Origin of the sequence: Streptomyces sp. T12, assembly GCF_028736035.1 — a bacterium.
Lineage (GTDB): Bacteria > Actinomycetota > Actinomycetes > Streptomycetales > Streptomycetaceae > Streptomyces.
Genome location: NZ_CP117866.1, coordinates 2,063,853 through 2,119,822, shown reverse-complemented (window position 1 = coordinate 2,119,822; position 55,970 = coordinate 2,063,853). Strand labels below are relative to the sequence as shown.

The 55,970-nt window shown below is 71.2% G+C and carries 55 protein-coding genes (2 of these 55 cut by a window edge); 29 read left to right on the top strand and 26 right to left on the bottom strand.

Translation table 11 applies throughout. The features are described 5' to 3' along the window. Nucleotides 1–137 carry the 5' end (the start) of a S8 family peptidase gene (locus PBV52_RS09370; protein WP_274237836.1) on the bottom strand. Its footprint begins 1,069 nt before the window's first position, so the window shows 137 of its 1,206 coding nt (coding positions 1–137); it begins with the start codon at nt 135–137; the stop codon falls past the left edge of the window. Nucleotides 138–451: 314 nt separating this feature from the next. On the opposite strand from PBV52_RS09370, the gene PBV52_RS09365 reads away from it, so the two are divergent. After that, nucleotides 452–1,261: an SGNH/GDSL hydrolase family protein gene (locus PBV52_RS09365; protein ID WP_274237835.1), complete on the top strand. Its 810-nt coding sequence runs from the start codon at nt 452–454 to the stop codon at nt 1,259–1,261. A 4-nt stretch (nt 1,262–1,265) separates the two neighbouring features. On the opposite strand, the gene PBV52_RS09360 is transcribed toward PBV52_RS09365, so the two are convergent. The 4 genes from PBV52_RS09360 to PBV52_RS09345 form a co-directional block, all read right to left on the bottom strand. After that, entirely contained in the window at nt 1,266–2,906 is a 1,641-nt protein-coding gene (locus tag PBV52_RS09360) for a serine/threonine-protein kinase (protein WP_274237834.1), read from the bottom strand. 45 nt (nt 2,907–2,951) lie between these two features. Continuing rightward, complete coding sequence (locus tag PBV52_RS09355) at nt 2,952–4,628, bottom strand: sulfite exporter TauE/SafE family protein (protein ID WP_274237833.1); 1,677 nt, start codon at nt 4,626–4,628, stop codon at nt 2,952–2,954. After that, nucleotides 4,625–6,400 (bottom strand): lipopolysaccharide assembly protein LapB, encoded by a 1,776-nt coding sequence (locus tag PBV52_RS09350; RefSeq protein ID WP_274237832.1) that lies wholly within the window; start codon nt 6,398–6,400, stop codon nt 4,625–4,627. The genes PBV52_RS09355 and PBV52_RS09350 overlap by 4 nt, the downstream gene beginning before the upstream one ends. A gap of 138 nt (nt 6,401–6,538) precedes the next feature. Further along, nucleotides 6,539–8,074, bottom strand: coding sequence for a DUF4331 domain-containing protein (locus tag PBV52_RS09345; protein WP_274237831.1), 1,536 nt, complete (start codon nt 8,072–8,074; stop codon nt 6,539–6,541). Nucleotides 8,075–8,304: 230 nt separating this feature from the next. On the opposite strand from PBV52_RS09345, the gene PBV52_RS09340 reads away from it, so the two are divergent. The 3 genes from PBV52_RS09340 (at nt 8,305) to PBV52_RS09330 (ending at nt 10,058) form a co-directional block, all read left to right on the top strand. Next, complete coding sequence (locus PBV52_RS09340; protein ID WP_274237830.1) at nt 8,305–8,847, top strand: sigma-70 family RNA polymerase sigma factor; 543 nt, start codon at nt 8,305–8,307, stop codon at nt 8,845–8,847. Then, entirely contained in the window at nt 8,844–9,662 is an 819-nt protein-coding gene (locus PBV52_RS09335) for an anti-sigma factor (protein ID WP_274237829.1), read from the top strand. The genes PBV52_RS09340 and PBV52_RS09335 overlap by 4 nt, the downstream gene beginning before the upstream one ends. Nucleotides 9,663–9,788: 126 nt before the next feature. Beyond that, entirely contained in the window at nt 9,789–10,058 is a 270-nt protein-coding gene (locus PBV52_RS09330; RefSeq protein ID WP_274237828.1) for a hypothetical protein, read from the top strand. Between the two features lie 178 nt (nt 10,059–10,236). Here the strand turns inward: PBV52_RS09330 and PBV52_RS09325 are convergent, their stop codons facing one another. Further along, the gene (locus PBV52_RS09325; RefSeq protein ID WP_274237827.1) at nt 10,237–11,019 is read right to left on the bottom strand and encodes an ABC transporter permease; all 783 of its coding nucleotides are present in this window, start codon (nt 11,017–11,019) and stop codon (nt 10,237–10,239) included. Then, nucleotides 11,016–11,978 (bottom strand): ATP-binding cassette domain-containing protein, encoded by a 963-nt coding sequence (locus PBV52_RS09320; RefSeq protein WP_274237826.1) that lies wholly within the window; start codon nt 11,976–11,978, stop codon nt 11,016–11,018. Before PBV52_RS09320 ends, PBV52_RS09325 begins: the two co-directional genes overlap by 4 nt. Nucleotides 11,979–12,041: 63 nt before the next feature. Between PBV52_RS09320 and PBV52_RS09315 the strand changes: the two genes are divergently transcribed. Next, entirely contained in the window at nt 12,042–12,755 is a 714-nt protein-coding gene (locus PBV52_RS09315; RefSeq protein ID WP_274237825.1) for a TetR/AcrR family transcriptional regulator, read from the top strand. Here PBV52_RS09315 and PBV52_RS09310 read toward each other — a convergent pair. From PBV52_RS09310 to hmgA, 3 genes are read right to left on the bottom strand one after another with little or no spacing between them, the layout of a single operon-like run. Further along, nucleotides 12,752–13,900 (bottom strand): type ISP restriction/modification enzyme, encoded by a 1,149-nt coding sequence (locus PBV52_RS09310; RefSeq protein WP_274237824.1) that lies wholly within the window; start codon nt 13,898–13,900, stop codon nt 12,752–12,754. The two genes, PBV52_RS09315 and PBV52_RS09310, sit on opposite strands and share 4 nt — an antisense overlap. A 26-nt stretch (nt 13,901–13,926) precedes the next feature. Beyond that, the gene (locus PBV52_RS09305) at nt 13,927–14,676 is read right to left on the bottom strand and encodes a GntR family transcriptional regulator (protein ID WP_274237823.1); all 750 of its coding nucleotides are present in this window, start codon (nt 14,674–14,676) and stop codon (nt 13,927–13,929) included. A 27-nt stretch (nt 14,677–14,703) separates the two neighbouring features. Next, nucleotides 14,704–16,044, bottom strand: a complete 1,341-nt coding sequence (gene hmgA, locus PBV52_RS09300) for a homogentisate 1,2-dioxygenase (RefSeq protein ID WP_274237822.1) — start codon at nt 16,042–16,044, stop codon at nt 14,704–14,706. A gap of 160 nt (nt 16,045–16,204) precedes the next feature. Here hmgA and PBV52_RS09295 point away from each other — a divergent pair, with 160 nt between their 5' ends. The 12 genes from PBV52_RS09295 to PBV52_RS09240 all read left to right on the top strand — a co-directional run bounded on the left by PBV52_RS09295 (nt 16,205) and on the right by PBV52_RS09240 (nt 30,181). Continuing rightward, complete coding sequence (locus PBV52_RS09295; RefSeq protein ID WP_274237821.1) at nt 16,205–16,834, top strand: hypothetical protein; 630 nt, start codon at nt 16,205–16,207, stop codon at nt 16,832–16,834. Next, a complete protein-coding gene (locus tag PBV52_RS09290; RefSeq protein WP_274237820.1) occupies nt 16,831–17,445 on the top strand; it encodes a TetR/AcrR family transcriptional regulator in 615 nt (204 codons plus the stop codon). The genes PBV52_RS09295 and PBV52_RS09290 overlap by 4 nt, the downstream gene beginning before the upstream one ends. Before the next feature lie 153 nt (nt 17,446–17,598). Next, a complete protein-coding gene (locus tag PBV52_RS09285; RefSeq protein WP_274237819.1) occupies nt 17,599–19,851 on the top strand; it encodes a molybdopterin-dependent oxidoreductase in 2,253 nt (750 codons plus the stop codon). A gap of 134 nt (nt 19,852–19,985) precedes the next feature. After that, complete coding sequence (locus tag PBV52_RS09280) at nt 19,986–21,401, top strand: CitMHS family transporter (RefSeq protein ID WP_274237818.1); 1,416 nt, start codon at nt 19,986–19,988, stop codon at nt 21,399–21,401. A 49-nt stretch (nt 21,402–21,450) separates the two neighbouring features. Beyond that, nucleotides 21,451–22,686 carry an MFS transporter gene (locus PBV52_RS09275; protein ID WP_274237817.1) on the top strand — a complete coding sequence of 412 codons (1,236 nt, stop codon included), beginning with the start codon at nt 21,451–21,453 and terminating at the stop codon, nt 22,684–22,686. Between the two features lie 100 nt (nt 22,687–22,786). Then, nucleotides 22,787–23,437: a hypothetical protein gene (locus PBV52_RS09270; protein WP_274237816.1), complete on the top strand. Its 651-nt coding sequence runs from the start codon at nt 22,787–22,789 to the stop codon at nt 23,435–23,437. Further along, the gene (locus PBV52_RS09265; protein ID WP_274237815.1) at nt 23,424–24,065 is read left to right on the top strand and encodes a class F sortase; all 642 of its coding nucleotides are present in this window, start codon (nt 23,424–23,426) and stop codon (nt 24,063–24,065) included. The genes PBV52_RS09270 and PBV52_RS09265 overlap by 14 nt, the downstream gene beginning before the upstream one ends. Nucleotides 24,066–24,283: 218 nt before the next feature. Beyond that, complete coding sequence (locus tag PBV52_RS09260) at nt 24,284–25,633, top strand: ABC transporter ATP-binding protein (RefSeq protein ID WP_274237814.1); 1,350 nt, start codon at nt 24,284–24,286, stop codon at nt 25,631–25,633. A 30-nt stretch (nt 25,634–25,663) separates the two neighbouring features. After that, nucleotides 25,664–26,134, top strand: a complete 471-nt coding sequence (locus PBV52_RS09255; protein WP_274237813.1) for a DUF3574 domain-containing protein — start codon at nt 25,664–25,666, stop codon at nt 26,132–26,134. A gap of 109 nt (nt 26,135–26,243) precedes the next feature. Further along, complete coding sequence (locus PBV52_RS09250) at nt 26,244–27,632, top strand: aldehyde dehydrogenase family protein (RefSeq protein ID WP_274237812.1); 1,389 nt, start codon at nt 26,244–26,246, stop codon at nt 27,630–27,632. Nucleotides 27,633–27,648: 16 nt separating this feature from the next. After that, entirely contained in the window at nt 27,649–28,731 is a 1,083-nt protein-coding gene (locus PBV52_RS09245) for a Zn-dependent alcohol dehydrogenase (protein ID WP_274237811.1), read from the top strand. 124 nt (nt 28,732–28,855) lie between these two features. Continuing rightward, nucleotides 28,856–30,181: an MFS transporter gene (locus PBV52_RS09240; RefSeq protein ID WP_274237810.1), complete on the top strand. Its 1,326-nt coding sequence runs from the start codon at nt 28,856–28,858 to the stop codon at nt 30,179–30,181. Here PBV52_RS09240 and PBV52_RS09235 read toward each other — a convergent pair. From PBV52_RS09235 to PBV52_RS09225, 3 genes are all read right to left on the bottom strand, one after another. Then, entirely contained in the window at nt 30,173–31,189 is a 1,017-nt protein-coding gene (locus tag PBV52_RS09235; RefSeq protein ID WP_274237809.1) for a DMT family transporter, read from the bottom strand. The two genes, PBV52_RS09240 and PBV52_RS09235, sit on opposite strands and share 9 nt — an antisense overlap. A 142-nt stretch (nt 31,190–31,331) precedes the next feature. Next, on the bottom strand, nt 31,332–32,042 hold the full coding sequence (locus PBV52_RS09230) for a helix-turn-helix transcriptional regulator (protein WP_274237808.1): 711 nt from the start codon (nt 32,040–32,042) through the stop codon (nt 31,332–31,334). 46 nt (nt 32,043–32,088) lie between these two features. Beyond that, nucleotides 32,089–32,730 (bottom strand): TetR/AcrR family transcriptional regulator, encoded by a 642-nt coding sequence (locus PBV52_RS09225; RefSeq protein ID WP_274237807.1) that lies wholly within the window; start codon nt 32,728–32,730, stop codon nt 32,089–32,091. 90 nt (nt 32,731–32,820) lie between these two features. Between PBV52_RS09225 and PBV52_RS09220 the strand changes: the two genes are divergently transcribed. The 3 genes from PBV52_RS09220 (at nt 32,821) to PBV52_RS09210 (ending at nt 35,038) form a co-directional block, all read left to right on the top strand. Continuing rightward, on the top strand, nt 32,821–33,972 hold the full coding sequence (locus PBV52_RS09220; RefSeq protein WP_274237806.1) for an acyl-CoA dehydrogenase family protein: 1,152 nt from the start codon (nt 32,821–32,823) through the stop codon (nt 33,970–33,972). A 60-nt stretch (nt 33,973–34,032) separates the two neighbouring features. Continuing rightward, nucleotides 34,033–34,320 (top strand): YiaA/YiaB family inner membrane protein, encoded by a 288-nt coding sequence (locus tag PBV52_RS09215; protein ID WP_274237805.1) that lies wholly within the window; start codon nt 34,033–34,035, stop codon nt 34,318–34,320. A gap of 94 nt (nt 34,321–34,414) precedes the next feature. Then, complete coding sequence (locus tag PBV52_RS09210) at nt 34,415–35,038, top strand: TetR/AcrR family transcriptional regulator (protein ID WP_274237804.1); 624 nt, start codon at nt 34,415–34,417, stop codon at nt 35,036–35,038. Between the two features lie 26 nt (nt 35,039–35,064). Here the strand turns inward: PBV52_RS09210 and PBV52_RS09205 are convergent, their stop codons facing one another. Then, nucleotides 35,065–35,526, bottom strand: a complete 462-nt coding sequence (locus PBV52_RS09205; RefSeq protein WP_274237803.1) for a MaoC family dehydratase — start codon at nt 35,524–35,526, stop codon at nt 35,065–35,067. 129 nt (nt 35,527–35,655) lie between these two features. On the opposite strand from PBV52_RS09205, the gene soxR reads away from it, so the two are divergent. Beyond that, a complete protein-coding gene (soxR, locus tag PBV52_RS09200) occupies nt 35,656–36,177 on the top strand; it encodes a redox-sensitive transcriptional activator SoxR (protein WP_274237802.1) in 522 nt (173 codons plus the stop codon). A 105-nt stretch (nt 36,178–36,282) separates the two neighbouring features. Here the strand turns inward: soxR and PBV52_RS09195 are convergent, their stop codons facing one another. Beyond that, nucleotides 36,283–37,350, bottom strand: a complete 1,068-nt coding sequence (locus tag PBV52_RS09195; protein WP_274237801.1) for an RNA ligase (ATP) — start codon at nt 37,348–37,350, stop codon at nt 36,283–36,285. A 152-nt stretch (nt 37,351–37,502) separates the two neighbouring features. Here PBV52_RS09195 and PBV52_RS09190 point away from each other — a divergent pair, with 152 nt between their 5' ends. Continuing rightward, on the top strand, nt 37,503–38,234 hold the full coding sequence (locus PBV52_RS09190) for a hypothetical protein (RefSeq protein WP_274237800.1): 732 nt from the start codon (nt 37,503–37,505) through the stop codon (nt 38,232–38,234). Here the strand turns inward: PBV52_RS09190 and PBV52_RS09185 are convergent. After that, entirely contained in the window at nt 38,180–38,917 is a 738-nt protein-coding gene (locus PBV52_RS09185; protein ID WP_274237798.1) for a 3-keto-5-aminohexanoate cleavage protein, read from the bottom strand. The two genes, PBV52_RS09190 and PBV52_RS09185, sit on opposite strands and share 55 nt — an antisense overlap. Before the next feature lie 132 nt (nt 38,918–39,049). After that, nucleotides 39,050–39,655 carry a hypothetical protein gene (locus tag PBV52_RS09180; protein ID WP_274237797.1) on the bottom strand — a complete coding sequence of 202 codons (606 nt, stop codon included), beginning with the start codon at nt 39,653–39,655 and terminating at the stop codon, nt 39,050–39,052. Nucleotides 39,656–39,885: 230 nt separating this feature from the next. Between PBV52_RS09180 and PBV52_RS09175 the strand changes: the two genes are divergently transcribed. Next, complete coding sequence (locus PBV52_RS09175) at nt 39,886–42,684, top strand: penicillin acylase family protein (protein ID WP_274237796.1); 2,799 nt, start codon at nt 39,886–39,888, stop codon at nt 42,682–42,684. Between the two features lie 30 nt (nt 42,685–42,714). Here PBV52_RS09175 and PBV52_RS09170 read toward each other — a convergent pair whose 3' ends face one another. Further along, nucleotides 42,715–44,043, bottom strand: a complete 1,329-nt coding sequence (locus PBV52_RS09170; RefSeq protein WP_274237795.1) for a serine-threonine protein kinase — start codon at nt 44,041–44,043, stop codon at nt 42,715–42,717. A 106-nt stretch (nt 44,044–44,149) separates the two neighbouring features. Further along, entirely contained in the window at nt 44,150–45,382 is a 1,233-nt protein-coding gene (locus PBV52_RS09165; protein ID WP_274237794.1) for a DUF1343 domain-containing protein, read from the bottom strand. 119 nt (nt 45,383–45,501) lie between these two features. Between PBV52_RS09165 and PBV52_RS09160 the strand changes: the two genes are divergently transcribed. The 3 genes from PBV52_RS09160 to PBV52_RS09150 are packed head-to-tail and all read left to right on the top strand — an operon-like array spanning nt 45,502 to nt 48,572. Further along, nucleotides 45,502–46,275 (top strand): SDR family oxidoreductase, encoded by a 774-nt coding sequence (locus PBV52_RS09160; RefSeq protein ID WP_274237793.1) that lies wholly within the window; start codon nt 45,502–45,504, stop codon nt 46,273–46,275. Further along, the gene (locus PBV52_RS09155) at nt 46,272–47,939 is read left to right on the top strand and encodes a class I adenylate-forming enzyme family protein (protein WP_274237792.1); all 1,668 of its coding nucleotides are present in this window, start codon (nt 46,272–46,274) and stop codon (nt 47,937–47,939) included. The genes PBV52_RS09160 and PBV52_RS09155 overlap by 4 nt, the downstream gene beginning before the upstream one ends. A 39-nt stretch (nt 47,940–47,978) precedes the next feature. Continuing rightward, nucleotides 47,979–48,572 carry a TetR/AcrR family transcriptional regulator gene (locus PBV52_RS09150; protein WP_274237791.1) on the top strand — a complete coding sequence of 198 codons (594 nt, stop codon included), beginning with the start codon at nt 47,979–47,981 and terminating at the stop codon, nt 48,570–48,572. A gap of 98 nt (nt 48,573–48,670) precedes the next feature. On the opposite strand, the gene PBV52_RS09145 is transcribed toward PBV52_RS09150, so the two are convergent. From PBV52_RS09145 to PBV52_RS09135, 3 genes are all read right to left on the bottom strand, one after another. Then, complete coding sequence (locus tag PBV52_RS09145) at nt 48,671–49,885, bottom strand: acyl-CoA dehydrogenase family protein (protein ID WP_274237790.1); 1,215 nt, start codon at nt 49,883–49,885, stop codon at nt 48,671–48,673. A 5-nt stretch (nt 49,886–49,890) separates the two neighbouring features. After that, complete coding sequence (locus PBV52_RS09140) at nt 49,891–50,913, bottom strand: phosphotransferase family protein (protein ID WP_274237789.1); 1,023 nt, start codon at nt 50,911–50,913, stop codon at nt 49,891–49,893. Nucleotides 50,914–51,079: 166 nt separating this feature from the next. Further along, the gene (locus PBV52_RS09135; RefSeq protein WP_274237788.1) at nt 51,080–51,376 is read right to left on the bottom strand and encodes a hypothetical protein; all 297 of its coding nucleotides are present in this window, start codon (nt 51,374–51,376) and stop codon (nt 51,080–51,082) included. Nucleotides 51,377–51,488: 112 nt separating this feature from the next. Between PBV52_RS09135 and PBV52_RS09130 the strand changes: the two genes are divergently transcribed. Further along, on the top strand, nt 51,489–52,466 hold the full coding sequence (locus PBV52_RS09130; RefSeq protein ID WP_274237787.1) for an NADP-dependent oxidoreductase: 978 nt from the start codon (nt 51,489–51,491) through the stop codon (nt 52,464–52,466). Between the two features lie 31 nt (nt 52,467–52,497). On the opposite strand, the gene PBV52_RS09125 is transcribed toward PBV52_RS09130, so the two are convergent. Beyond that, entirely contained in the window at nt 52,498–52,827 is a 330-nt protein-coding gene (locus PBV52_RS09125; protein ID WP_274237786.1) for a DUF202 domain-containing protein, read from the bottom strand. Further along, a complete protein-coding gene (locus PBV52_RS09120; RefSeq protein ID WP_274237785.1) occupies nt 52,824–53,216 on the bottom strand; it encodes a YidH family protein in 393 nt (130 codons plus the stop codon). Before PBV52_RS09120 ends, PBV52_RS09125 begins: the two co-directional genes overlap by 4 nt. A gap of 65 nt (nt 53,217–53,281) precedes the next feature. Here PBV52_RS09120 and PBV52_RS09115 point away from each other — a divergent pair, with 65 nt between their 5' ends. Next, complete coding sequence (locus tag PBV52_RS09115) at nt 53,282–54,052, top strand: hypothetical protein (protein WP_274237784.1); 771 nt, start codon at nt 53,282–53,284, stop codon at nt 54,050–54,052. Nucleotides 54,053–54,107: 55 nt separating this feature from the next. Here PBV52_RS09115 and PBV52_RS09110 read toward each other — a convergent pair whose 3' ends face one another. Beyond that, nucleotides 54,108–54,635, bottom strand: a complete 528-nt coding sequence (locus tag PBV52_RS09110; RefSeq protein ID WP_274237783.1) for an NUDIX hydrolase — start codon at nt 54,633–54,635, stop codon at nt 54,108–54,110. Nucleotides 54,636–54,726: 91 nt separating this feature from the next. Then, nucleotides 54,727–55,623 carry a DMT family transporter gene (locus PBV52_RS09105; protein ID WP_274237782.1) on the bottom strand — a complete coding sequence of 299 codons (897 nt, stop codon included), beginning with the start codon at nt 55,621–55,623 and terminating at the stop codon, nt 54,727–54,729. A 303-nt stretch (nt 55,624–55,926) separates the two neighbouring features. On the opposite strand from PBV52_RS09105, the gene PBV52_RS09100 reads away from it, so the two are divergent. Next, nucleotides 55,927–55,970, top strand: partial view of a hypothetical protein gene (locus PBV52_RS09100; protein ID WP_274237781.1) — the 5' portion only. 907 nt of this gene lie beyond the right edge of the window; the window shows 44 of its 951 coding nt (coding positions 1–44); the start codon lies at nt 55,927–55,929; the stop codon falls past the right edge of the window.

Below are 55,970 nucleotides of genomic sequence, written 5' to 3'. Positions count from 1 at the left end.
GGGGAGCCGGCGGCCAGGACCTTGCCCTCGGCCGGGGCGGCCTGGGCGGGGAGGGACGTGAGTCCGCCGACGAGGGCGGCGGTCGCCAGGCTGGTTATCGCGGCGAACCGGAACTTCTTGCTACGCAGTTGTGCCATTACGAGGGAGTCCTCCTCTTGGCGGCGCGCATGGGTGGTGCGCGCACATGTGGGGGGTGCGCGCGTCCTCGCACGCACGGCCCGGAACGTCGCGTTCCCGTTCCAAGTCGAGGTAAAGGATCTGTGCTCCAGACATGAAGAACAAGGGAGTTGACGACCTGTCAACAATGCTGTCATGAACATGAAATCAAACCCACAGTGAACCCATAGGTTGAAGCCCGCGATGACCGGAAAAGTCTTGGCATGGACACTTCCCGTCAACACGCGTAGTTGGTACGACGGTTATGGCAGAGATCCTGCTATAGGGAGGTTCCATGAGACGTTCCCGACTTTCCGTATACGTCGCCTCGCTCCTCCTCGCCGTCGGCACCGCCTTCACCGGGGCCGCCGCCGCGCAGGCCGACGACACCGCCGCCACCGGCGGCTATGTGGCCCTCGGCGACTCCTACTCCTCCGGCCTCGGCGCGGGCAGCTACGTCAGCGGCAGCGGCGACTGCAAGCGCAGCACGAAGGCGTATCCGTACCTGTGGGCCGCCGCGAACTCACCCTCGTCCTTCGACTTCACCGCCTGCTCGGGCGCTCGTACGAGTGATGTCACGGCCGGTCAGCTCGGCCCGCTCAACTCCACCACCGCACTCGTGTCCATCACCATCGGCGGCAACGACGCAGGCTTCGCCGACATCATGACGACCTGTGTGCTCCAGTCCGACAGCGCCTGCGTCGCACGGATCAACACCGCGAAGGCGTTCGTCGACTCGACGCTGCCCGGCAGGCTCGACAGCGTCTACACGGCCATCCGGACCAAGGCTCCGTCCGCCCATGTGGTCGTACTCGGCTACCCCCGCTTCTACAAGCTGGGCGCGTCCGGGTGCCTCGGCCTGTCCGAGACCAAGCGGAGGGCGCTCAACGAGGCGGCCGACTACATCGACGCCGCGACCGAGAAGCGCGCCCTGGACCACGGGTTCACCTTCGGCGACGTGCGGCCCACCTTCACCGGGCACGAGATCTGCTCCGGCAGCTCGTGGATGCACGCCGTGAACTGGCTCAACATCCCGGAGTCGTACCACCCGACGGCCGCGGGCCAGTCGGGTGGTTATCTGCCGGTGCTCAACAGCGTGGCCTGATCCCCTACGAGCTCGGCGACACCGTAGGCGATGGCGAGACCCCGCCCGTCGGGGTCTCCGTCACGCAGGTCACCGAGAACGGCACCGAGTTGGACTTCGTCTCCACCGGGTCGCGGACCTCGACGCTGATCTCGTTCTCGAACGTCCCGCTCTCGTCGTACGTCGTCACGAACGCCCTGTCCTGCTTGGTCCGTCCGCCGCCCTCCGGGAACGACAGGGTCTTCCAGCCCTGATCCATGACCTCGCCGTCCTTGGACACCCAGCGGTAGCTGACCTGCGCCGGCAGCCGCCCCACCGTGAACGTCGCCGTGAAGGACGGCGCCTGGCCGCTCGGTGGCGGACAGGACCCGGAGTACTCCAGGTTCGAGCCCGCCAGCGACACCTTCACGGACTGCGGGGCCGCAGAGGGCGTGTCACTGCCGCTCGGGCTCGGTGTCGGGCTCCGGCCCCCTCCGGAGGCGTTCTCGTCCTCGGTCTCCCTCGGTGAAGTCCCGCCGCTGGTCTGGCTGGTGGTGCCCTCTCCGCCCGCCTTGTCCCTGTCGCCCCCGCGGTTCAGGAGGGCGTACGTCAGTCCCGCCACGGCCAGTGCGAGGACGGCGATGCCCGCGATCAGGGTGAGGGCGGCCCGACGGTTGCGGTCGGCGCGGACGGGAGCCGTGGTCGAGGCGGGGGCGCCGGTGACGGGCCGGGTCGGCGCGGGCGGCGGGACCGGGGCCGTCGGGGCGGTCTGCGCCGGTGCCGGGAACGCCGCGACGGTCGGGCTGTACGGGGTCGCCCGCCCCGTGTCCGCGCTCGGCGTGCCTCCCCCAGAGGGGGTACCCCCAGCGCCGATGATCCGCAGGTCCTGTTCGGCCAGGTCGGCCGGCAGCCGCTCGGCCGGGTCCTTGCGCAGCAGCCCTTCGATGACGGGGGTCAGCGGCCCGGCCCGGCGGGGCGGCGGCAGCTCCTCGTCGACGATCGCGCGCAGGGTGCTGAGCGGGGTGTTCTGGCGGAACGGGGAGTTGCCCTCCACGGCCGCGTACAGGAGTACGCCGAGCGACCACAGATCGGACTCCGGACCCGGCGTGCGGCCCAGCGCCCGCTCCGGGGCGAGGAACTCGGGGGAGCCGATGACCTCCCCGGTCATCGTCAGCGCGGAGCTGCCCTCGACCATGGCGATACCGAAGTCGGTCAGGACGACCCGGCCGTCGTTCGACATCAGCACGTTGGCCGGCTTCACGTCCCGGTGCAGCACCCCGGCCTCGTGCGCGGCCCGCAGCGCGGCCAGCACCTCGGCGCCGATGTGCGCGACGCGCTGCGGACTCAGCGGGCCCTCGGCGTCCAGCAGCTCGGCCAGCGAGATCCCGCGGACCAGCTCCATCACGATCCAGGGTCTGCCGTCCTGCGTGGCCACGTCGTACACCGTGACGACATTGCGGTTGGCGACCCGCGCCGCCGCCCACGCCTCGCGCTCCAGCCGGGCGTACATCCGCTCGACCTCCGGGCCCGGCAGCCCGTGCGGCGCGCGCACCTCCTTGACGGCGACCTCGCGGTGCAGCAGCTCATCGCGGGCCCGCCACACGGTGCCCATGCCGCCCTCGCCGAGCGGGGACAGGAGGCGGTAGCGGCCGGCGATCAGACGTTCACTGCCCAGTTCTTCGGACACGGGCGTCCCCCATTCGCATCCGTGCGCATTCTCCACAAAAGTAGCTCAGCCGAGTGCGGATGCCGCCCCCTGGAGAACCAATCCGGCCCCGATCAGCACGACGAGCACCGCGGATCCCAGTGGTGCGGTCCTGCGGACGAAGACCGTCAGGGGGTGGGCCGTCCAGCGGGGCTGCTTGTCCAGCACCCGCGTCACTCCGGTACCCAGCCTCACGACGGCGAACCCGGCCGCGGTGAGGGTGAGTGCGAGCCCGACGCCGTACGCGACGACGAGCAGCAGCCCGAACCAAGCCTTCCCGAGCGCCGCCGCGCCGACGAGCACGACGACCGCGGAGGGACTGGGCACGAGCCCACCGGCGAAGCCGAGGAGGATCGTGCCGCGGAGGGTGGGGGCGGTGGAGTGGGTGTGGGTGAAGCCGTTGTGGGTGTGGGTGAGCAGGCCGTGGGCGTGGGTGTGACCGTGGTTGTGGTTGTGGTCGTGCTGGTGGTCGTGGTCGTGGTCTGTGTGCGTGTGCGCACGTGCTCGGACGTGGCCCGGCGTGGGTGCCGGGGCCGCCGTCGCGGCGTGGGTGTGCGCGGCGACCAGGACCGGTTGGCGCTCGTGGGCGGGGTCGGTCTTGTGAGTGTGCTCGTGCGTGTGGTGGTGGTCGTGGGAGTGCCCGTGCCCGGCTGTGTGCGGGTGTCCCTGCCTGCGGAGGTGCCAGGCCCGGCGTACGAGGGTCGCGCCCGCCGCGATCACCAGGGCGCCGCTCGCGATGCCCAGCCAGGTGATCACCGAGGGCGCCGCCGCCGAGCCGGCCGTGACCAGGAGGCCCAGGGTGACCACGCCCAGGGTGTGCGTGATCGTCACCGAGGCGGCCAGGGGCAGGACGTCCTTCATGCGGGCCCGGCCGCCGCGGGCCGCCGCCACCGCGGCCATCAGGGTCTTGCCGTGGCCCGGGGCGAGCGCGTGCATCGCGCCGAGGAAGACCGCGATGACCAGGGCGAGGGCGGCGAAGCCGACGGTGAGGTCCTGGCGGGAGACCAGGCTGTCCAGGGCACGCGTCCAGCGGTCGGCGCCGCGCGGCAGGACGGAGGAGGTGGCGGTGTCCTGCTCCGCCTCGGCCAGGGCCGGTCCGCCGGGGCGTACGCGCACGGACGCGGTCTTGGTGTCGGCCGGGGAGGAGAGCAACTCCTCGGGGTACTGGGTCAGTTCGCGGGAGACGGACTCCTTCGGCACGTCCGAGGCGGTGAGTGTCGTACGGTCGCCGCGCGCGGTGATCTCCCGCCAGCCCGGGCCGGATTCCGCGCCCGCGCCGCGGAAGCCGAGGGCGACCGAGGCGTCCTCGGGGAGCGGTGCCGTCAGCCGGCATTCCACGCGGAGGGTGTCGAGCCCCGCCTGACCGGGCCGCACGCGCGCGTGGCTGCTGTTCAGCGTCAGCGTGACCGTCCGGCCGTCCACCGTGACCTCGCTGCCCCGCGCGGCGCTCTCACAGCGCTGCCGGGCCCACCCCGCCGTGCCCGCCTTCTCGATGTCCGGCTTGGCCTGCGTCGCCGGGATCTCGGCGAGGTCCTCGACATGGTGGACCCGCAGTTCGCCGGGGGCGGCGACGAGGCCGTCGTAGCGGTTGACGGTGAAGTTGCCGAGGGGGTGCGCGCTCGCGGGAGGGGAGGGCAGCAGCGCGAGCGCGCAGGCCGACGTCAGGACGGCGGCGGCGGAGGCGAACAGACGACGAGGGGTCACTTGGCCGGCTCCAGATCCTTGAGTGCCGTACGGGCTTCGCGGGCGCCCAGCGGTGAGAAGCCGGGGTTCAGCTTCAGCGCGGCCTGCAGGTGTTCGCGGGCGTCCTCGGTGTGGCCGGTGGCGCGCTCGATCATCCCGCGGTGGTAGTGGAACGCGGCGTTGCGGTAGCCGGTGGCCGTGGCCCTGCGGGCGTAGGGAAGGGCTTCCTCGTCCTTGCCGTTGACGTGCAGCGCCCAGGCGAGGGCGTCCGCCGTGTGCACGGTCCGGCGGCGGTCCCACTCGGCGCGGGCGGCGCGCAGGGCGGAGGCCTTGTCGCCGTGGTCGGCGGCCGCGAGGGCGGTGTCGAGGTCGGCGTTGACGCCGTTGGCGCGGGCGAGGGCCGTCCAGGCGTCGACCAGGGCGTACTGGTCGTCGGCCTTGACCTTGTCGCCGGCCGCTTCGTACAGCTCGCCGAGTTCGACGAGCGGGCCGGGGAGGGGGTAGCGGGAGACGACGTCCCTCAGGCCCTTGAGCGCGCCGGCCCTGTCGCCGCTCGCTGCCTGGGCGCGGGCGCGGCCTTCCAGGGCGGGGACGTAGTTCTCGTCGGCGGCCAGGGCGCGGGCGTAGTGGGTGAGGGCCGTGTCGTAGTCGCCCTGGTTCCAGGCGAGTTGGCCGAGCTGGGTGGCGACGTACGCGATGTCGCCGGGCGTGACGGCGGAGGAGAGCGCCTGTTCCAGCACGCGCTCGGCGGTGCGTACGTCGCCGCGCAGCTCCCTCACGTAGGCGTACCGCGTGAAGACCGGGATGCCCGGGCGGCGGTCGTCGGCGGTGTCGGCTGCCTTGGCGGCGTCGGCGTAGCGGCCGAGTTCGACGAGGGCGTCGACGCGGGTGCACAGGGCGCGTTCGCTGTAGGGGTTCACCTTCAGGGACTGGTCGGCGTACTTCAGGGCGTCCTCGAAGTCGTGCCGGGCTGCGGCGAGGGCGGCGCGGCCGGCGAGGGCCTGGTCGTTGTCGGGTTCGAGTGAGAGGGAGCGCTCGAAGGCCCGGTCGGCCTGGGGGTAGCGGGAGGGGTCGCCCTTGGTGCGGGCCTGCTCCACGTAGGCGAGACCGAGGGTCGACCAGCTGCTGAAGTCCCTTGGCTGGTCACGGAGGTGGGCCTGGAGGGAGGAGATGCCGGCGTCTAGGTCTCCGCCGGCGAGCAGGCCCGGTGACAGGGCGGCGGATGCGGCTTCGACACTCTGGTCGGTGTTGCCGTGGGCGGCGCCGAGGGCGAGGGAGCCGGCGGTGAAGGCGATGGCCAGGAGGGCGGTGCAGCCGGCGAGGTGGAGGGCGCGGCGGCGTCGGGCGGCTGCGGCGGCGCGGCGTACGGTGGCGATGCGCTGATCAGGGGTTTCCTCGCCCCCGCCGCCCCTACTCGTCCCGTCCTCCAGGGGCTGCCGCCCCTTCGACCCCGCTCCCTGGCGGCTGGCGGCCCCCAGACCCCCGCTTCGGCCCTGAACGGGCCTCGTCCTCAATCTCCCCCAGAGGGGGTACCCCCGGACGGGCTGAAATGCGCGGACCGGCGCCGAGAGGCCGAGCCCGCGCTCTCGCGTTTCGCCGGGCGTCTCGTCGCCCAGTACCTCGCCCGACGGTTCCTGCCGCTCCCGCCGCCTCGCGGCCCCCACCCGCCGCACGGCGGCAACCCGCTCATCGGTCCCGGCTTCCCCCTCGCCCCCCGCGGCAGCGGCATCCGCACCGGTGGTGGACCTCTTCTCCTCGTTTTCCGGTGCTGTGTCGTTCGTGCGCGGGGCCATGCCCTCTCCTCGGTCGGCTTTGCGGTTTCGGCAGCGGTCGTTGTCGCGTGCGGCGGCGCGGCCCGCGCCGTGGGGGATGAGTACTGCGCGGGCCGCGCCAGCTGAGGGAGCGAGGTGACCCCCGCCCGTGGGAAGGGCCTAGTACGCCCGGTCCCGCATCCGGCGCCACCACATCAGGGCCGCGCCGATCAGCAGGACTCCGATGGCGCCGGCGCCTGCCGACGCGGCGATCAGCGTCCTGTCGTCGGTGGCGCCGGAGGCACCGGCCGGCTGGAGGGCGTCGCCGAGCTGGCTGCGGACGTCGGTCTCGCCGTCCGTGCCCTTGGCGAGCGGGCCGCGAGAGCCCTCGGTGGGCAGGGCGACATACGGGAAGGCCTTCTCGAAGTCCTTGTCGTTCTTGTCGACCGCGTCGCCCAAGTCGTTCTTGGCGCCGAGCAGTTCACCCTCGACGACCTGGAGCGAGGCGTCGATCACGTCGTCGGTGAGGCGACGGCCGTTCGGGAAGCCCGCGTTGTCGCCGTCGAGGACTCCGAGCCGCTTGGGCTTGGCCGTGGGCTCGATCGAGGTGTTCAGGCGCAGCATCTCCGACGGCGTCACGTGCGGCGGCTGGTTGAGGTCCTTCACACCCTTGAGGAAGACGTCCACCAGGTCGTTGCGCGGCTCGTCGGGCGCCGGGATCTTGTAGATCGCCTCGATGAGCTTCGGCAGCTCGGGGTTGGTGACGTTCTTCAGGAACTGGCCGTCGTCCCAGGGCGAGGACGCGTTGAACTTGTCCTTGTCCTTGAGGGGGTTGACCACCTCGTTCACCAGCGGGCTGCCGAGACGCGAGACCTGCTCGTAGTAGCCCTTCGCGTTCTGGCGCTGGGTCGTGGACCAGATGCCCACGACCGGCTGGTCCGCCGACTCGGCGATCATGTGGGTCGGGACCTGCAGGGCGATGGAGTTGACGTTGTAGCCCTTGAGCGTGTCGTTGCCGACCTCGGAGAGGTTCCCGCCGTACAGCAGGTCGAAGACGCGCAGGTCCAGGAAGAACGGGTCGTCGGCCTGCCCGGCGAACGACGTCGCGTCGCCCGCGAGCTTGTGGACGGCCTGTTCACGCAGCTTGGCGTAGTCCGGCATGGACGCCTTGCCGACGTTCGACGGCGCCACCGGGACGTCGTTGGCGACCTTCGTCTTCGACACCGGGTACTGGTCCTTGAGCTTGATCAGCTCGATGTCGTACGTCTGCGTGATGTTGAGGTCCTTGTCGTCGAGGCTCTCGACCGGACCGGTGTTGTACAGGAACGTCTTCTTGTTCTTGACGTGGGTGTCGAAGGTGAAGCGGTAGAGCAGATCGCCCTGCGCGTCACCGTTGTTGTCGATGTGGATGTCGTACTGGGCGTCCTCGGCGAACGTGAAGAAGTTCGGGCCGCCGGCCGGCTCCTCGAACGGGATCCAGTTCGCGATGATCGTCGTCGTGTCCGGCTTGTCCGGGCTGACGAACGCGTACACGTCCGTGTTGTCGTACTGCGGCGTCCCCGAGATCAGCGGGGCCTCCCGGTGGCTGGAGGCGGAGGCCGCCCCCGGTGCCAGCGCGGCGACGCCGGCGGCTGTGAGCCCCCCGGCGGCCAGCGCACCGCATACGAGGGTCACGAGGCCCTTGCGTCCCGCGCCGCTCCTGGAATTAGGTGTCATGCCGTCCGTCCTCAGTGCCAACTTGCCTGACGAACCCGATTCGGAGCCGTCGCCAGGGTGGATTGGTCGAATCCCAAGCGTTCTTACGGCGGAACCGGTGAGTTGTTTCATCGGCGGGCGACCCGCGTTTTCGGCGCGCTGATACGTAACCCCATCCGGAGGTGGGTTCGTTGCGAATGCCTCGTGGGACGAGACGGCCGCGCTGCGGTCTGGGCGGAGGGGGAGACGAGTTGGAGGCGGACGAACTGCTGGTGCTCGTGGCGGGCGGTGACCAGAAGGCGTTCGAGGAGCTGTACGGGCTGGTCTCCGGGCCGGTGTACGGGCTCGTGCGGCGGGTGGTGCGCGACCCCGCCCAGTCCGAGGAGGTGGCCCAGGAAGTGCTGCTCGAACTGTGGCGGTCCGCCGCGAAGTTCGACCCCGGCCGGGGCAGCGCCCTGTCCTGGATCCTCACCCTCGCCCACCGCCGAGCCGTCGACCGGGTGCGCAGCGCCCGCGCGGCCGGCGAGCGCGAGCAGCGTGAGGCACTGCGCGCGAACCAGCCGGCCTTCGACCACGTCGCCGAGGAGGTCGAGGCCGGCCTCGAACGCGAGTGGGTGCGCCGCTGCCTGGACCGCCTCACCGCCCTGCAGCGCCAGTCCGTCACCCTCGCCTACTACGACGGCTACACGTACCGTGAAGTGGCCGAGCGGCTCTCCCTGCCGCTGGGCACGGTCAAGACCCGGATGCGCGACGGACTCACCCAGCTGCGCAAGTGCCTGGGAGGCGCCGCGTGAGTTTCACCGACCGACTGCTCCGGCGCGCGGACCTGCACTCCCTCGCCGCCCCTTACGCCCTCGACGCCCTGGAACCCGCCGAGCGGCTCCGCTTCGAGAAGCACCTCAAGACCTGCGACAGCTGCGCCGCCGAGGTGCGGGCGCTGTCCGAGGACGCCGTCCGCCTCGCCTGGTCGACGGCCGCCCCGGCGCCGGCCGCGATGCGCGACCGGGTCCTGGCCGCCGTACGCACGACTCCGCAGGAGTCCGCCGGGTGGGAGTCGGCACGCGCGCGTGCGCCCCAGCTGCCGCCGCACGTGTGGGGCACCCAGCCGCCGCCGCGCAGCCGGGCGCCCAGGTCGCGCCCCCTGCTGGTGCCGTTCGCCACCGCCACGGCCGCCGCGGCGCTCGTCGTCGCCTCCCTCTTCGCCGTCCAGGCCGACAAGACGCAGGATCAGCTGGACGCGCAGCGAGCCCGGGCAAGTGAGATCGCTAACGTTCTGGCGGCACCCGACGCCCGGGCGGCCGCCGGCGAGGACGCGCAGGGGCGGACAATCGGAGTGATTGCCTCCGCATCGGCGGGGCGTGCCGTCGTCACTCTGAGCGGATACGGCGAGCTGTCGAGCGGCCGAGTGCACCAGCTCTGGCTTATGCGCCCCGATGAGCAACCGCGCTCCCTGGGGCTCTTCGACGGCGACACGCCCTTGGTCGCGTCCGGTCTCGACAAGTCCGCGACGTCACTGGCTGTGACCGTCGAGCCTGACGGAGGCTCACCGCAACCCACCAGCCAGCCGGTTGTCCAACTCGCCCTGAAATCGGTTGGATTCGGAGAGTAATCGGGGATGGGTGGTCAACACCCTTACGGGGAAGGTGAATCCTGTGACCGCGATACACGCGTGCCCCACCGGGGCGATAGGGTTAACCTGCCCGGGCCGGGTGGACTCGTACGGGTGGGGAGTGACATGGATCAGATAACAGTGCGCAGCAGGGCGAGGGTCCCTGCGATCACCTGCGGGAGCAGCGCGACCAGTTCGCGCCTCGACCGCCATCTCTCGGTGCTGGCGGGACCCGCCGTGCCACAGACAGAGGCGGCCGAAGCGACCTCGCTGATGCGTGAACTGACCACTCGTGACAACACGCGCGAGCGCAGCGACCGGGGTGCGCGGGTTCGCCGCGTGTCGCTCTTCGCCCCGCTGCGTCGGCTGCGCCGTTCGCTGTTCGGCGGGCGCTGAGTCACACCGGCTTCCCGCAGAGAGTCTTCGAAGGCCCGCGCTCGACATGCCACACCGTCCCGCCGCCGTACTGCGTTGCCGCCGTCCGTCATCCCCACGGCACGCAGCGGCGCCCCGGCGTGCAGGCCGAGCGCGGGCATAACCCCCCCGACCCCCACTCAGTCTTCCGGCTTCATCGTCACCGCTCGCCGTGTGCGTACCTGCGCACGGCGAGCGGCGCGAACACCGCGATCAGTACGGCGCACCAGGCGAGCGACCCGGCGACGGGATGAGCGACCGGCCAGGCGGCGCCCTCCGGTACCGGCGCGTTCCCGAAGAGGTCCCGCAGGGCCGTCGTGACCGCGCTGATCGGGTTCCACTCGGCGAGCGTGCGCAGCCAGCCCGGCAGACCGTCGGTCGGAATGTAAGCGTTGGACAGCAGCGGCAGGATGAAGGTCGCCCCACCCAGCTGACCGGCGGCCTCCTCGCTCCGGGTGAGCAGCCCGAGGAATATCCCGACCCACGCCGTCGCGAACCGGAACAGCAGCAACAGCGCCACCGCGCCCACGGCTTCGAGCGCCGACCCCTCGATCCGCCAGCCCACCGCGAGCCCGACCAGCAGGAACGGCACGGTCCCGGCGGCCGTCACGAGCAGATCCGCGGCCGCCTGCCCCAGCGGCACGGCGGCCCGGCTCATCGGCAGCGTCCGGAAACGGTCCATCACGCCGCGGTGCGTGTCCTGGGCGGCCTGGAACATGCCGGTCATGAGCCCGTTGGCCGCGGTCGCCACCAGCAGGCCGGGCACCAGGAAGGACCGGTACTGCGCGCCGGGCATCGCCAGCGCGCTGCCGAAGACGTAGCCGAAGAACAGCAGCATGGTGATCGGCATGGTCTGGGTCAGGATCAGCAGCCCCGGGTTGTTCCGGATCCGCCGCAGCTGCCGGCCCAGCATCGCGCCGCCGTCGTACGCCAGGGTGCTCATGCCGCACGCTCCTCTTCCTGGGTCTCCTGAGCTTCCTGGGTGAGTCGCAGGAACACGTCGTCGAGAGTCGGTGGTTTGAGGCTCGCGTCGAGCAACGGCACGCCCGCCGCGTCGAGTTCGCGCACCAGGCGGGGGAGTGTGAGTGTGCGGTCGCGGGTGACCGCGGTGACGGCGCGCCGCTCGTGGTCGAACGACGGCTCGGCGCCGGTGAGTTGATCCAGTACGGCCGCCGCCTTCACCATGACGTCGGGGTCGGTGACGACGACCTCGACATGTGCGCCGATCAGCGCCTTGAACTGGGCCGGTGAACCCGTGTGCGCGACCCGGCCGCGGTCCACGAGGGCGATGTCGTCGGCGAGCCGGTCGGCTTCCTCCAGGTACTGCGTGGTCAGCAGCACGGTCGTGCCGTCGGCGGTCAGCGCGCGCACCGCGTCCCAGATCTGGTTGCGGCTGGCGGGGTCGAGGCCGGTCGTCGGTTCGTCGAGGAAGAGGACGTCCGGGCGGCGGACGAGACTCGCCGCCAGGTCCAGGCGGCGCCGCATACCGCCCGAGTACGTGGACACCGGCCGGTCGGCCGCCTCGGCCAGCCCGAAGCGGTGCAGGAGCTCGCCGGCTCGCCCGGCCGGCCCGCGCACCCGGTGCAGCCGGGCGAACAGCTGGAGGTTCTGGCGGCCGGTGAGCTCCCCGTCGACCGACGCGTACTGCCCGGTGACGCCGATCCGGTGCCGGACGGCTGCCGCCTCCCGCACCAGGTCGTGCCCGGCGACGCGCGCCGAGCCCGCGTCCGGACGGAGCAGGGTCGTCAGCAGACGTACGGCCGTCGTCTTGCCCGCGCCGTTGGGCCCGAGGACCCCGCAGATCGTCCCCTCCGCGACCGCGAGGTCCAGCCCGCGCAGGGCGTGGACCTCGCCGAACCGCCTCTCCAGGCCTTCACTAAGTACAGCGTACGTAGAAGTCATGGCTCGACCATAGCGCACTACGTACGGTGTACGTAACTAGGATGGTGGCAGAGGTGATGATCGATGGCGGGCAAGGCGGCCGAACCCGGGGTGATCTGGGCCCGGCCCGAACGGACGGGGCGCGGGCCGAAGCCGGCGTACACCCGTGCCGACATCGCGGCGGCGGCGGTGCGGATCGCCGACGCCGAGGGGCTGGACGCGGTGTCGATGCGGCGGGTGGCCGGCGAGCTGGGGTGCGGCACGATGTCGCTGTACAACTACGTCCCCCGCAAGGAGGACCTGCACGAGCTGATGGTCGACGCGGTCAGCGCGGAGCACGAGCTGTGGGAGCCGGGCGGCGACTGGCGGGCGGACATGCGCCGCGTCGCCCAGCAGACCCGGGCGCTGATGCACCGGCATCCGTGGCTGACGCGGCTGATGTCACCGGTCTACGGCTTCAGCCCGAACGCCCTGCGGTACCTGGAGCACTGTCTGGCCTGCCTGGATCCGCTTCAGGCGCCCTACGGCATGAAGATGCAGCTCGTCGGGATGCTGAACGGCTGTGTGACGTCGTACGTCGCGACCGAACTGGCCGGCGCTGAGCGGACGCGGTCGCTGCCGTGGTCGCAGGAGCAGGAGAACGCGGTCCGGATCGCCTACTTCGGGAGCCAGGTGGCCACCGGCGCCTATCCGAGGCTGGCGGCGGCGTTCACGGAGGACCCGGGGCCGATCGATCTCGAGGGGGCGTTCGAGTTGATGCTGAACCGGATGCTGGACGCCTTCGGGCCCAGGGACTAGAGCAACGCGAATTGGCCCTCCGGGCCTTCCTCGTGGTGGTCCAGGACCGATGCCGGGCGGCGTGCCGTCTCCGGCACCGGAAGTACGCCCGCTTTCCTCAACTCCGCCGTCGTGATCGGGGCCGTCACCGTCAACTCCTCGCGCTGCGGCGCGAGTTCGGCGAGCAGCGCCAAGACGGTGATCAGCTCCAGGAGCTCCGACGTCCATGTCTGTGGCCAGGTCGGCGGGCGGATCGCCGTCAGCGTGCCCGGTTCCGGCTCGGTGGTGCGGGCCGTGAACCACTCCTGAAGGACCCGCACCCCGCTCACCTCGAAGTCCCAGGCCTCCGGCGGTACAGGGGAGATGCGGCCGTCGTCGAGGTGGAGGGTCTCCTCGTCGCGGTCGTAGTGCAGGGTCAGCGGGTGGGCCGGGAGTGGGGCGCGGACGTAGGGGCGGCGGCCGCCGGGGAGCTTCGGGCGGTCGCCGTCGCGGCGCATCAGCCACAGCAGGCGGTGGCCCAACTCGACGCCTCGCGACCAGAGTTCGGGGTCGTGCGTGAGGGGGACGGTGAGGTCGGGTCGGGCGGCGGCCAGGATCCAGGCCAGGACGTCCGCCGGCGTGGGGGAGTGGCCGAGTCGGGACGTCAGGTGGTGCAGCAGGCCCGGGGTCAGATTGGGTTCCTGGCTGCCGGGGCGGCGGTAGAGGGGGTGGATGCGGCCCGGGCGGAGCAGGGGGAGCAGCGAGGTCGCCAGCAAGGGGGAGTCGGGCGTCTCCACGACGAAGACCTGGTGCTCGTCCGCCACCCGCCACAGCTCGGGGCGGGCCGCGTCGATCAGGCGGTGGTCGGGGATCAGCCACTGCTCGTCGAAGGGGGCGCGCAGCACACGGACCGGCTCGGCGCACGGGCCCGAAGCGCGGATCAGCTTCTCCGTGCCGGTGGACTGGCCCGGCAGTTGGCCGACCGCCGAGTGCAGGGTGCGCGAGCGCGTCGGTTCGAGCAGGGCTTCCCGGTCCGGGCCCTCGGCCTTCACGAAGGCGTCCCAGCGGGCCTTCAGGGACGCCGGGTCGGGGCCCGTCGGCCACCCCCGGCCGAGCCGCGGCGGTGCGACGGACCACGGCATGAGGTCCGCCAGCAGCGGAGCGTCGTCGTGCGTCACGCTGGGCATCGTACGACCTGGCTGCGACACACGGGTCAGTTGGCTTCCAAGGTCACCGTGAAGGAGAAGCGGTCGCCTCGGTAGTGGATGACCGCCGCGTCCAGCACCCGGCCGTCCGTGTCGTACGTCACGCCCGTGTAGTGCAGGATCGGGCTCAGCAGCGGGACTTGGAGCAGCCGGGCCGTCTCCGGGTCGGCCAGGCGGGCCTCGACCGTGTCCGTGATGCGGCTGATGTCCGCCCCGACGACATCCCGCAGCACTTTGGTCATCGGCCAGCGGACGAGGTCGTCCAGGTCGATGCGCGCGGCCAGTTCGGGGCGGACGTAGTTGCGGGCATGGTTGGTCGGCTCGCCGGTCTTCTCGTCGCTGCGCAGGCGGTGGTAGGTCGCCACCTCGTCGACGTCGGGGAAGTACTCGGCCACTTCGGCCGGCACCGGCGCCTTGCCGTGGTCCAGCAGCTCCGTCACCATGCCGGACTGCTGGGCCACGATCGCGTCCACCGAGCCGAGCAGCCGCACGGGGGTGCCCCGGCGGACGTCCGGCTCGATGAAGGTGCCGCGTCTGCGGTGGCGTGTGATCAGGCCCTCGTCCTCCAGCTCCTTCAGCGCCTGCCGCATGGTCAGCACGCTCACGCCGTAGTGCTCCGCCAACTGCTCCTCGGTGGGCAGCCGCATCGGGTCCTGCGGCCGGCGGCCCAGAATCGAGGCGCGCAGCGACTGCGACACCTGGTACCAGAGCGGCAGCTTGCGGTTCAGGACGATGGAGTCCGGGGCGAAGGAGGTCACGGGGTCATCCGTACCGGTAGGGAATGATCAGTGCAAGGGGCGGAAATGGCGCTCCAGACCCTGCCAGACGTCGTCGTAGCGCTGTTGCAGGTGCTCAGCCCCGGCCGCCTGCGGTGTCAGCGTCACGGGCCAGCGGGTTTCGAACATGAAGGCCAGCCCGTCGTCGATCTTCTGCGGCCTCAGCTCGGCCGCGCTCGCCCGGTCGAACGTCTCCCGGTCCGGTCCGTGCGCCGACATCATGTTGTGCAGCGAGCCGCCGCCCGGCACAAAGCCCTCCGCCTTCGCGTCGTAGGCGCCCTCGATGAGGCCCATGTACTCGCTCATCACGTTCCGGTGGAAGTACGGCGGGCGGAAGGTGTCCTCGCCCACCAGCCAGCGCGGCGCGAAGACCACGAAGTCGACGCCGGCCAGGCCAGGGGTGTCGGACGGGGACGTCAGCACCGTGAAGATCGACGGGTCGGGGTGGTCGTAGGAGATGGTGCCGATCACATTGAAACGGCGCAGGTCATAGACGTACGGCACATGGTTGCCGTGCCAGGCGACCACGTCGAGCGGTGAGTGGTCGTAGGTGGCCGTCCAGAGGTTGCCGCAGAACTTGTTCACCACCTCCACCGGCCCCTCGACGTCCTCGTACGCGGCGACCGGCGCCCTGAAGTCCCGGGCGTTGGCGAGGCCGTTGGCGCCGATCGGGCCGAGGTCGGGGAGGTGGAAGGGGGCCCCATAGTTCTCGCACACATAGCCGCGGGCGGTCGCGCTCCGCGCGCCGTCGGATGCGGCGTCCAGCAGCTCCACACGGAAGCGCACCCCACGTGGAACCAGCGCCACATGTCCCGGCTCCACATGCAGCAGCCCGAACTCCGTGCGCAGCAGCAGCCCGCCGCGCTCCGGCACGATCAGCAGCTCGCCGTCGGCGTCGCTGAAGACGCGATCCATGGAGGAGTTGGCGTGATACAGGTGCACGGCCATCCCGGTGCGCTGGGTCGCGTCGCCGTTGCCGCCGACGGTCCACAGGCCGGCCAGGAAGTCGGTCCCGGGCGCGGGCTCGGGCAGGGGGTTCCAGCGCAGACGGTTCGGGTCCGGCACGGACTCCGTGAAGGGGGCCGTGCGGATCGCGCCGTTGTCCGTGCGGGTGAACGCCGGGTGCGCGGCCGACGGGCGGATGCGGTACAGCCATGAGCGGCGGTTGTGGGCCCGCGGCTCGGTGAACGCCGATCCGCTCAGCTGCTCGGCGTAGAGGCCGAGCGGGGCGCGCTGGGGTGAGTTGCGGCCCTCGGGAAGGGCGCCGGGCACCGCCTCCGAGCTGTGTTCGTTGCCGAAACCGGAAAGGTAGGTCAGCCCTTCCGCGGTCTTCCGCGCGTCCCCGCTCATGATCGCTCCCTTGAGATCTGATTCCTATGCTTCACCGTAGGATTGCGGTTTCGTGAGCGCAAGAGATGCGCTGATCCTCCTCTGGAGGTACGACGAGAACCGGACGCCAACCAGCCTTCAGGGGGATCCGGCTGTCGGACCGGTGTTCTAGTCTCCCGGCATGTCGTGGACGCGGAGCCTGCTCGCCGCGCTCGCGGTCTGTGTCCTGCTGTTGACCGGATCCGCGGGCTGCGGCTCCAGTGATGCCCGGGACCAGGGGGAGAGCGGCGCCTCGCCCTCCCCGGTGGGCAAGGTCCTCGACGACACCGACGACGACGGGCGGCACTACCGCGAGGTGGACGAGGGCGGCGCGCCCGAGGTCGGCATCGAGGTGCAGCCGGACCCGGTCAGCGGCGACGGCAGCTGGGACGTACGGCTGACTGTCCGCGGTTTCCGCTTCTCGCCCGCCGGTACGAAGGCGCAGGCGGTGGCCGGCCGCGGGCTCGCGTACCTCTTCGTGGACGGCCGCCTCGTCACCAGGCTCCGCACCCCCGAGTACCGCCTCGCGGCCGACCTCGTCCCACGCGGCACGCACAAGGTCACCGTCCGCCTGTACGCCGACGACGGCACGGTGTGGGCGGTGAACGGCGACCCCGTCGAGAGCGCGGCCGACATCACGGCATCGGAGGCGGAAGCGACCGTGACGCCGACGCCGACGCCGACCCCGTCCACCGCGGCACTGAGTGCGCCGGGCACCCGCCTCCGTACAGGGGGGCGAGGTTCACCGGACCGAGGCGGAAAGGCATCATGAAGACCGTGCCCCACCCAGAAACGCTTCGCCGGGCGCCCGTGCAGCGGCGCAGCGCCGAACGGCTCACCAGGATCCTCGACGCCTGCGCCGACCTCCTCGACGAGGTCGGCTACGACGACCTGAGCACGCGGGCCGTCGCCCAGCGCGCGGGCGTTCCCATCGGCTCGGTCTACCGCTTCTTCGGCAACAAACGCCAGATGGCCGACGCCCTCGCCCAGCGCAACCTCGATCGCTACACCGTCCGCGTCACCGAGCGCCTCAAGGAGGCCGGTGACGGAGGCTGGCGGGCGGCCATGGATGCCGTGCTCGACGAGTACCTCGCCATGAAGCGCACCGCGCCCGGCTTCTCCCTCGTCGACTTCGGCAACCAGATCCCGGTCGGCACCCGCAGCGAACCCAACCACCGCGTCGCCGACCGCCTCACCGACCTGCTCTCCGGCTACCTCGACCGCGAACCGGACGAAGATCTGCGCCGCATCTTCCTCGTCGCCGTCGAGACCGCCGACACCCTGGTCCACCTCGCCTTCCGGGTGGCGCCGGAGGGCGACGAGCGGATCATCGGCGAGGCGCGGGAGATGCTGCGGGCGTATCTGGCACGGGTGCTGGACTGACGCGGGTACCCGGCTGAGAGGTCCGGCCGGCCTCCGGGGCACCGGTTCGTGAATTTCCGACTTCGTCCCCGGCAGGGGCTCCCCTCCATGCATACCGGTCGGTATGCTCGGCCGAGTCCGTGCGTCACCGCTGCCGCCACCCCGGGAGGACCCGTGTCCCGCACCGCACTGCGCATCTGCCCCCTGTGTGAGGCCACCTGCGGCCTGACGCTCACCATCGAGGGGACGAAGGTCACCGGTGCCCGCGGTGACCGCGACGACGTGTTCAGCCAGGGGTTCATCTGCCCCAAGGGCGCCTCCTTCGGGGCCGTCGACGGCGACCCCGACCGGCTGCGCACCCCGCTCGTGCGCAAGGACGGCGAGCTGCGCGAGGCCACCTGGGAGGAGGCCTTCGACGCGGTCGCCGCCGGTATCCGCCCGGTCGTCGAGCGGTACGGCGCGAACGCGGTCGGCATCGTGCTCGGCAACCCCAACGTGCACACCATGGCCGGCGCCCTCTACCCGACGGTGCTGCTGGCCGGCCTGCGCACCCGCAGCCTCTTCACCGCGTCCACGGTCGACCAGATGCCCAAGCACGTCTCCAGCGGCCTGCTCTACGGCGACGCCAACGCGATCCCCGTGCCGGACCTGGACCACACCGACCATCTGCTCCTGATCGGTGCCAACCCCCTGGAGTCCAACGGCAGCCTGTGCACCGCCCCCGACTTCCCCGGCAAGCTGAAGGCACTCAAGGCCCGCGGCGGCACCCTCACCGTCATCGACCCGCGCCGCACCCGCACCGCGAAACTCGCCGACCGGCACATCGCGATCCGGCCCGGCACCGACGCGCTGCTGCTCGCCGCGATGGCCTACGCGCTCTTCGAGGAAGGCCTCGCCGATCCGCGGGAGCTGACCCCGCACCTCCAGGGACTCGACGAACTCCGGGACGCCGTACGGGAATTCACCCCCGAAGCCGTCGCCGACGCCTGCGACGTGGACGCCGGTACGATCCGCACCCTCGCCCGCGAACTCGCCGCCGCCCCCACCGCCGCCGTCTACGGCCGCATCGGCAGCTGCACCGTCCCGCACGGCACGCTGGCCAGCTGGCTCGTCGATGTCCTCAACATCCTCACCGGCAACCTCGACCGCCCCGGCGGCGCCCTCTTCCCCCAGGCGGCCACCGACAGGACGCCCCGCCCCGCGGGGCCCGGCCACGGCTTCGCGCTGGGGCGCTGGCGCTCCCGGGTCGGGCGGCACCCCGAGGCGAAGGGGGAGTTGCCGCTCTCCGCGCTCGCCGAGGAGATCGACACCGCCACCGAGGAGGGCGAGCCGATCCGGGCGCTCATCGCGGTCGCCAGCAACCCGGTGCTGTCCGCCCCTGACGGCGACCGCCTCGACAAGGCCCTCGGCTCGCTCGACTTCATGGTCAGCGTCGACCCGTACCTCAACGAGACCTCGCGCCACGCCCACGTCGTGCTGCCGCCGCCCCCGCCCTCGCAGAGCCCGCACCACGACTTCGCCTTCAACACCCTCGCCGTCCGCAACCAGGTCCGCTACACCCGCCCCGCCGTCCCGCTGGAGCCGGGCCGCATGGCCGAGACCGAGATTCTGGCCCGGCTGATCCTCGCTGCCACCGGCATGCACGGCGCCGACCCGTCCGCGGTGGACGACCTGGTCATCGGCCAGACCCTCGGCAAGGCGGTGAAGGAGCCGCACTCACCCGTGCACGGAAGGGACCCGCGCGAACTCGCCGCGCAGCTCACCGGCGTCAACGGCCCCGAGCGGCGCCTGGACATGATGCTGCGCCTCGGCCCGTACGGCGACGGCTTCGGCGCCCGCCCCGACGGCCTGACCCTGCAGAAGCTGCTGGACCACCCGCACGGCATCGACCTCGGCCCGCTCCGCCCTCGCCTGCCGCAGCCGCTGAAGACCGTCAGCGGCAAGGTCGAGCTGCTGCCGCAGCCCATCGCCGACGACCTGCCCCGCCTCCGTGCGGCGCTGCGGGACCGCCCCGACGGGCTCGTCCTCGTCGGCCGCCGTCATCTGCGCTCCAACAACAGCTGGATGCACAACGTGCCCGCCCTCACCGGCGGCACCAACCGCTGCACCCTGCACATCCACCCCGAGGACGCCGAGCGGCTCGGCGTACGGAACGGGGCGGCCGTACGCCTCAAGGGCGCCGGGGGAGAGGTGACCGCCCCCACCGAGGTCACCGACGGCGTGCGCCCGGGCGTGGTGAGCCTGCCGCACGGCTGGGGTCACGACCGCCCCGGCACCCGCCTCAGCCACGCCGCCGCCGACCCCGGAGTCAACGTCAACCAGCTCCTCGACGGCAGCCTGCTCGACCCCCTGTCGGGCAACGCGGTGCTCAACGGGGTGCCGGTCGAAGTGGTCCCGGTGGCCGAAAAGATCACGGCTCTGACCTGAGCAAAGCTCTGACCTGGAGTTTTGCGCTTATTGCTCGCATGTCAACGTCTTGTTAACGCTGTTTGAAGAGACCTAACGTCGTCCCACCGCCGGCCCTGGTGGGTCGTTCAAGGGCGAACGTTAGGTATCCACTCATGCTGACCATTCTTGGCTTCGCCATGATCGCGACCTTCCTGGTCCTGATCATGATGAAGAAGATGTCGCCGATCGCGGCGCTCGTGCTGATTCCGGCACTGTTCTGCGTCTTCGTCGGGAAGGGCGCCAAGCTCGGTGACTACGTCATCGACGGCGTCACCAGCCTCGCCCCCACCGCGGCGATGCTCATGTTCGCGATCGTCTACTTCGGTGTGATGATCGATGTCGGCCTCTTCGACCCGATCGTTCGGGGGATCCTGAAGTTCGCCAAGGCCGACCCGATGCGCATCGTCGTCGGTACGGCGATCCTCGCCGCGATCGTCTCGCTCGACGGCGACGGCTCGACCACCTTCATGATCACGGTCTCGGCGATGTACCCGCTGTACAAGCGCCTGAAGATGAGCCTGGTCGTGATGACCGGTGTGGCCGCCATGGCCAACGGCGTGATGAACACCCTGCCGTGGGGCGGCCCGACCGCCCGCGCCGCCACCGCGCTCAAGCTCGATGCCAGCGACATCTTTGTCCCGATGATCCCGGCCCTGCTCGTCGGCCTGCTGGGCGTCTTCGTCCTCTCGTACTTCCTGGGCCTGCGCGAGCGCAAGCGGCTCGGTGTGCTGACGCTGGACGAGATCCTGGTCGAGGAGAAGGCCGAGGAGAAGGAGTCCGAGACGGTTCTCGTGGGCGCCGGCGGCTCCGGTGACTCGAAGACCCCCGTGACCACCGGCGGCGCCGGCTCCGGCACCGACGCCGAAGATGACGAGGAGGAGGAGCGCTTCACGGTCCTCGACCCGAATCGCGCCACCCTGCGCCCCAAGCTGTACTGGTTCAACGCGCTGGTCACGGTCGTCCTGCTCACCGCCATGATCATGGAGTGGCTGCCGATCCCGGTGCTGTTCCTGCTCGGCGCTGCGCTCGTGCTCACCGTGAACTTCCCGCACATCCCCGACCAGAAGGCCCGCCTCGCCGCGCACGCCGACAACGTCCTGAACGTCGCCGGCATGGTCTTCGCCGCCGCCGTCTTCACCGGCGTCCTGCAGGGCACCGGCATGGTCGACCACATGGCCCGCTGGATGGTCGACGTCATCCCCGAGGGCATGGGCCCGCACATGGCCCTGGTCACCGGTCTGCTGAGCCTTCCGCTCACGTACTTCATGTCGAACGACGGCTTCTACTTCGGCGTCCTCCCGGTCCTCGCCGAGGCCGGCGCGGCGCACGGCGTCACCCCGCTGGAGATGGCCCGCGCCTCCCTGGTCGGCCAGCCGCTGCACATGTCGAGCCCGCTCGTCCCGGCCGTGTACGTCCTGGTCGGCATGGCCAAGGTGGAGTTCGGCGACCACACCAAGTTCGTGGTGAAGTGGGCGGCGCTCACCTGCCTGATCATCCTCGCGGCGGGCATGCTCTTCGGCATCATCTGAACCGTCTGGACCATCCGATCCGCACGCACCTTTCCAGGAGGACACGTTCATGGCGCCCGGTGGGAACCGCGGCTGGCTGCTCCGCCTCGTCATCGCCTTCAGCTTCGCGCAGGGGGCGGTGTCCATGGCCCGGCCCGCCGTCTCCTACCGGGCGCTGGCGTTGGGCGCGGACGAGCGGGCGATCGGTGTGATCGCGGGTGTGTACGCCCTGCTCCCGCTGTTCGCCGCCGTCCCGCTGGGCCGCCGCACCGACCACGGCCGCTGTGCGCCGCTGCTGCCCGTCGGGGTCGTGCTGATATCGGGCGGCTGCGCGATGAGCGGTATCGCGAACTCCCTGTGGGGGATGGCGGTCTGGAGCGGTGTGATGGGCCTCGGCCATCTCTGCTTCGTCATCGGCGCCCAGTCGCTCGTCGCCCGCCAGTCCGCCCCGCACGAACAGGACCGCAACTTCGGTCACTTCACCATCGGCGCCTCCCTCGGCCAGCTGGTCGGCCCGATCGCCGCGGGCGCGCTGATCGGCGGCCGGGACATGGCGGGCACGAGCGCCTTCGCCCTGCTGGTGGCGGGCGCGGGCGGCGCGGTCGCGCTCACCTCGCTGTGGCACATAGAGAGCCGTACGACGTCCAAGTCCCGCGAGGAACAAGGCGAACGGGTCCCCGTGCGGCGCATCCTGCGTGCCCGGGGGGTGCCCGCCGGCATCTTCATCAGCCTCGCCGTGCTGTCCGCGACCGACATCCTCACCGCCTACCTCCCGGTGGTCGGCGAGCACCGGGGCATCGCGCCGTCGGTGATCGGCCTCCTGCTGAGCCTGCGCGCGGCGGCCAGCATCGCGTGCCGTCTGGTCCTGACGCCCCTGCTGCGGCTGCTCGGCCGCACCCTGCTGCTGACCGTGACCTGTCTGCTGGCGGCCCTGCTGTGCGCCGGGATCGCGCTGCCGGTGCCGGTGTGGGCGCTGGCCCTGATGCTGGCGGTGCTGGGCTTCTGCCTCGGCGTCGGCCAGCCGCTGTCCATGACGACGGTCGTCCAGGCGGCCCCCGACGGCGCCCGCTCCACCGCCCTCGCCCTGCGGCTGACCGGCAACCGCCTCGGCCAGGTGGCCGCGCCGGCCTCCGCGGGCCTGGTCGCCGGCATCGCGGGGGTGGCGGCGCCGTTCCTGATGCTGGGGGCGTTGCTGGTGCTGTCGGCGGGCATCGCCGCACGGACCCCGAAGCGGCCCGAAGGGCCCGGACCGGCCGCGGCGGAGCGGCCGAAGCGCTCAGGATTCCGCCGGACGAGCGATCTTTGACGACGCGCCGGACATCGGTGCGGCGAGTCGCTGTACGCGTAGCGGAGAGTCAGGCGAAGGAGCGATTTGTATGAAAATCGTCTGAATCAGAGGAGCGCGCATGCCGACCCTGACACCCTCACGTACGTTCCGCGCCCGCGCGGGCGCCACTGTCGTCCTCACGGCCCTCGCCGCGGCGGGTGCGTCGTGGGTGGCGGCGCCGACCGCGTCGGCCCAGGCGAACGGCGACATCAGGATCCATGGCGAGGGCATGCCCTACGGCACCCCGGATGACGAGGCGGTGGTCTGCAGGTTCTACCTCGATGCCGTCAACTTCGACACTCTCCCCTCGATCGAGTACACCATCACGCCGCAGCCTCCGCTGCCCAGCGCCGCTACCGTCACCGGCACCATCCAGCTCGCGGGGGGCGCCGGGCACACCGACTTGCTGGGGTTGGCGGACGGGCAATACATGATCACCTGGACCGTGGACGTCACCAACACCAAGAGAAAGCTCTTCCGTGTCAAGTGCGGCGACAGGCGGGAGGGAAGGCACGGTCCGGAGGGGCGCATCGAGGACCACGGCCACAACGAGGGATGGGGGCGGGGCGACCACGGCCCGAAGGGCGGTGTGCATGCGGGTGGCGGCGGTCTCATCGACACCGCGGCCGCGTACGCACCGGTGACCGCCGCGGCTGCCGTGGGCCTGGTCGCCGTCGGCGGCACCGCGTACGTCCGCAGGACCCGCCGGCGGCCCGATGGTGCCGCGTAGGCGCAGACGCAGGCCCTGGCACCGGACCCGCGCCTACCGCCTGGCCAGGACTGCCATGCTCACGGTCGTCCTGGTCATGGTGGTGGTGCGGTGCGACGGACAGGGCACGCCGACCGCAGGCCGGGCCCACGCTGCCGCCCCCGCCAAGCCGACGCCCCCGCCCCGCCCCTTGCCGCGCTCGAGGCCGACGTCCCTGCGCATCCCGGCCCTGGGCATCGACGCCCCGATCACGGGCCTCGGGCTCGACGGGAACCAGGAGTTGGAGACACCGCCCATCGACAACCCGAACATCGTCGGCTGGTACCGGGGCGGCCCCACCCCCGGCGAGCCCGGCACCGCCGTCGCAGTCGGCCACCGTGACACCAGGACCGGTGCCGCCGTGTTCGCCGGTCTCGCCTCGGTGAAGCGCGGCAAGCAGATCGAGGCGCGGCGCGCGGACGGCCGCAGCGCCGTGTACACCGTGGACCGGGTGAAGGTCTACGACAAGGCGGGCTTCCCCGACAAGGAGGTCTACGGCCCCACCGGGCGCCCGGAACTCCGCGTGATCACCTGCGGTGGCCTGTTCGGCCGGCGGACGGGATACACCAGCAACGTGGTGGTCTTCGCCCACCTGACCGCCACGAAGTGACCGGGCCCTTCCCCGACCGGGCACATTCCGTTAGCTTCCGTGACTCACGGGCCCCGTACGACCCGCACGAGGCTTTGGGCCCTGTCGTCAGACTCCCGCCTGCCCGGCGACGTCCGGTGCGTGCGCTCGCCCCCCCCGGGCGGATGACGGGAATGTGACGACAGGGCCCAGGACACACGGAGCAGCGGCGCTCCGGACAGCCCCCGGAGGCAGCAGTCATGACACGCGCCATCTCTCTGCACGACGTGAGCAAGACATACACGCGAGGCGTCCGCGTCGTGGACCGGCTCTCGCTGGACATCGAGCCCGGCGAGTTCCTCGTCCTCCTCGGTCCCTCCGGCTGCGGCAAGTCCACCGTCCTGAGAATGATCGCCGGCCTGGAGGAGATCGACGAGGGCGAGTTGCTGCTGGACGGCGAGTACGCCAACGACCTGGTGCCCGCCGCCCGGCACATGGCGATGGTCTTCCAGAACTTCGCCCTCTACCCGAGCATGACCAGCCGCGACAACATCGGCTTCCCGCTGCGCATCGAGGCACCCGGCGCGGACCCGGCCCCCCGGGTGGACGCCACCGCTCGCATGCTGGGCATCGAGGGTCTCCTCGACCGCTTCCCCGGCCAGCTCTCCGGCGGCGAACGCCAGCGCGTGGCCATGGGCCGGGCCATCGCCCGCCACCCCACCGCGTTCCTGATGGACGAGCCGCTGTCCAACCTCGACGCCAAGCTCCGGGGCCACCTGCGCGCCGAGATCTCCGGCCTCACCCGGAAGCTGGGCGTCACCACCGTGTACGTCACCCACGACCAGGCCGAGGCGATGTCGCTCGGCGACCGGGTCGCCGTCCTGCGCGGCGGCGTCCTCCAGCAGGTCGGCACCCCGCGCTCGGTGTACGCCCTGCCCCGCAACGTCTTCGTCGCCGCCTTCATCGGCACCCCGCGCATCAACCTCCTGCGGGGCGTCGTACGCGCTCCGCTCGACGGCGCCATGACCATCAGCCTCGGCAAGCAGTACCTCCGCCTGCCCGAACCTCTGTCCCCGGACCACCAGTTGCTCCGCGTCCAGCAGGGCCGCGAGGTCATCGTGGGCCTGCGCTCCGAGGCGGTCCGCATCGCCAAACCCTCCGCCGCCCGCCCCGGTGAGGTGCACATCACCGGCCTGGTCGAGCATGTGGAGTTCCAGGGGCACGAGGTCCTCGTCCACTTCAACACCGGCTCCCGCCCCGCGGTCGTACCCGACCTCGAAGCGCCGCGCGTCGCGGCCCGGCCCACGAGGCGCCGTCGCCGTGCCGCCGGCCGGGACGGCACGGTCCTGGACCGCCTCCGGGAACGCGCGGGCGCCCTGCGCGCCGGGCCGGTGGTGGTCCTCGACCAGCCGGACGACGCCGCCCCCGATCCGGCGCCGCCCGAGGGCCGCCTCCCCGGTGACCTCATCGTCCGCACCACGCCCGACATCGACTTCCGGCACGGCATGCAGGTCCCCCTCCTCGTCGACCTCGCCCACCTGTTCGTCTTCGACCAGCACGGCGAACGGATCTGCCCGGCGCCGGCGCGGTTGCCCGATCTGGAGGAGTGAAGTTCGTCAGATACAGGTACGTATGGGCGCATGACTGTGCAACTCACCCGCACCCGGGCCGCCTTCACGGTGGCCGGTCTGCTGCTGGCCGTCGCCGCGCCGACCGCGTACGCCACCCTCGACGACGGCGCCACCGCGGCGCCGGCCGCGCCCTCCGTGTCGTCCCGGGGGGAGCCGTACGTCGAGACGCAGCTCTTCTTCGGCACCGCGCGCCCAGGCGGTGGTCCGGCCGTCAGCGACAAGCAGTTCATGGCGTTCGTCGACAAGGAGGTCACGCCGGACTTCCCGGACGGGCTCACGATCCAGGCCGGGCGCGGGCAGTGGCGGGACGCGAACGGCACGATCGAGAAGGAGCGGTCGTACGAGCTGATCCTGCTCTATCCGCAGGCGCGGGCGCAGAGCAGCGACCGCAAGATCGAGGAGATCCGCCGCGCCTACGAGAAGGCCTTCGGTCAGGAGGCGGTGGGGAGGGTGGACGACGAGGCGCGCGTCGACTTCTGATGTCATGGGCCGCGCGGCGGTGCCGGCTGTCGATACGGCTGGCGCACAAAAACTAACGCCGCTAGTTTATGAGCCTGACGACGAGGCAGCCCGCCCTGGAGGAAGCGCAATGAAGGCACACGACGGCATGTACATCGACGGTGCGTGGCGCCCTGCCGCGGGCCGGGACGTGATCGAGGTGGTCAACCCGGCCGACGAGCAGGTCGTCGGCCGGGTCCCGGCCGGCACCGCCGAGGACGTCGACACCGCCGTACGGGCCGCCCGCGCCGCCCTCCCGGGCTGGGCCGCGACCCCGCCCGCCGAACGGGCCGCGCGGCTGGCCGCCCTCCGGGACGTCCTGGAGGCCCGCAAGGACGAGATCGCCGAGACGGTCACCGCCGAGCTCGGCTCCCCGCTGAAGTTCTCGCAGGGGGTGCACGCGGGCGTGCCGATCGCGGTCGCGGGCTCGTACGCCGAGCTGGCGGCGACGTACGCCTTCGAGGAGAAGGTCGGCAACTCGACCGTCCACCACGAGCCCATCGGCGTGGTCGGCGCCATCACGCCCTGGAACTACCCGCTCCACCAGATCGTCGCCAAGGCCGCCCCGGCGCTGGCGGCGGGCTGCACGGTGGTGCTGAAGCCCGCCGAGGACACCCCGCTGGTCGCCCAGCTCTTTGCCGAGGCGGTGCACGAGGCCGGTGTCCCCGCCGGCGTCTTCAACCTGGTCACCGGCCGTGGCCCGGTGGCCGGCCAGGCGCTCGCCGAGCATCCGGGCGTCGACCTGGTCTCCTTCACCGGCTCCACGGCCGTCGGCCGGCAGATCGCCGCGGTGGCCGGCGCGGCGATCAAGAAGGTCGCCCTGGAGCTGGGCGGCAAGTCCGCCAACGTCATCCTGCCGAGCGCCGACCTCGCCAAGGCCGTCAACGTCGGCGTCGCCAACGTCATGTCCAACTCCGGGCAGACGTGCAGCGCCTGGACGCGGATGCTGGTGCACCGGGACCAGTACGACGAGGCCGTGCAGCTGGCCGCGGACGCCGCCGCGAAGTACGGCGAGCGCATCGGGCCGGTGGTGAGCGCCAAGCAGCAGGAGCGGGTGCGCGGCTACATCGAGAAGGGCGTGGCCGAGGGCGCGCGGCTGGTCGCGGGCGGTCCCGAAGCGCCGCGCGAGCAGGGCTACTTCGTCAGCCCGACCGTCTTCGCCGACGTGACGCCCGAGATGACCATCGCGCAGGAGGAGATCTTCGGCCCGGTCCTGTCGATTCTGCGGTACGACGACGAAGAGGACGCCCTGCGGATCGCCAACGGCACCGTCTACGGCCTCGCGGGCGCCGTCTGGGCGGGCGAGGAGGCGGAGGCGGTGGCCTTCGCGCGCCGTATGGACACCGGGCAGGTCGACATCAACGGCGGCCGCTTCAACCCGCTCGCCCCCTTCGGCGGCTACAAGCAGTCGGGTGTGGGCCGCGAACTCGGCGCGCACGGCCTGACCGAGTACCTCCAGACCAAGTCCCTCCAGTTCTAGGGGAGTTTCCTTCATCATGGCTGTCCGCGCCGCCGTCCTGCCCGCCATCGGCTCCCCGCTGGAGATCACCGACATCGACCTGCCCGACCCCGGCCCCGGCCAGGTCCGCGTCCGCCTCGCCGCCGCCGGCGTCTGTCACTCCGACCTGTCCCTGTCCAACGGCACCATGCGCGTCCCGGTCCCCGCGGTCCTCGGCCACGAGGGCGCCGGCACGGTCGTGGCCGTGGGTGAGGGCGTCACCGACGTCGCACCGGGCGACGGCGTTGTCCTCAACTGGGCGCCCTCCTGCGGAAGTTGTCATGCCTGCTCGCTCGGCGAGGTCTGGCTGTGCGCCAACGCGTTGAACGGCGCCGCCGACGTCTACGCCTGTACCGCCGAGGGCACCGACCTCCACCCCGGCCTGAACGTCGCCGCGTTCGCCGAGGAGACGGTCGTGTCGGCGGGCTGCCTGCTGCCGCTCCCGGACGGCGTCCCGCTCACCGACGCCGCCCTGCTGGGCTGTGCCGTCCTCACCGGCTACGGCGCCGTGCACCACTCGGCGCGGGTCCAGCCGGGCGAGACGGTCGCGGTGTACGGCGTCGGGGGAGTGGGCCTCGCCGCACTGCAGGCCGCCAGGATCGCGGGCGCGGCGAAGATCGTCGCGGTCGATGTCTCCCCGGAGAAGGAGGAGCTGGCCCGGGCGGCGGGCGCCACGGACTACGTCGGCGCCTCCGAGAACACGGCCCGCGAGATCCGTGCCCTCACCGGCAAGCAGGGCGTCGACGTGGCCGTCGAGTGCGTGGGCCGCGCGACGACGATCCGCACCGCCTGGGACTCCACCCGCCGCGGCGGCCGCACCACGGTCGTCGGCATCGGCGGCAAGGACCAGCAGGTCACCTTCAACGCCCTGGAGATCTTCCACTGGGGCCGAACCCTCTCCGGCTGCGTCTACGGCAACTCCGACCCGGCCCGTGACCTGCCGGTACTGGCCGAGCACGTCCGCGCGGGCCGCCTGGACCTGGGCGCGCTGGTGACGGAACGGATCGGGTTGGAGGGCATCCCGGCGGCGTTCGAGAACATGCTTGCGGGCAAGGGCGGCCGGGCGCTGGTGGTGTTCTGAGACCCATGGTTGCCCGGAGCGCTCAGGTGCTCCGGGCAACCTTCGCGCACACCCGTTGACCCCATACCGTCCAGTCAGTATGTTCCCCGGAACGTCCCCACCGCACCCACCGGAGTGTGCACGCATGGACACGTTCCCTTCCGCTCCCCCCGCTCCCACCTCGACTGCTCCGCCCTCCGCCAACCGCCGCCGCGTCGCCACCGCCGCAGCCCTCGCCTCAGCCGTCGAGTGGTACGACTACTTCGTCTTCGGCATCGCCGCCGCGCTCGTCCTGGGCGATCTGTACTTCCCGTCCGGCAGCCCCACCGCGGGAGTACTCGCCTCCTTCGCCACCTTCGCCGTCGGCTTCCTGGCCCGCCCCCTCGGCGGCATCGTCGCAGGCCACCTCGGCGACAAGCGCGGCCGCAAGCCGATGCTGGTCCTCGCGCTCACCCTCATGGGCCTCGCCACCACCGGCATCGGCCTGCTCCCGACGTACGACACCATCGGCGTCGCCGCGCCGATCCTGCTGGTCCTCTTCCGCGTGCTGCAGGGCATCGCCGTCGGCGCCCAGTGGGGCGGCGCGATGCTGATGGCCACCGAGTACGCCCCCGAGGGCAAGCGCGGTATCTACGGCAGCTTCGTCCAGCTCGGCGTGCCCATCGGCGTGGTGACCGCCAACACGGTGTTCCTGCTCGCCGGAGCCTTCACCACCGACTCCGAGTTCGCGGCCTGGGCCTGGCGCGTGCCGTTCCTCGTCGGCCTGCTCGTCCTCGTGCTCGCCTGGTACATCCACACGCGCGTCGAGGAGACCCCCGAATTCCGGGAGGCGGAGAAGGCGCTGGCCGAGAAGGAGAAGTCGGAGCAGTCCTCCCCGCTGCGCACGATCCTGCGCGGCCACCTCGGCACGGTGCTGCTCGCCGGCGGCTCCTTCGCCGTGAACACCGCGACCTTCTACATCATCATCACCGGCGTGCTCGACTACACGACCCGCGAGCTCGGCATGAAGAAGAGCGCCGTCCTCACCGTCTCGCTCTGCATCAGCCTCACCCAGCTGGTGCTGATCCCGGCTGCCGCCGCGCTCTCGGACAAGATCGGCCGTATCCGCATCTACGCGCTCGGCGCGGCCGGCATCGGCCTGTGGGCCGTACCGCTGTTCCTGCTGATCGACACCGGGTCGCTGCTGTGGCTGGCGGTCGGCACGTTCGTGGCCAGCTGTTTCCTCAGCATCATGTACGGCCCCCAGGCGGCCTTGTTCGCCGAGCTGTTCACGCCCGAGATGCGCTACACGGGCGCCTCCCTCGGCTACCAGATCGCGGCCGTGCTCGGCGGTGGCCTCGCCCCGTTCGTCATGGTGCTGCTGCTGGAGGCCACCGGCACCTCGATGGCGGTCTCCGGCTACATCATCGGCCTGTCGGTGATCGCCCTGCTGTCCATCAAGGTCCTTGCGGACAGGGCGCGTTCACGCTGATTCCCGGGTCTGCTCGGGTTGTGGTGCCACCGCCACGACCCCAGGCCCTGCCGTCACATTCCCGCCTGCCCGGCGACGGCGGACGACGGGAATGTGACGGCAGGGCCTGGCCGCCCGGGTCCGGGACCGCGACACGGCGACCCCGGCCAGGCACAGCGCGCCGCCCGCCAGGGTGAGCGGCCCCGGCACCTCGCCCAGCGCCAGCCACGACATCAGCACGACAAGGGCGGGCACCGCGTACGTGGTCGCGCCCATGCGGCTGGCGGTCGTACGGGCCAGGGCGTAGGCCCAGGTCGTGAAGGCGAGCGCCAGCGAAAAGACGCCCAGATAGACCAGGTTGAGGGTCGCGGGGACGGAGGCATCGGCCACGTCGTCGATGAGCTGCCCGCTGAACGGCAGGCAGACGACCGCGCCGACCAGACACCCGAACGTCGTCACCTGGAGCGGGCTCGCATGGCCCAGCGCCGGCTTCTGCGCCACCACACCGCCCGCGTACCCGACCGCGGCGAGCAGGCACAGCACCACCCCGAGCACCGAGGAGCCGCCCCCGCCCGACATCGACAGACCCACGGTCACCGCACCGGCGAACGACACCGCCATCCCCGCCAGCAGCCGCGGCGGCGTCGGGTCCCCGAGCAGCCGGGCGCCCAGCAGCGCGATGAGGATGGGCCCGATGTTCACGACGAGAGCCGCCGTACCGGCGTCCACCTGCTGCTCGCCCCAGTTCAGCACGACGCTGTAGAAGCCGAACCACAGCAGGCCCGATATCGCGATCCCGGGCCAGGCCGCCCGAGGAGGCAGCCCCTCCCGACGGACGAGGCAGATCACCCCCAGCACCAGGGCGCCGACGAGCAGCCGCCCCAGCGCGAGCGCGCCCGGCGAGTACTCCTCACCCGCGCTGCGGATGGAGACGAAGGCGGAGGCCCACAGCACGACGGTGACGGTGGCGGCACCGGCGGCGAGTAGTTCGGTGCGGTGGGGCGGACGGGTCGCAGAGGTGGTCATCATGCTCCAGAGGCTAGGGATGCAGGGGTTCGGAAGCTCGCGGATTTCGGACAGGTCGTTGGCCGTCTGCGGGTGCGTGGGGGGCTCGTCGCGCCCACGCGGCGGAGCCGCATGTCGATACAGCTCCGGGCCCCTATCGAGGCGCTCAGCGCAGCGTTGCCTCATCAATGCCCAGCAGCTCGGACAGGGCCCGCTCACCCGACGCAGTCACCTTCACCGCCCGCTCGGACCCGATCCGCACACACCACCCCGCGTCCAGCGCGTGCCGGCACAGGGCCGCACCCGCGACGCCCGCGAGATGCGGTCGGCGTTCGGTCCAGTCGAGGCAGGCGCGGGCCAGCGGGCGGCGGCCGGTGCGGTCGAGGCGGATACCGGCGGTGTCGAACCAGCCGAGGCCCGCGTCCGTGAGCGCGAACCCGGTGTCCTGCCGCAGCAGCCCGTGCGCGGTCAGCGCGTCCGTGACCGCGATGCCGAGCCGCCCGGCGAGATGGTCGTAGCAGGTACGGCCGCGCGCCATGGCCGACCCGGCGCTGGACTCCCGCAGGTTCCGCGGCCGTACGGTGGCACTCGGCGACACCTGCGCGGCCAGGTCCTCCACCAGTTGCGCGACGCGCGCGCCGGCCAGCCGTACGTACCGGTGCCGCCCCTGCCGCTCCTCGGTGAGCAGCCCGCCCGCGACGAGCTTGCTCAGATGCTCGCTCAGCGTCGACGCGGCGACCCCGGCGTGCCGCGCCAGCTCGCCGGCGGTCCACGCCCGCCCGTCGAGCAGCGCCAGCAGACAGGCCGCCCGGGTCTCGTCGGCGATGAGCCCGGCGAGCCGGGCCAGTTGCGGCGCCTGGGGGTCCCTGGTGGTCATGCCTCCCAGCATGGGCCACGGACACTTCGGTGAACGCCGAAGCGTGTTATGCGGTGCGCCCGACCTGCTCGTACTGCCCCGCCAGCCCGTCCAGCAGCGCCGCCAGCCCCGTCTCGAAGGCCCGCTCGTCGATCTTCTCCTGCCGCTCGGGGAGGAGGTGGGCCTGTCCGAGGTGCGGATAGTCGGCCGGGTCGTACGCGCTGGCGTCGTCGACGAAGCCCCCGGCGAACGAGCCCAGCGCGGAGCCCATGATGAAGTACCGCATCAGCGCCCCGATGGACGTGGCCTGCGCCGGCGGCCAGCCCGCGTCGACCATCGCGCCGTAGACCGCGTCGGCGAGCTTCAGCCCGGCCGGGCGACGCCCCGGACCCGTGGCCAGGATCGGGACGATGTTCGGGTGGTCGCGCAGGGCGGCCCGGTAGGAGACGGCCCAGTCGTGCAGTGCGGTCCGCCAGTCCCGGCCGTCCTCGAACATCGACAGGTCGACCTGGGCACTCACCGAGTCCGCGACCGCCTCCAGGATCTCGTCCTTCGTGCGGAAGTGGTTGTAGAGGGACGGCCCGCTCACCCCCAGCTCGGCGGCGAGCCGACGCGTGGAGACGGCGGCCAGGCCCTCCGTGTCCACGAGTGCGCGCGCCGTCTCGACGATCCGGTCGTAGCTCAGCAGGGGCTTGCGCGGTCGGGCCATGGCGCACATAGTAGGGCTGCCGAACAGAAACTAGCAGTGCTAATTTAAATGTACGGCTTTCAATGTCCACTGTCAGTGGGGTGATTCGGCATGAACCTGGAGCTCAGCGAGGAGCAGACCGCCGTCCGGCGGCTCGCCCGGGACTTCGTGGAGCGCGAGATCGTCCCCCATGTCGTCGCCTGGGACCGCGCCGAGGAGGTCGACCGCGCAGTCGTGAAGAAGCTCGGCGAGGTCGGCTTCCTGGGCCTGACGATCGACGAGGAGTACGGCGGCTCGGGCGGCGACCATCTCGCGTACTGCCTGGTGACCGAGGAACTCGGCCGCGGCGACTCGTCCGTGCGCGGGATCGTGTCCGTCTCGCTCGGCCTGGTCGCCAAGACGATCGCCGCCTGGGGGAGCGAGGAGCAGAAGCGGCACTGGCTGCCGGGGCTCACCGCCGGCGAGTACGTCGGCTGCTTCGGCCTCACCGAACCGGGCACCGGGTCCGACGCGGGCAACCTCACCACCCGTGCGGTCCGCGACGGCGAGGACTACGTCATCAGCGGCACCAAGATGTTCATCACCAACGGCACCTGGGCCGATGTCGTCCTGCTCTTCGCCCGCTCCACCGACGCGCCCGGCCACAAGGGCGTCTCCGCCTTCCTGGTCCCCACCGACACCCCCGGCCTGACCCGCCGCACCATCCACGGCAAGCTCGGCCTGCGCGGTCAGGCCACCGCCGAGCTGGTGCTGGAGGACGTACGGGTGCCTGCCGAGGCCATGCTGGGGGAGGAGGGCAAGGGCTTCTCGGTCGCGATGTCGGCCCTGGCCAAGGGGCGGATGTCGGTCGCCGCGGGGTGCGTCGGCATAGCCCAGGCCGCGCTGGAGGCGGCCGTCCGATACGCCGGTGAACGCGAGCAGTTCGGCCGGACCATCGCCCACCATCAGCTGGTCCAGGAGCTGATCAGCGACATCGCCGTGGACGTGGACGCGGCCCGGCTGCTGACCTGGCGGGTCGCCGACCTGATCGACCGCGGGCAGCCCTTCGCCGTCGAGTCCTCCAAGGCCAAGCTCTTCGCCTCCGAGGCCGCCGTCCGCGCCGCCAACAACGCCCTGCAGGTCTTCGGCGGTTACGGCTACATCGACGAGTACCCGGCGGGCAAACTGCTGCGCGACGCCCGCGTGATGACCCTCTACGAGGGCACGAGCCAGATCCAGAAGCTGCTCATCGGGCGGGCGCTGACGGGGGTTTCAGCGTTCTGAGTATCCTCCTGAGTACTTGGGCGGATGTGGCCGGCGCCGCGTCCGCCGAAGCTTGGCCGCATGAGTGACACACCGGTCAAGCAGCAGAGCACGGCCGCCTTCTACGGCCAGGCGGTCGCCTCCTTTGCCGTCGCGATGGCGGCCACCGCCATCGGAATCTTCCGGCTGAACGCCGACGCATGGGTGCGAGGCTTCCTCGCGATCGCCGTGCTCTACCTGGTCACCTCCGCCTTCACGCTGGCCAAGGTCATCCGGGACCGCCAGGAGGCCGGGCAGATCGTCAGCCGGGTCGACCAGGCGCGACTGGAGAAGCTGCTCGCCGAGCACGACCCGTTCGAGAAGATCTGAGCCGGACCCGTACGCCGCTGAGCGGGCACACTAAGCGCCCGCTCAGCTTCAGCGGTATGGTGGGGGTTCTGTCATCGAGAGGGGCGAGTGAGCGATGAGTACGGCGGAGGAGACGGCCGGCGGCGACACGTCGGCGTGGGGTGAGGTTACGCCCGACGCGGCCAGGCGGCTGCTGATCGCTGCCGTGGAGGCCTTCGCCGAGCGCGGCTACCACGCCACGACGACCCGTGACATCGCGGGCCGCGCCGGGATGAGCCCCGCCGCGCTCTACATCCACTACAAGACCAAGGAAGAGCTGCTCCACCGCATCAGCAGGATCGGCCACGAGAAGGCGCTCGAGATCCTGCGTACGGCTTCCCGCCGCGAGGGCACGGCGGCCGAGCGGCTCGCCGACGCGGTGAGCTCCTTCGTCCGCTGGCACGCCGGCGGGCGCACGACTGCCCGGGTCGTGCAGTACGAGCTGGACTCGCTCGGCCCGGATGCCCGCGCCGAGATCCTCGCGCTGCGCCGGCAGTGTGACGCCGAGGTGCGCGGGATCATCGAGGACGGTGTGGCGGCCGGCGAGTTCGACGTGCTGGACGTGAAGGGCACGACCCTCGCCGTGCTCTCCCTGTGCATCGACGTGGCCCGCTGGTTCAGCGTCGACGGCCCCTGGACGCCCGACGAGGTCGGCGCGCTGTACGCCGACCTCGTGCTGCGGATGGTGGGAGCGAAGTAGGCCTCCCGGCTCCTTGCGCCGCTCGGCTACAGGTAGTACCGCGAGACGGACTCGGCGACGCATACGGGCTTGTCCCCGCCCTCGCGCTCCACGCTGAACGCGATGGTGACCTGGACGCCGCCCGCCACGTCGTCCACGCCGGTGATCGTGGCGGTGGCACGCAGCCGCGAGCCGACCGGCACCGGGGCGGGGAAACGGACCTTGTTCGTCCCGTAGTTGACGCCCATCTTCACGCCTTCGACCTTGATGAGCTGGGGTCCGAAGAGCGGAAGCAGCGAGAGGGTGAGATACCCGTGGGCGATGGTGGTCCCGAAGGGCCCGGCGGCGGCCTTCTCCGGATCGACGTGGATCCACTGGTGGTCACCGGTGGCCTCCGCGAAGAGATCGATCCGCTTCTGGTCGACCTCCAGCCAGTCCGTGTACCCCAGCTGCTCGCCCACCGCCGCCTTCAGGTCGTCGGCGGAGGTGAAGATCCTCGGCTCTGCCATGTCCAGGCCTCTCGCGTCGTCTGTCTCGGATGTCTCGGATGACCAATGCCTAAGCGACTGCTTAGCATGCTAGGCCGTGAAGCCTCTGTCAACGGAACCGGGCTGTGACGCGATAGGTAGGTTTGAGGCGTGCCCCAGATCCCCGAGAAGATCCACGAGCTCACGGTCGGCCAGCTCGCCGCCCGGAGCGGCGCCGCCGTCTCCGCCCTGCACTTCTATGAGTCCAAGGGCCTGATCAGCAGCCGCCGCACCTCCGGCAACCAGCGACGCTACACCCGTGACACCCTGCGCCGGGTCGCCTTCGTCCGGGCCGCGCAGCGCGTCGGCATCCCCCTGGCCACGATCCGCGACGCCCTCGCCGAACTCCCCGAGGAACGCACGCCCACCCATGAGGACTGGGCGCGATTGTCGGAGGCCTGGCGCTCGGAGCTGGAGGAGCGCATCAAGCAACTGAACCGCCTCCGCGACCACTTGACCGACTGCATCGGCTGCGGCTGCCTCTCCCTGGACACGTGCGTCCTCTCCAACCCGGACGACGTCTTCGGCGAACGGCTCACGGGGTCCCGTCTGCTGGCGGAGCCGGGGGGTCGGCAGAAGGCGGCACCGGGTACGGGCGGGAAGCGGGAGCAGGAGGCCGGGGACCGCTGCTGACACGCTGGGTGGCCAGGGGCGCCCACGCGGCGGAGCCGCATATCGATCCAGTCCCGCGCCCCTGGCGTGCTGCAGCGTCGTCGGCAGTCGGGCGACGGCCCTGAGTCACTCGTACTCGGTCCCGCCCTTCCGCGTCAGATACGCCGGGCTCACCGCCTTCGCGATCGCCCGCCCCCCGGTCACCGTGCTGTGCCGCTCGACAACCGGTCGTATCACCACGCCCTCCCGCAGATGCAGCTCCCGCCCCGAGACGGTCTCGCGCCCCGTGGCAACCTCCAGTACCCGCTCGATGTCGAACGGTCCCTCGAACAGCCGTGGTACCAGGGGCAGTTCCCCCTCCAGTACCTCCGCGGCGTCCAGCCACCGCACCCGACCGTCGATCTCAGCGGACACATCGAACACGGCGTACCCCAAGGTCTCCCGTCGACCGTCGGCGCCATATGTCAGGTCCTGCACGCCCGCGCCGTACACCTCGCCGAAGATGCCCACCCGGCGGGCACCCAGTCGCGCGGCCAGCCGAGCCGCCGCCTCGGCGACGCCGTGCCCCCGCATCGCCCGCCAGTACAGATTCCGCGACTCCTCCTTCAGCGCCAGCGACTTCGCCCCGAAGCCCTTGGAGGAGACGTACACCCGGTCCTCGTCGGCGACATACGTCAGCAGGCACGCCGATCCGTGCAGTTTCTCGGTCAGGATCACGGGCTCACCCGGCACGAAGATGTCCGGATACCGCTGGATGTTCTCGATGTCGACCCAGGGCAGCAGATCCGGCGCCGACTCCACCTCACCGGACATCGTCGGCGGGATCGGCGGCACCCACTTGGTGACCCCGAGCAGCTCCGCGAAGTCGGTCCCCTCCGCAGCCGCCCGCGCCAGATCGACGTCGGCCAGCACCTTCGGCCGGCACACGATCCCCTGCGACAGCTCACCGCGCAGCCGCACCGCCTTGACCCGGTCGGCCCCGCTCCCCGCCAGCCGCCCGGTCAGCCCCAGTTCCTCGATCAGTTCGGCCGGCAGCACGGACTGCTCGGGGATGTACACGGCGGCCTCACCGGTGCGGTACGCGCCCTTGGCGACGACGGCCCGGTACAGACCCACCTGGGCCAGCTCCAGGGCGTCGGCGTTGGGGTGTTCGTGGACGGTCAGCACTTCGGCGGTGACGCGCAGCGTCGACATCGGGGACTCCTCGGTCGTCCTCAGGTGTGTTTCATCGCTCCCAACTGTCCGGACGGGAAAGGGCTGGAGCGAGCCGATTAGCGGCTGGTATCGTCGCGATCTTCGGCCGGCGGCACGCCGCCGCGCACGGAGTCCTGACGGGGTCGACCTCCATGCCCTCACCTGCCCTTGACGCCGCTCTCGCGGACATCGACACGGTCTTCAACGGGTTCGCCAGCCCTACGGAGATCGGCTGCGAGCGGTGCTTCGATCCGCAGGAGACGGCGTATCTGCGCACGCCGTACACGCGTGTGCCCGCCGACCTGGTCCGCAGGTTCGTCTTCAAGGTCCCCGATCACTTCGAGGACCACGCCGCCGTGATGCGGCGCCTGCTGCCGCAGACGGCGCGGGCGATGGCGGACGGCAGCATGGACGTGGCGTGGTGGGGGCACGGGCTGACCCGCGTGGACTGGCACTCCTGGCCGACGGAGCAGTCCGACGCCATCCAGGCGTTCCTGACCGCCTGGTGGCGGGATGCCCTCGCGTCCCCCGAGCCGCCGCATCCGGTCACCGACGTATTCGACTCCTGTTCCTCGATCGCCGGGACCGTGACCCCCTTCCTTGCCGACTGGATCCGGCATCCCGTCGCCGACACACACCTCGTGTCCTGCGCACGCCGGTGGATGGCCGACCTCCTCGCCGATGACCTGCCGCTCACCTGCGGGTTCGACGAGGGCAAGGAGGGGGCCGTCGCGGAGTTGCAGTCCTGGTTCGCTCGCAACGCTCCCGCCCGCCTCCGCGCCCAAGGCGAGCCCGGCCTCGCGACGGAGGCCGAACTCCTCGCCCTGCCCTACGACGACCGCTGGGCCCACCCGTACTGGTACAAACCCTCCGCCACCAACTGAGCGTTGGACCCGGCCCGTTCCCCGTCCGGCAGGACCAGCGTGTCCTCCAGGCCGATGCGCGTCGCCAGCCCCAGCCGCCCCGCCAGTCGCAGCACCGGCCACGCCCCTGCGTCCTCCCCGTGCAGCAGCACCGGACGGCCGAACGCCGCGCCCAGGTCGGTCAGCAGCGCATGCGCGGACTCCTCGGCCGTCTTTGCCGAGGTGTCCCTCACCTCGGCCAGCACCCGCAGCACCTTCGGCCCGAGCGGCGAGACCGCGAACCGCGCCGCCCCGTCCGTGCCCGACCAGATGCCCGCCTCCACGCCCACGCCCCGCTCCAGCAGCGCCGCCGCCACCTCCTCGGCGCCCGGCTCATGCCAGTTGACCGAGGCGTGGTCGGGGAGCACCGGGAGCACCGTCCAGCTCCGGATCCGCGCCACCCGGTCCGCCGCATCCGGTTCCGCCCACGCGCCCGTCGTCACGCCGACCGGCACCGGCACCCGGGCCCGTATCGCCTCCAGCGTCGGAGCGAGCACGCGCGGCGACAGGCTGTCCTGTCCGCAGGGAGTCTTGGGGTGGACATGGATGTCCGTGGCCCCCGCCGCGACGGCCTCGGCCGCGGAGTCGGCCAGTGCCTCCGGTGAGAGAGGCACCACCGCACCGTCGCCCGCCCCTCGGGGCCCGTTCAGACACACCTGGATCATGGCTCGATGGTGCCAGCCGCCACTGACAACGGGGGCGGTTGACAAGGCACCGGCAACGGGAGTGAGAAGGCGAGGCAGCGAACTTACGGCGCCAAATAGGGGGTGCGGCATCCCCAGCGCACCCCCGTCGTACTAGGCGGACATCAGCAGCCGCCGTTCGCGCCGCGACGCCGACAGCGCTTCGGGCGTGAGAACCGGACGCGGCACCACGATTCCGCAGTCCGTGCAGACGGGCCCCGACGACGGTTCATGGGCCAGGTCGTACTGCCAGATCAGCCGCTCACCGCCACACACCGGGCACTCCGAGCCCGGTTCGCGCTCCAGCGCGGAGATCAGTCGGCGCAGCACCTCGGCCAGTGGTTCATGCGGGTGGACCCGGGGGTTGTCGCACCAGGCGACTCCGAAACCGCCCCAGGTCAGCCGGTGCCAGTCGTCCACGGTGCCCGGCCTGCGCAGTCCGTCGTGCTTTTCCCTTTTGCGTCGCTCGGCGAAGTCGACCTCGTAGGCCAGCCAGACCGAACGCGCTTCCTCCAGCTCGTCCAACGCGGCCACGAGCCGCGCCGGATCGGGGGACCGGTCCTCCGGACCGAACCCTGCCCGGGAGCACAAGTGGTCCCAGGTCGCCCGGTGCCCATAAGGGGCGAACCGCTCAAGGCACTTACGCAGCGAGTAGCGCCGCAGCGCCAGATCGCACCGTGGGTCTCGCACCTGTCTCGCCAGACTCCGGAAACCGGCCATCGCCCTGCACCTCCGTCACATCTGCACCTGTACTTCGGTCACTTCGGCGTTGTCGCACGGACTTCGCGCGACGTTGACGAATAGACGTATCGACAAGCGATTTGGCTCCATTCGATTTCCGATGACCTCCATAGCGCGCCCTGGTGACTTCAAAAAGTGACGCATGTTCATCTTCAATCCCGGGGATACCGCCGGTAACATCCGGCCCACCCTCGTCGGTAGGAGCTGCCATGCCACGGCGTACCCCACGCAACGCCCTCGACAGACTGAGAACTCCCGGCAGGTTCCCCGGGTTCCTGAAGACGGCATCCATATGCGCCCTGATTGCCGGTCTTTTGTCGCCACTTTCCCAAGCCGCGACCGCGCCCGATGCCGCGGCGGCCGAGGCCACGGCCGCGAACGACTACTGCGGGAACCAGTGCTCCGACATCCTGCCACCCGGCCAGAACGGCAACGCCACCCTCGCCCAGATCCTGCTCAACCAGGCCTTCGGCACCCAGCCCGAACACGCCGCGGACCAGCTGGGCCCCTACGCCAACCTGGCCAAGGGCTACTCCGGTCTGACCAACGCGACGATCAACAACTTCTTCAACGACGCCTCGTTCGGCGTCCCGTCCGATCAAGTGGCCTCCACCGTGAGTCCCGCCGGGCGCAGTGACGTGACGATCGTCCGTGACAAGAAGACGGGTGTGCCGCACATCACCGGTACCACCAGATACGGCACGGAGTTCGGTGCCGGCTATGCGGCCGCCCAGGACCGGCTGTGGCTGATGGACGTCTTCCGGCACGTCGGACGCGGTCAGTTGACCTCGTTCGCCGGCGGCGCGGCGTCCAACCAGGGCCTTGAGCAGGAGTTCTACCGCCACGCGCCGTACACCGAGGCAGATCTGCAGGCACAGATCGACAACGCCGTCGCCGCGGCCGGCGCCCGGGGCGAGCAGGCCCTCGCCGACGTCAACGCCTACGTCGCCGGCATCAACTCCTACATCGACGCCTCCGACAGCGGCCGCTACTTCCCCGGCGAGTACGTCCTGACCGGTCACAAGGACTCGGTCACCAACGCCGGCACGATCGAGCACTTCAAGCCCACCGACCTGGTCGCCCTGGCGTCCGTGATCGGCGCCCTGTTCGGCTCCGGAGGCGGCGGCGAGGTCAACAACGCCGTGTCCCTGCTGGCCGCCCAGGAGAAGTACGGCGTGGCCGAGGGCACGAAGCTGTGGGAGTCGTTCCGCGAGCGCAACGACCCGGAAGCGGTCGTCACCGTCCACGACAAGAGCTTCCCGTACGCCACCAAGCCCGCCGACCCGCAGGGCGAGGCCCTGCCCGACGCCGACTCGGTGACCGAGGAACAGCTGGTCTACGACCGTACGGGCAGCGCGGCCGGCTCCGCCGCGACCACCGCCTCCACCACAGCGGCCGAGACCGCCATGACCTCGGCCAAGCGCGGCATGTCCAACGCCCTCGTGGTGAGCGGCGAACACACCGCGAGCGGCCACCCGGTCGCCGTCTTCGGCCCGCAGACCGGCTACTTCGCACCCCAGCTGCTCCTGCTCCAGGAGATCCAGGGCCCCGGCATCAGCGCCCGCGGCGCCTCCTTCGCCGGCCTGAGCATGTACGTCGAGCTCGGACGCGGCCAGGACTACTCGTGGAGTGCCACGACCTCCGGCCAGGACATCATCGACACCTACGCAGTCGAGCTGTGCCAGGACGACTACCACTACCTGTACCGCGGCACCTGCACCGCGATGGAGAAGGTCGAGCAGAAGAACGCCTGGAAGCCGACGACCGCCGACGGGACCGCCGAGGGCTCGTACACGATGCGGGTCTGGCGCACGAAGTACGGTCCCGTCACACACCGCGCGACCGTCGGCGGCAAGAAGGTCGCCTACACCACCCTGCGCTCGTCCTACCTGCACGAGGCCGACTCGATCATCGGCTTCCAGATGCTGAACGACCCGGACTACGTCAAGGGCCCGGAGGACTTCCAGAAGGCGGTGCAGCACATCAACTACACCTTCAACTGGTTCTACGCCGACTCCGCGCACACCGCCTACTACAACAGCGGCGACAACCCGGTCCGGGCGACCGGCGTCGACGCGGAGTTCCCGGTGTGGGCGCAGTCGGCGTACGAGTGGCGGGGCTGGGACCCGACGACGAACACGGCGCAGTACACCCCGCCGTCGGCCCACCCCAACTCCATCGACCAGGACTACTACATCTCCTGGAACAACAAGCAGGCCAAGGACTACACGACCGCTCCCTGGGGCGACGGCTCGGTCCACCGCGGCAACCTGCTGGAGAACCGGGTGAAGAAGCTGGTCGCCGCGGGCGGCGTGACCCGGTCCTCGCTGGTGAAGGCGATGGCTGACGCGGGCCTGGCCGACCTGCGGGCCGAGGACGTGCTGCCGGACCTGCTCAAGGTTGTGGGCAGCTCCACGGTGACCGACTCCACGGCCGCGGCGGCCGTGAGCAAGCTCCAGGCGTGGATCTCGGCGGGCGCCAAGCGCACCGAGACGTCGGCCGGCTCGAAGACGTACGCCGACGCCGACGCGATCCGCATCCTGGACGCGTGGTGGCCGCTGCTGGTCAAGGCCGAGTTCGAACCGGGCCTCGGGAGCGAGCTGTACGGCGCGATGACGAACAACCTGCCCATCGACGAGTCCCCGTCCGCCGCACACGGCCCGACCGGCTCGCACGCCGGAAGCTCCTTCCAGTACGGCTGGTGGAGCTACGTCGACAAGGACATCCGGGCCGTGCTGGGTGAGTCGGTGCAGGGTCCGCTCGACCGGAAGTACTGCGGCGGCGGCAGCCTCAGCGCCTGCCGGGACATCCTGATCAGCACCCTGAAGGAGGCCGCCGGCAAGACCGCGGCCCAGGTCTACCCCGGCGACGACCAGTGCTCGGCGGGCGACCAGTGGTGTGCCGACTCGATCGTCCAGCGGACACTGGGCGGCATCAAGCACTCCAAGATCAGCTGGCAGAACCGGCCGACCTATCAGCAGGTGGTGGAGTTCACGTCACATCGGTGACGTGTGAGGTGACGTATGAGCGGCGGCGGGTCAGCGGATGCGGCCCGCCGCCAGCACCACTTGCGCCAACTCCCGGTGCACGATGTCGCTGTGCGCTCCCGCCGGCGGTCCGCCACGTTGGACGACCGCCGCCGCGTCGATGTTCACGCACCCCGAAGCGGGCAGCTCTGCCCTCAGCACGTCGGGCAGCCTGAGCGACCGTGTCCCCGGCACCGCCTGCACCCCGTCGTGCCCCATCGCACCCCACTTGGCACCCAGCATCCGGCCGATGTCCACAGCCGCGATGCCTCGCGCGTCCCGCGCCATGCGGGAGGCCAGCGGATACATCGTGGACAGGGCCGCGTCGTGCCGCGAGTAGCAGCACACCAGCGGTCCGTCGATACGGTTGTGCTGGCCCTCCAGCACCCCGCCCGCCCGCGCGTCGTGCGGCAGCCGGGACGCGAACGCGTAGTGCGAGAAGGCGCCTTGGAGCAGTGTCACGGACTTCACCGTGCGCACGCCCTTCGGCAGCCCTCGCAGAGCGAACGACACCAGCCGCGCGCCGAAGCTGTGCCCGACCAGATGCACCCGCACCTCGGGCGAGCGCGCGGCCAGCTGCCCGACCACCCGGCCGAGCCCACGCTCACCGACCGTCCCCGCGCGCCGCTTCATGGCGTAGTACGTCGCCTGCCGCAGCAGTTCGTGCGCACCCTCCCAGGGGTTCGGCAACGAGAAGGTGGCCGCACCGTCCGGCGTTCCGTTCGGCGCTTCGAGATGCGTCAGCGCCTGCGCGAACTCCTCGCACACGGCAGCCGTGGACGCCGAGAACATGTCCGGCGAGCTCTGCGGCACCCCCTCCGCCAGGGTGTCCGCCGCGAACAGCGCCTGCGGCCCCGGCGGCACGATGTCCACCAGCATCCGCACCAGCCGCCCGAACTCCTCCAACTCGGCTTCCTCGCGCGGCTGCTGGTCCAGCATCCGCGCGATCTGGTCGATCACCGTCGCCCGCCCCGGGAACGTCTCCAGCAGCGCGTGCCGCGTGTCCTTGTCGAGCGCCGGGCGGCGGGGCATCTCGGCCGCCACGGCCCGCGGAAAGTCCGGGATCGGCTCGTCCGAGAACCGCATCGACGGCCAGACCACGCCCACGTACCCGATCTTCGCCGCCGGAGCGAGCTGCGGGATCGGCGCGAAGAAGCGGTCGTAGAGCCGGGTCGCCCCCGAGCGGTCGGTGTTCCAGCCGTGCGCGAAGACGATCAGATCACGGACGTGGTGCTGCGCCACCCCGGCCAGCACCCGGTCCCGCTTGCCGGCGTCCGGGTCCCCGTCCGCGTCGAAGGTCAGCTCCCAGTAGGGAGTCACGCTCACTGCCGGATTCGCCATCACAGGCCCCCTGTCCCCCGTAGTGGTGCGATACGGGCGCATCGTCCTGCTACCGGGCGCAAATGGCCATACGTCGTCACTCATCCGGGGCACACAATGGGGGCGCTCATTTGTACAGCAGGTACTCCCTGCGGACCCGCCGGAACGCCGCCAGCTCCTGCTGCCAGCCCGCCACCACCTCGTCGGCGCTCGCGCCCGCGTCGATCATCGTGCGCACCTGGGCGGAGCCGGTGAGCTTGTCGATCCAGTTGTCGGGGCGCCAGCCGAAGCCGCTCCAGGCCTTCTTGGCGGTCACGAGCAGGGCGATCCCGGTGCGGACGGGGTCGTACGCGGCCCGGTCGTGCACATGGATCTGTACGCCGCCGATGGTCTTGCCCTGGAACTTCGAGAACGTGGGCGCGAAGTAGGCCTCCCTGAAGTGCACGCCGGGCAGGTCGAGTTCGCTCACGGAGGCCGCCCAGCGTCCGTCGATGCCTTCCGCGCCCAGCAGTTCGAACGGGCGGGTGGTGCCGCGCCCCTCCGACAGGTTCGTGCCTTCGAAGAGGCAGGTCCCCGAGTACACCAGCGCGGTGTCCGGGGTCGGCATGTTCGGGCTCGGCGGCACCCACGGCAGGCCCCAGGCGTCGTAGAACTCGGACCGTTTCCAGCCCGTCATCCGTACGGTCTCCAGGGGGACCGGGGTGGTGAGGAACTCCCCGTTGAACAGGCGCGCCAGCTCGGCGACCGTCATGCCGTGCGCCTGGGAGATGGGCCGGCGGCCGACGAAGGTGGCGAACTCCTCGTGGAGGACGGGGCCTTGGGCCGAGCGACCGGTCACGGGGTTCGGGCGGTCGAGTACGACGAAGCGTTTGCCCGCGAGTTGGGCCGCCTCCATGCAGTCGTAGAGCGTCCAGATGTACGTGTAGAAGCGGGCGCCCACGTCCTGGATGTCGAAGACGATCGTGTCCACGCCGGACGCGGTGAAGATGTCGGCGAGGGGGCGGCCGCTCTTCAGGTACGTGTCGTAGACCGGGAGGCCGGTTGCCGGGTCGTCGTAGCGGCCCTCGGAGCCGCCGGCCTGGGCGGTGCCGCGGAAGCCGTGTTCGGGGCCGAAGACGGCCGCTAGGTTCACCCGGTCGTCGGCGTGCATGACGTCGACGATGTGACGTACGTCGCGGGTTACGCCGGTGGGGTTCGTCACGATACCGACGCGCTGGTCGTCGAGGACGGCGTAGCCTCCGGCGACGAGGCGCTCGAAGCCGGTTTGCCTGCGGCGGTCGGCCGAGTGGGCCGGTGTGGCCGTGGGGAGGGAGATTGCCGCCGTTGTCGCTGCGAGTAGGGCTCGTCTGGATAGGCGCATGAGGTGCAAGGTATGCGCTCCCGCAGGTTGTGGGGAGAGGGCGTGGCAGTACCCCTTTCTTGTTACATACCGACCGGTTAGTCTGGTCGCCGCAGGAGAGCCGCAGCCGAAGGAGACCGATGGTGGAAGCCGTGCAGGACGCCCGAGTGGTCGTCACCGGAGCGGGGGGCGGTATCGGGGCCGCGCTGGCCCGTCGGTTCGCTGCCGAAGGAGCCCGGGTCGTTGTCAATGACCTGGATGCCGGGAAGGCCGAAGCGGTCGCCGATGAGATCGGCGGCATCGCGGTTCCCGGTGATGCCTCCGCCATCGTCGCCGATGCCCGGGACGCGCTCGGCGGCGCGGTCGACGTCTACTGCGCCAACGCCGGCGTCGCCTTCGGTGGGCCGGACGTGGCCGACCTCGCCGATGCGAAGTCGTGGGAGCTGTCCTGGGACGTCAACGTCATGGCCCACGTCCGTGCGGCCCATGAGCTGCTCCCCGAGTGGCTGGAGCGGGGCAGCGGGCGCTTCGTGTCCACCGTCTCCGCCGCCGGGCTGCTCACCATGATCGGCGCCGCGCCCTACGCCGTCACCAAGCACGGCGCCTATGCCTTCGCCGAGTATCTGTCGCTGACGTACCGCCACCGTGGGATCAAGGTCCACGCCATCTGCCCGCAGGGCGTGCGCACCGACATGCTCGCCGCCACCGGCAGCGCGGGCGACCTGGTGCTCCACCCGACGGCCATCGAGCCGGACGACGTCGCGGACGCCCTGTTCAAGGGCATGGAGGAGGACCGTTTCCTGATCCTGCCGCACCCCGAGGTCGCCGGGTTCTACCAGGCGCGGGCCACCGAACCGGACCGCTGGCTGACCAGCATGAACCACCTCCAGCAGAAGTGGGAGGCGAACCGGTGACCGACGCCTCCGCCTACGCGGCCAAGCCCTGGCTGGCCCTGCTCAGCGACGCCCAGCGCGCCCCGATCGACCCGGCCGACACCCTCGTGCACGCCCTGCGCCGGGTGGTCGCCGAGACCCCGGAGCGCACTTTCCTCGCCTACTTCGACGGCCGCCTGACCTACCGCGAGGTCGACGAGCTCAGCGACTCCGTCGCCGGACACCTCGCCGCCCGCGGCCTGGAGCGCGGCGACCGGGTGGCGATCCTGCTGCAGAACTCCCCGCACTTCGTGCTCGCGCTGCTGGGCGCCTGGAAGGCGGGCGCGATCGTCGTGCCCGTCAACCCGATGTACAAGTCGGGGGAGGTCGGTCACGTCCTGCGGGACGGTGAGGTGGCCGCACTGATCTGTTCCGACCGGGCCTGGGAGTCGTACCTGCGTGAGACGGCGGCCGGGTCGCCGGTGAGGATCGCACTCACCGGCTGTGAGTTGGATTTCCAGACTCGCAACGACGCGCGCGTGCTGTCCTTCGAGCGGCTGCCGCAGGCCGACGACGCCGAGGACCTGGCGGTCGTCGCACGCGCCGGGCACAAGGCGCCGCAGGGCCGTGACCTCGGCCCGTCCGACATCGCGCTGATCAGCTACACCTCGGGCACCAGCGGCACCCCCAAGGGCGCCACCAACACGCACGGCAACATCATGTACAACGCCGAGCGGCAGCGGACCGGACTGGAGCTGCCCGAGGCGCCCGTCTACTTCGCGATGGCGCCCCTGTTCCACATCACCGGGATGGTCTGCCAGCTCGGCGCCTGTCTCGACAGCGCGGGCACGCTCGTGCTGGCCTACCGCTTCGAGGCGGGTGTCGTGCTCGACGCGTTCGCCGAGCACGCGCCCCACTACACCGTCGGCCCGTCGACCGCGTTCATGGCGCTGGCCGCCCACCCGGCGGTCACCCGCGACCACTTCGCCTCCTTCCGGATGATCTCCTCCGGCGGCGCCCCGCTGCCGCCCGCCCTGGTGGAGAAGTTCCGGGCCGGCCTGGGGCCGTACATCCGCAACGGCTACGGCCTCACCGAGTGCACCGCCCCCTGTGCCTCCGTCCCGCCCGGCCGGGAGGCCCCCGTCGACCCGGTCTCCGGGACGCTCGCCGTGGGCCTGCCGGGGCCCGAGACGGTCGTACGGATCGTCGGCGACGCGGGCGAGGAGGTGCCGTTCGGCGAGCAGGGCGAGATCCTCGTACGCGGTCCGCAGGTCGTGCCCGGCTACTGGCGGCGCCCCGACGCCACCGCCGAGACCTTCCCGGACGGCGAACTGCGCACCGGCGACATCGGCTTCATGGACGCCGACGGCTGGCTCTACGTCGTCGACCGCAAGAAGGACATGATCAACGCGTCCGGCTTCAAGGTCTGGCCGCGCGAGGTCGAGGACGTGCTCTACACCCACCCGGCGGTGCGCGAGGCGGCCGTCGTCGGGGTGCCCGACGGATACCGCGGAGAGACCGTCAAGGCGTACATCAGCCTCCGTCCGGGTGCGGAAACGGACCCCGACGCACTCGCCGCGTACTGCAGGGAGAGACTGGCCGCCTACAAATATCCCCGTCAGGTGGAGATCCTGCCCGACTTGCCCAAGACGGCAAGTGGGAAGATCCTCCGTCGGGAACTTCGTTCCCGCGCCAACGACGGCTAGACAACAGCCAGACATCTCGGAAAGGCAGGTGGCGGCACAGTGGCCAGGACGACGGACGGTGACGGTACGCCCGTCCCGCAGCGGCTGCTCGCCGCCGCCACCCGGCTCTTCGCAGAGCAGGGCTACGACCGCACCTCGGTGCAGGAGATCGTCGAGGCGGCCGGCGTCACCAAGGGGGCGCTGTACCACTACTTCGGCTCCAAGGACGACCTCCTGCACGAGGTGTACGCGCGCGTGCTGCGCCTCCAGCAGGAGCGCCTGGACGCCTTCGCGCAGGCCGACGAGCCGGTGGAGCAGCGGCTGCGGGCCGCGGCGGCGGACGTCGTGGTGACGACCATCGACAACCTCGACGACGCGATGATCTTCTGGCGGTCCATGCACCACCTGAGCCCGGAGAAGAACAAGCAGGTGCGCGCCGAGCGCCGGCGCTACCACGAACGCTTCCGCGCGCTCGTCGAGGAGGGCCAGAAGGCGGGCGTCTTCTCGAAGGCGACCCCCGCCGACCTGGTCGTGGACTACCACTTCGGGTCCATCCACCATCTGTCGACCTGGTACCGCCCGGACGGCCCGATGAGCCCCCAGGAGGTCGCGGACCATTTGGCGGACTTGCTGCTGCGGGCGCTGCGTCCCTGAGGGCCGAGAAGTTTCTCGCCCCCGCCAGGGGGCTCTGCCCCCTGGGACGGGACGGGTAGGGGCGGCGGGGGCGAAAAACCCCTGGCCGCCCCACGGAGTCACACGTACTTCTTCAACTCCCGCCGCGCCAGCGACCGCTGATGCACCTCGTCCGGACCGTCCGCGATCATCAGCGTCCGCGCGCCCGCATACAGCTCGGCCAGCGGGAAGTCCTGGCTGACACCGCCCGCGCCGTGCAGCTGGATCGCCCGGTCGATGATGTCGACGACCGCACGCGGGGTGGCGATCTTGATGGACTGGATCTCCGTGTGGGCGCCCCGGTTGCCGACGGTGTCCATCAGCCAGGCCGTCTTCAGCACCAGCAGCCGCAGCTGCTCGACCGTCACGCGCGCGTCGGCGATCCAGTTGTGCACCACGCCCTGCTGGGCCAGCGCCTTGCCGAAGGCCGTACGGGACACGGCCCTGCGGCACATCAGCTCGATCGCCCGCTCCGCCATGCCGATCAGCCGCATGCAGTGGTGGATACGGCCGGGCCCGAGCCGCGCCTGGGCGATGGCGAAGCCCCCGCCCTCCTCGCCGATCAGGTGGGACACCGGCACACGCGCGTGGTCGAAGATCACCTCGGCGTGGCCGCCGTGGTAGTGGTCCTCGTAGCCGAACACCTGCATCGCGCGCTTGACGGTGACGCCCGGGGTGTCGCGGGGCACCAGGACCATGGACTGCTGGCGGCGGATGTCCTCGCCGTCCGGGTCCGTCTTGCCCATCACGATGAAGATCCTGCAGTCCGGGTTCATCGCCCCGGAGATGTACCACTTGCGCCCGGTGATGACGTACTCGTCGCCGTCCCGCTCGATGTGCGTGGTGATGTTGGTGGCGTCCGAGGAAGCCACCTCCGGCTCGGTCATCGCGAACGCCGAGCGGATCTCCCCGGCCAGCAGCGGCTCCAGCCACTGCTTCTTGTGCTGCTCGTCGCCGAACTGCGACAGCACTTCCATGTTCCCGGTGTCCGGCGCCGCGCAGTTCAGCGCGGTGGGCGCGAGCTGCGGGGAGCGGCCGGTGATCTCGGCGAGCGGGGCGTACTGGAGGTTGGTCAGCCCGGCGCCGTACTCGGCGTCGGGGAGGAAGAGGTTCCACAGCCCCTGCCTGCGCGCCTCGGCCTTGAGCTCCTCGACCACGGCCGGGGTGTCCCACGGCGAGGCCAGCTGTGCGCGCTGCTCCTCCGCCACGGCCTCGGCCGGATAGACGTACTCGTCCATGAAGGCCAGCAGCTTGCCGCGCAGTTCCTCGGTACGCGCGTCGAACGCGAAGTCCATGTGCGTCAGCCTTCCTGAAGAGTGTTCAGACCGTGCTCGATGAAGACGGGAACCAGGTCGCCGATGCGGTCGAAGCCGCGGCCGACCGTCTGGCCCAGCGTGTAGCGGTAGTGGATGCCCTCCAGGATCACGGCGAGCTTGAACCAGGCGAACGCCGTGTACCAGGCGACCGCGGAGACGTCGCGCCCCGAGCGCGCGGCGTACCGCTCGATCAGTTCGGCGGGCGCGGGATGGCCGGGAGCCTCGGCGGTCGTGGAGACCGGGGAGTTCGCCATGCTCAGCGGGATGCTGTACATCACCAGCAGGCCCAGGTCGGTCAGCGGATCGCCGAGCGTGGACATCTCCCAGTCCAGGATCGCCTTGATCCGGTCGTCCTCACCGATCAGGACGTTGTCCAGCCGGTAGTCGCCGTGCACGACGGCCGGGGCGGGGGAGGTGGGCAGCCGCCGTCCGAGGGTCGCGTGCAGCTCGTCGATGCCGGCCAGGTCGCGGTTGCGGGAGGCGTCCAACTGCTTGCCCCAGCGGCGCAGTTGCCGGTCCAGGAAGCCCTCGGGGCGGCCGAAGTCCGCGAGCCCCACCTCCGCCGGATCCACCGCGTGCAGCTCGACGAGCGTGTCCACCAGCGACAGCACCGCGCCCCGGGTGCGCTCCGGGCCGAGCGGGGCCAGCTCGTCGGCGGTGCGGTACGGGGTGCCCTCGACGAACTCCATGACGTAGAACGGCGCCCCGAGCACCTCCTCGTCCTCGCACAGCAGCACCGGCCGCGGCACCGGTACGTTCGTCGGGTGCAGCGCGCTGATGACCCGGTGCTCGCGCTTCATGTCGTGCGCGGTGGCGAGAACGTGGCCGAGCGGTGGACGCCGTACGACCCACTTCGACGTGCCGTCGGACATCAGGTAGGTGAGGTTCGATCGTCCGCCCTCGATCAGCCGGCCGGTCAGCGGACCCTGCGCCAGACCGGGCTGCTCGCGCTCGAGCAGGCCGCGCAGCCGGTCGAGATCGAGACCGGGCGGATGGTCGGGGCTCATACATCGCTCCTCAGGCAGGTGAACCGGACCTGACTCATGATGCCGACCAGTCGGTATGTAGTCCAGTGCGGAAGTCGAACGTGATCGGGGCCACGATAGGCCGACAGCTCCCCGCGCGGTGCGCCGGGGAGCTGTCGTGGTGCCTTCTCGGCCAGTACGGCCGCGCTCAGTGGTCGTCCCAATGGCCGGCGTGGGCGGCGTGCCGGTGGCCGTCGTGGACGTAGTCGACGTGGTCGCCGTGCAGGACGCTCTCGTGCCCGCAGTCGGCGCCGTGCTGATGGGTGTGGCCCTCGTGCGCGACGTGTCCTTCCGACTCGCACTCGTCCCAGTGGCCGCTGTGCTCGCGGTGGAGGTGGCCGTCGTGCGCGTAGTCGGTGTGGTCGCCGTGCGGTACCGCGGTGTGCCCGCAGTCGGCGCCGTGGCTGTGCGTGTGGGAGGGGTGTTCCACGTGCAGGGTGGTCATGGTGCTCGCCTTCGGAGGTGCAGGTGGTGACGACGGACAGGCTGCCACGCGAACGGCGCATATCGGGTTATTCGGCTTGCGTGGCGTCCTGTGACCGCAGAGGGTCGAAGCCATGAAGGGCATCAGCTACACACGCTATGGCGGCCCCGAGGTGCTCGCATACGGAGAGGTGCGCGACCCGAAGGTCGGCCCCGACTCGGTGCTGGTCAAGGTGCGGGCGGCGGCCGTCAACCCGGTCGACTGGAAGTGCCGCGAGGGCTATATGGACCGGATGCTCGAGCCGGCCTTCCCGGTGGTCCCGGGGTGGGACGTGTCGGGTGTCGTGGTCCAACCGGGTGTGTCCGTGACGGAGTTCGGCGTCGGCGACGAGGTCATCGGCTATGTGCGCGAGGACCTCCTGTCCCGCGGCACCTTCGCCGAGTACGTCGCGGCCCCGCTGCGCACCCTCGCCCGCAAGCCCCGCAACCTCACCTGGGAGGAGGCCGCCGGGCTGCCCCTGGTGGGGCTGACGGCATATCAGGTGCTGATCAAGGTGCTCCAGGTCAAGCGCGGCGAGACCGTCCTCGTGCACGCCGCGGCCGGCGGGGTGGGTTCCATCGCCGTCCAGCTCGCCCGCCATCTGGGTGCCCGGGTCATCGGTACGGCGAGCGGGCACAACCACGACTTCGTACGCGGCCTCGGCGGCGAGCCGGTCGAGTACGGCGACGGGCTGACCGAGCGGGTGCGCGGGCTGGCGCCCGAAGGCGTGGACGCGGCCTTCGACACGGTCGGCGGCGAGGCGCTGAAGGCCTCGGCCAACCTCCTGGCCCCCGAGGGCCGCCTGGTGTCGATCGCCGACCCGGACGTCTTCGACTACGGCGGCCGCTACTACTTCGTCCGCCCCGACGCCGAGGACCTGCTGCGGCTGTCCGAGCTGGCGGAGGAGGGGGTGGTGTCCGTGCATGTCTCGCAGACGTTCCCGCTGGAGCGGGCGGCGGACGCGCACCGGCTCAACGAGGAGGGCCGTACGCGCGGCAAGATCGTGGTGACGGTGGACTGGGAGACGGAGGAGGCGGTGGCGCCGGAGGGGCTGTGGCAGGCGGCGGACTAGGTCTGTCCAGTGCGGCCCACAGGTGGCCGGCTCAGAAGACGAGGGCGGCGCCGCACACGGCCAGGGCCACGGTGAACAGGGCCGTGGCCGCGGCATGCCGAGGGGAGAGCGCCACCGGTTCGGCCGACGAGGACAGGACGCGGATACGGCGGTGGGCGAGGGCCAGGAAGCCCAGCCACAGGCCGAAACAGAGGGCGCAGACGACGATGCCGACCACCGAGACCCGGCCGTGCAGCGCGGTCTTCATGGCGAGTACGGCGGCCACGGTGCCGGCCAGTGTCGTACGACGCCACGCCAGGCGCGTCCGCTCGGGCTGCAGCCCCGGATCCCGCACCGGCTCCGCGACCGCACCGGCGCTCACCCTTCCCACCCCACGAGCACCACGACGACCATCGCGACGGCCACGACCGCGACTACGACGCCCAGCACCGCCGGGAACCGTGACACCGGCAGGTCCTCGCCCCGGCGCATCGCCCGCTCGCAGCGCACCCAGTGGTTGACCGCGCGCAACGAGCACAGCACGCCGGCCGCGAGCAGTGCGAGCGCCAGCCCCACGCGCCAGCCCCAGCGCAGGTCCGGCAGGAACTGGTCCACCGCGAAGCCGCCGCCGATGAGCGCGAGCGCGGTACGCAGCCACGCCAGGAAGGTGCGCTCGTTCGCCAGCGAGAAGCGGTAGTCGGGGGTGCCGCCCTCCTGCCGGATCTGCTGCGGCGCGAACCACAGCCGGACGTTTCGTACGAACTCGATCACATGCACGACCCTATCCGGGCGCCTGCCGGGGGGCGTTGTCAGTGCCGCCCGCTACGGTTCGGGCCATGGATGCTCCCATGTCACTGGCCGGGTACGCGATGCCCGGACACGGCATCGCCCCCGCCGAGCAGCTGCTCGGCCTGCCCGGCTTCTGGCCGGCGTTCTACGCCCCGGTCTGGGACGAGTTCGCGGACGAACCCGAGATTTTCGGTGCCGACTCGGCGGACGTCGACGAGGCGGCCGCGGTGCTGTACGGGGCGCAGGAGGTCTGGCCCGCGTTCCGCATACCCATGGCGGGCGGGCACATGCTGTGGATCGTCCACCGCAACTTCCCGGACGACTCCGGCACGGACTACCTGATCGCCCACCCCGACTGGGACCGCCACGCCTACCTGGCGTCGATCGAAGGCCACTACAGCGGGCCGGGACTGTCCTGGCCCGAGCTGGTCGCCGTCGCCGAGTCCGCTCCGGCCGGTGCGCAGGGCGTCGTGGATCCCGGCCTGCGGCTGCTCCTGCTGCTGCCGGCCTTCGGCGACGCGGACGTGCCCGAGGCGGAGGCGGTGGACCGGATATCCGGTGCGCTCAGGGCGGTGGGGGTGCCCGCCAAGGCGGCGCCGGACGTGGCGGAGCGGCTCCTGGACCACGACTTCTGGGACGGGCCCACCTGGACGACGCAGGGCCGCAGCCCGCTCAGCGGCACCGCGGCCGAGCCCCGTCCGCTGCCCCTGTGCGACGGGCGGTACAACCCGCGCACCGTTCCGCTCGGTTCGGGCATCACCGCCGACCAGGAGCGGGCTCTTGCCGATGCGCTTGCGGGGGGTCCGAGGGCGGGTTAGCCGCGATCAGCCGGTCGCGCAGGCCTGCGCGGTCAGCAGATCGCTTCGCCGTCGATCAGCCGGTCGCTCCGCCGCCCGCCCGGTGGGCCCTGAGGCGCTCGTAGGCCGCCAGCCCGTCCGGCACCCACGCCCACTCCGTCAGCCGTCGCTCCACCTCGGCCTCGGGCAGGAAGTCGTGCCAGGCGACCTCCTCCACCTGCGGGCTCACGGGCAGCTCGCAGCGCACCTCGTACACCGCCGACCACCAGGTCTGCCCGGCGCCGTCGTCGTACAGGAACTTGAACAGGAACGCCGGTCGGGGAAGGCCGCGCACGCCGAGTTCCTCCTCGGCCTCGCGCAGGGCGGCAACGTCGTAGGACTCACCCGCGCCGACCACTCCGCCGACGAACATGTCGTACCGCGAGGGGAAGACCAGCTTGGTGGGCGTACGGCGGTGCACGAAGAGGCGGCCCTGCGCGTCCCGGGCCTCGATGAAGACGGCGCGATGGCGCAGCCCCTTGGCGTAGGCCTCGCCGCGGGGGGACTGCCCGATGACCTGGTCGTGCTCGTCGACGATGTCGAGAATCTCGTCAGCAGCGCTCATGGGCCCATCCAAGCAGGGGGCCGTGCGACAGGGGCCATCCAGCAGGGGGCCATCCGGCCGGTCGGGGGGAGGCCCCGCCCCGGCGCCGCCGTCACCCCGCGGTCTGCAGTGCCGGCGTCCGTTGCGGCTGCTTCGTCCCGCACGGCATCGCCGGGTGCATGCCGAGCAGGATGATGCCCACCACGATGCCCGTGAGTCCGGCCGCCTCCCACGCCAGCGCACCCGCGTCGGTGCGGAGCCGGTCGCCGAGGAAGCCGACGCCGCAGGCGATGCCGGCCAGGGGCTGGGCCGCGGTCAGGGCGGGCAGGGACATGCGCAGCGACGCCGTCTCGAACGCGCTCTGGACCAGGATCAGCCCGGTGAGGCCGAGCGCCACCACGGCGTACGGCTGCCAGCCGGTCAGGACCTCCGCCATGCCGCCCTCGGCGAAACGCTGGCCGGTCACCCGCGTCAGCGCGTCCTGCACGCCGTACAGCAGACCGGCGGCCGTCGCCAGCAGCGCCGGACCCGAGCTGAGCCGCGAGCGCTTGGCGTACGCCGTGAGCAGCAGGGCCACCCCGACCATGACGCCGATGATCAGCCACTGCCGGAAGGGATCGCTGGGCGCCGTTCCGCCGTGCGGCTGGCCGGCGACGATGAACGCCGTCACACCGCCCGCGAGCAGGGCGAGGCCCGCCCAGCCCTGGCGGCCCAGTGGCTGCTTGGTCTGGCGGCGGGAGAGCATGAGCGCGAACAGCAGGTTCGTCGCCAGCAGCGGCTCCACCAGGGAGATCTCGCCCTGGCCCAGTGCCATCGCGCCGAGCGCCATGCCGACCACCATGAGCCCGATGCCGCCCAGCCAGCGCGGCACCTTCATCAGGTCGAGCAGGATCCGGGGGGAGAGGAAGTCGCTCAGTGGCGCCTTCTGGGCCGCGTTCTGCTGCAGTACGAAGCCGAAGCCCAGGCAGCATGCAGCACTCACGGCGAGTATCAGAATCTGAAGCGACACGCTGCGTACCTCGAATCCTGCCGGGCGGACGGGATGCGTAAGGGCCGACTGTAGCGGCCCCGAGCCCGGCATGCGCGTTCCCGCAATCCTCCGATGCCGACGACGGCGACGCCATGACGTACTTCACATACTCCGAACAAATCGGGCATTACGGGCGGGGGTGGTGTCACAACTATCCCACCAGTAACAGAAGTTGACGCGTGTAACGCGGCAGCGGCCCTTGACGCGAAGCGTTGGCTGCGGATTTGCTGTGAGTGATCGGTTGATGACTGTCCACACTTCCCCCCTACAGAACTCAAAACGGTGTCCCCACCTCCGCCACCCCTCGGCCGCGGCCGAAAGCGCGC

Coding starts and splice junctions, on each gene's coding strand:
- PBV52_RS09310 (WP_274237824.1), bottom strand. CDS start 13,900: ATGCCCAGCGTGACGCACGACGACGCTCCGCTGCTGGCGGACCTCATG.
- PBV52_RS09290 (WP_274237820.1), top strand. CDS start 16,831: ATGAAGACCGTGCCCCACCCAGAAACGCTTCGCCGGGCGCCCGTGCAG.
- PBV52_RS09280 (WP_274237818.1), top strand. CDS start 19,986: ATGCTGACCATTCTTGGCTTCGCCATGATCGCGACCTTCCTGGTCCTG.
- PBV52_RS09175 (WP_274237796.1), top strand. CDS start 39,886: ATGCCACGGCGTACCCCACGCAACGCCCTCGACAGACTGAGAACTCCC.
- PBV52_RS09165 (WP_274237794.1), bottom strand. CDS start 45,382: ATGCGCCTATCCAGACGAGCCCTACTCGCAGCGACAACGGCGGCAATC.
- PBV52_RS09215 (WP_274237805.1), top strand. CDS start 34,033: ATGAGTGACACACCGGTCAAGCAGCAGAGCACGGCCGCCTTCTACGGC.
- PBV52_RS09270 (WP_274237816.1), top strand. CDS start 22,787: ATGCCGACCCTGACACCCTCACGTACGTTCCGCGCCCGCGCGGGCGCC.
- PBV52_RS09115 (WP_274237784.1), top strand. CDS start 53,282: ATGGATGCTCCCATGTCACTGGCCGGGTACGCGATGCCCGGACACGGC.
- PBV52_RS09140 (WP_274237789.1), bottom strand. CDS start 50,913: ATGAGCCCCGACCATCCGCCCGGTCTCGATCTCGACCGGCTGCGCGGC.
- PBV52_RS09240 (WP_274237810.1), top strand. CDS start 28,856: ATGGACACGTTCCCTTCCGCTCCCCCCGCTCCCACCTCGACTGCTCCG.
- PBV52_RS09170 (WP_274237795.1), bottom strand. CDS start 44,043: ATGGCGAATCCGGCAGTGAGCGTGACTCCCTACTGGGAGCTGACCTTC.
- PBV52_RS09315 (WP_274237825.1), top strand. CDS start 12,042: ATGGCGGGCAAGGCGGCCGAACCCGGGGTGATCTGGGCCCGGCCCGAA.
- PBV52_RS09275 (WP_274237817.1), top strand. CDS start 21,451: ATGGCGCCCGGTGGGAACCGCGGCTGGCTGCTCCGCCTCGTCATCGCC.
- PBV52_RS09185 (WP_274237798.1), bottom strand. CDS start 38,917: ATGATCCAGGTGTGTCTGAACGGGCCCCGAGGGGCGGGCGACGGTGCG.
- PBV52_RS09295 (WP_274237821.1), top strand. CDS start 16,205: ATGTCGTGGACGCGGAGCCTGCTCGCCGCGCTCGCGGTCTGTGTCCTG.
- PBV52_RS09225 (WP_274237807.1), bottom strand. CDS start 32,730: ATGGCCCGACCGCGCAAGCCCCTGCTGAGCTACGACCGGATCGTCGAG.
- PBV52_RS09135 (WP_274237788.1), bottom strand. CDS start 51,376: ATGACCACCCTGCACGTGGAACACCCCTCCCACACGCACAGCCACGGC.
- PBV52_RS09210 (WP_274237804.1), top strand. CDS start 34,415: ATGAGTACGGCGGAGGAGACGGCCGGCGGCGACACGTCGGCGTGGGGT.
- PBV52_RS09145 (WP_274237790.1), bottom strand. CDS start 49,885: ATGGACTTCGCGTTCGACGCGCGTACCGAGGAACTGCGCGGCAAGCTG.
- PBV52_RS09130 (WP_274237787.1), top strand. CDS start 51,489: ATGAAGGGCATCAGCTACACACGCTATGGCGGCCCCGAGGTGCTCGCA.
- PBV52_RS09345 (WP_274237831.1), bottom strand. CDS start 8,074: ATGACACCTAATTCCAGGAGCGGCGCGGGACGCAAGGGCCTCGTGACC.
- PBV52_RS09320 (WP_274237826.1), bottom strand. CDS start 11,978: ATGACTTCTACGTACGCTGTACTTAGTGAAGGCCTGGAGAGGCGGTTC.
- PBV52_RS09230 (WP_274237808.1), bottom strand. CDS start 32,042: ATGACCACCAGGGACCCCCAGGCGCCGCAACTGGCCCGGCTCGCCGGG.
- PBV52_RS09110 (WP_274237783.1), bottom strand. CDS start 54,635: ATGAGCGCTGCTGACGAGATTCTCGACATCGTCGACGAGCACGACCAG.
- PBV52_RS09255 (WP_274237813.1), top strand. CDS start 25,664: ATGACTGTGCAACTCACCCGCACCCGGGCCGCCTTCACGGTGGCCGGT.
- PBV52_RS09325 (WP_274237827.1), bottom strand. CDS start 11,019: ATGAGCACCCTGGCGTACGACGGCGGCGCGATGCTGGGCCGGCAGCTG.
- PBV52_RS09205 (WP_274237803.1), bottom strand. CDS start 35,526: ATGGCAGAGCCGAGGATCTTCACCTCCGCCGACGACCTGAAGGCGGCG.
- PBV52_RS09195 (WP_274237801.1), bottom strand. CDS start 37,350: ATGTCGACGCTGCGCGTCACCGCCGAAGTGCTGACCGTCCACGAACAC.
- PBV52_RS09365 (WP_274237835.1), top strand. CDS start 452: ATGAGACGTTCCCGACTTTCCGTATACGTCGCCTCGCTCCTCCTCGCC.
- PBV52_RS09245 (WP_274237811.1), top strand. CDS start 27,649: ATGGCTGTCCGCGCCGCCGTCCTGCCCGCCATCGGCTCCCCGCTGGAG.
- PBV52_RS09265 (WP_274237815.1), top strand. CDS start 23,424: ATGGTGCCGCGTAGGCGCAGACGCAGGCCCTGGCACCGGACCCGCGCC.
- PBV52_RS09190 (WP_274237800.1), top strand. CDS start 37,503: ATGCCCTCACCTGCCCTTGACGCCGCTCTCGCGGACATCGACACGGTC.
- PBV52_RS09330 (WP_274237828.1), top strand. CDS start 9,789: ATGGATCAGATAACAGTGCGCAGCAGGGCGAGGGTCCCTGCGATCACC.
- hmgA (WP_274237822.1), bottom strand. CDS start 16,044: ATGAGCGGGGACGCGCGGAAGACCGCGGAAGGGCTGACCTACCTTTCC.
- PBV52_RS09260 (WP_274237814.1), top strand. CDS start 24,284: ATGACACGCGCCATCTCTCTGCACGACGTGAGCAAGACATACACGCGA.
- PBV52_RS09160 (WP_274237793.1), top strand. CDS start 45,502: ATGGTGGAAGCCGTGCAGGACGCCCGAGTGGTCGTCACCGGAGCGGGG.
- PBV52_RS09350 (WP_274237832.1), bottom strand. CDS start 6,400: ATGGCCCCGCGCACGAACGACACAGCACCGGAAAACGAGGAGAAGAGG.
- PBV52_RS09235 (WP_274237809.1), bottom strand. CDS start 31,189: ATGATGACCACCTCTGCGACCCGTCCGCCCCACCGCACCGAACTACTC.
- PBV52_RS09250 (WP_274237812.1), top strand. CDS start 26,244: ATGAAGGCACACGACGGCATGTACATCGACGGTGCGTGGCGCCCTGCC.
- PBV52_RS09180 (WP_274237797.1), bottom strand. CDS start 39,655: ATGGCCGGTTTCCGGAGTCTGGCGAGACAGGTGCGAGACCCACGGTGC.
- PBV52_RS09220 (WP_274237806.1), top strand. CDS start 32,821: ATGAACCTGGAGCTCAGCGAGGAGCAGACCGCCGTCCGGCGGCTCGCC.